Below are 57,140 nucleotides of genomic sequence, written 5' to 3'. Positions count from 1 at the left end.
CTCCCCGGTAGAGGCGCGGAAACCTACAGTCCTATGTTTGGTCAGGTCTACTGTAAAGGTTTGTTCCATGAGTCTGACGTAGTCAGTTTCCGAAGTTGGATTGATGCCTACAGAGCCGATGTAGAGGTCTAGTTTCTTGGAGTATTCAAAAGACCATCCGAGGTTGGTAGTTGCGCCCGGCCCAAAGATAGACTCCACGTCGGCTTCCCACAGCTTGTCGCCAGCGGATACTCTGGCAAGCCGTTCTTTGCCGCCTTCCACCACGGAATAAAGCCCGTCGCCCACCAATCTGAAATTGCCGGTAAGGGGATTCACCTCTGGACCCGTCGAGTCCGCGCCAGTACTCAAGTCAACTCTGTGCTGCGTTGTCAGGCGGGTTTGGGCGTTTAACGACGTGAAGCACATGTCCTTCTCATCGTCGCAGGCGGCCGGACGGGACTCGATCAGCTGCGGGTCTCCCCGGTAAAGCTCTTTGCCGCTTTTCAAGTCGACGGCCACCGGAGCGGTCCACCACGAGGTGCCACCGTCGGTGCTTGGGGCAGCGGACTCCTGTAAAAACACTGCCACGCTTTCGCCTGTGGAGGTCTTGGTTACGGCAGGAGTCAGACTAACGCCGGGGGCACCTATGCCGGGATGAACCGCCTGGGTCCATAATTCCTTCCCGTCAGTGACTGAGACGGCGTGGGCAGTCACGCTGCTGGCAGTTTTTGCGTAGACCAAGGCGACGCCGTCGGTCACTTCTGGTTGGGCGATAGGGCTGAGGGCTACTTCCCAGATCGCACCGGCGCTTGTAGCGCTCCTGTCCAGCACATTGGTGGAAGGAGAGGGGGTTCCAGTAGATGCAGGAGCAGTACATGCCCCCAGGGTTAGAGACACCCCGACGGCTGCGACCGCCAGAGCAGTAGATTTTTGGCGCGTAGGCCCATGCACGGCAGATATCCGTGAGTGCATTGATTCCCCCAAGTTACGTTTACATCAAAGACGGCTAGTGGCAGCCGTTCAAAGCAAGATTACTCATAAGTATGCTTCTTTCAGATATATTGAGCCTGTTGCGGCTCGGTTGTCGCGCTTTATATAAATGGGGATTTCATGAAAACAGCCATCCAAAATAATCGCGGGGTGTCCTGGCGGACTGCGACCGCTGTCGTCGTTCTCAGTTTCGGGCTTTTACTCGGCACACTCCACGCACCAACGCAGGCGAGCGCTTCTTCCACTGCTCATGCCGTCACAGACCTGAATTTGCTTTACTCGAACCGCCCATCGGTGAGGACAATGTTTGATGGCATCAACAAGTACCGCAAAGCCAATGGGCTGAAGCCGGCTGTTCTGACGCTTGCTGGGACGGACCAGGCACAGGGATGGACAAATGATTGGCAGCGTCTGGGAATCCGGCCAGCTGACACAACGGAGGACTTACCGGGCCTCCGCTGGGCAGGCTACTTGTCATATGCCTGCATGGACGGTCAAGAGTCCGAGGCCGTTAAAGCCTGGATTGAGTACAACGGTGACTCCATGAAACGGGCATCGACCGAGTCCGCTTACGCTTTGGGGGTAGGGGTGGCCCCCGGTTTGCATGGAAGCCTCAGGATGCAGGTGGTTGGTTATGAATCCACCGGTTCTGCTCCGTCAACGGTCTTCACCACAGTGGATGACTATTTCGCCTATATCGATGCCGCCAATGCATTCGCTGCGCCCGCTGCTTCCCCGTTTCAGGACATCAAAACCGACCAGCAGTTTTATAAAGAAATGACTTGGCTTTCGGCAAAGAGCATCTCGGCCGGCTGGAAGGAGAACGACGGATCTTCCGCATATCGACCGCTCACGTCGGTCAGCCGTGAGGCAATGGCTGCGTTTATCTACCGGATGGCTGGCTCACCTCCATGGACACCTCCTCAGACTTCCGCTTATGTGGACGTTCCAACCAGCCACCCGTTCTACAAGGAGATTGCGTGGCTGGCCATGTCCGGCATTTCAACCGGATGGGAGAACCAGGACGGCAGCAGCAGCTTCCGGCCAGGCCTACCAATCGCCCGTGACGCGATGGCTGCGTTCCTTTACCGGGCATCAGGCTATCCGGCCTACACTCCGCCGGCCGTGTCCCCTTTCCAGGACGTAGCCCCGCAACAACAGTTCTACAAGGAGATGGCCTGGCTGTCCGCACGAGGCATTTCGACGGGTTGGACGGAAAACACCGGGCAGAGGACATATCGTCCCCTGACTTTGATCACACGTGATGCAATGGCGGCGTTTCTTTTTCGAATCGCGGACAAGGCCCGCTAAGGAGTCGCAAAAGCGGGTCCGGCTCATAGTGAGCCGGACCCGCTTTTTGGTGGTCCTTAGGGGTGGCCGGGCAGAGTCTCGCAGGCTATGCGGTCCTTGTCTGAGTCCAACTTCGCGACGTCCCCGTACCACGGGTAGTACTTGTCGAACCATGCCTGGGCGGCCTGCCACGTACTGAAACTCGTGCAGTTTACGCTGTCACCCGGATTTGCCGGTGGCTGCGGCGTTACCGGCGGCGGAGGTGTGACCGGAGGCTGCGGCGTCACCGGCGGCGGCGTCACGGGAGGCGGCGGAGGCGAACAGGTGCTGCCCGTGATGCCACCGTTGCCGCCGTTGACGAACCGGTACATGAACGCAGCCATGGCGTCACGCGCCACTGGCTGGACCGGGTTGTAGGCGCGGCAGCCGTATCCGATGTCCCAGCCGGTGGAGATGCCCTTGGACGCCAGCCACGTGATTTGTTGGTAGAACTGGCTTCCAACCTGGACGTCCACGAATGGAGAAGTGCCAGGAGCAGTGAAAGCGGGATTGCCCCCGAACCTGTAGAGGAAGGCAGCCATGGCATCGCGATTGACCGGGCTGAGTGGGCGATAGGTTTTGGAGCCATCCAGTTCTGTCCAACCCGTGGAAATGCCGCTCGCTGCGAGCCAGGTGATTTCCTTATAGAACTTGCTCGACGGCGTGATGTCGGCGAAGGGCGACGTCGCCGGGGGTGTGAAGCCAGGTTCGCCGGCCAGTCGATAGAGGAAGGCCGCCATGGCGTCACGGTTCACGGCAGTAAGTGGCCTGTAGGTTCGGCTCCCGTCCGCTTCCACCCAACCGGTGGAAATGCCTTGCGAGGCAAGCCATGCGATTTCCGCGTTGAATTGTGTGGACCCAGTGACGTCGCTGAAAGTGATGGGGCCTGGGTCAACGGGCGTGCTTTCAACCGCGATGGTTGGCACAGCAACCGTGGTGGTACCGCAGCCACCCTGCAATGTGGACGAAATTGCCGCCGATTCAGCGGCATCCACAGTCAACTGCCAACGGTATTTTACGAGGACCCAGTCCGTGACGTATTGGCAAGCAGTCCCAGCCAGCGGCGGCATCCACTCTGCCGGATCGCGGTCGCTTTTGGACTGGTTCACATTGTCTGTCACGGCTTCCAAAGCCACGTTTAACGTGAGGTCGTTGGCGTAGTCGCGCCGCTGCTCGGCCGTCCAGGCGCTCGCGCCGGAACCCCACGCCTCGGCGAGGGGGACCATATGGTCGATGTCGACGTCGGACGCTACAGTCCAGGTGCCGCCGTCGTACCAGGAGTTCCATTGCCCCGCAGCTACGGTGCATCCCGAGCTGAACGTCACCGGCGTCAGAGACTCCACTTGGAGCACTTCGGAGCGTGTGTCGCAGCCGTCGCCGTCAGCATCTATCCAATGCTGAAAGAGGTCGCGGTTATAGCCGGTGTTCGTTTCTGAAGTGACAGATAACGATGAGAAGAGAGTTGAAACGCTGGCCGTATCTGAGGCCATCGCGGTTTGCGGCATGAAGACAGCCGCCGACGCGGTCAGCGAAAGGATCGCCAACCACGAAAGTGCCTTGGGCATCTGGGTTCCCCATATTCGATTTTGTGCGCTCTGAGCAGCGCATTCTTTGGGATGCTACCCGCAGACACGGACAATCCGGTGACCTTATGACCGTGGCGGGGGCATAGTTTCCCTAAAAGTGATGACGGTCAGCTGCCGCCGAATTTGGTGTTGTAGCGGAACATGAACGCTGCCATTGCGTCCCGGTTTACGGGCAGCAACGGTTTGAAGGATTTGGTGTTGCCTGCTTCGGCCCAACCTGTAGAGATGCCCTGAGCTGCCAGCCACGTAATTTCCTTATAGAACTGCGCTCCCACCGGTACGTCAGCAAATGGCGAAACCTCGGGTGCCGTAAAGTCCGGCTCGCCCGCCAAGCGGTACATGAAGGCTGCCATGGCATCACGGTTCACGGGCTGTAGCGGCCGGTAGGTCTTGGTCTTGTCCGCCTCGACCCAACCTGTGGAGATACCCTTGTCAGCGAGCCAGGTGATCTCCTTGTAGAACTGTGCTCCAACTGGTAGGTCCTTGAACGGGGAAGCGCTGGGCGCGGCGAAGTCAGGTTTCCCTGAAAGCCGGTACATGAAGGCAGCCATGGCGTCGCGATGTACGGGGCTTAAGGGTTTGTAGTTTCTAGTCCCGTTCGCTTCCCAGCCAGTGGAGATGCCTTTGCTTGCGAGCCAGAGGATCTCCTCCTCGAATTGTGCGTTCAGCGGGACGTCGTCGAATGCTTGCGTGCCTTGGGTGGCAGTTGCGTAGCTGAGCGTTCCGACGTCCGTGTTCCGGCCTGGTGTTGTGAAAACAGACCTGGCGTTGGTTTCGGAGAGCACGTTGCCGGAGAAGATTGGGCCAGTGCCACCTCCAGGTGCAGCCGAAACGAAGTAGTTGCCTGTGCTCAGGCCGGTGACTTTGAAGGTTCCGTCACCCTGGGTGTTGGCTGTACGGGTCACCAGCGTGCCGTCCTTCGTGTACACACGGACCGGTGAGTTGGTCAGAGGGACGCCGCCTGGCCCCAGGATCTTGCCCGAAAGGGTTCCTCCCGCCCGCGGTGTCGTATTGATATTGGTGAGGGTCTGCCCTCCCGCTACCGTCACCGGAGTGGCGCTTTCCAGGCCGGAGCTCTCCGGGACGTTGTTGTAGTACTGACCCTCGGCAGCAGTAGGAAAGCCGCTGGAACGGTTGAACTGGAGTTTGTATGTGCCCGGCAAGAGATTGCCCACCATAAACGTCCCGGGACCCGTGGAGTAGCCGCCCTGTACAACGGTGCCGTCGGACGTGACTACTGCAACGTCCAGGGTGTCCGCCCCTGTGCCATAGGAACCTGTGATCGTGGCGGCCGAAACAGCCGTCTCTGTTGGGCCCGCTAGTCGTTCGCCTGCGGCCACAGTGATGGACGAGGACCCTGCTGCAGTGGGCAACCCGCCGTGCCACATGGAAGCAACTTTGGGATCGTTTGATTGGAAGTGCAGCTTGTATGTTCCGGCCTCGAGCCCGCCAATGCTGTAGGCCCCGTTTTCGATAAAAGCCGCGGCCACTGGCTGGAGATCGTGGCTCGTCCTTGCCGACGCTGAAATGGAGAAAGGTACTGAATCAGAGGGGAGGGCGAGGCGACCGGAGATTATCGCTGCCGGCTGCAGCGTTTGGTTGATTCCGGTGACCACGTCGCCCTGCGCGACGGTGACCTTCTGCGCTTGCTCTTGGTCCCTGACTCCCGGGTAATAGGCCTGAAGTACGGGGATGGGCTGAACCGAGGTACTGAAGTTCATCGTGTAGTCGCCGGGAGCCAACGGACCCACGGTATAGGAGCCATCGGAGGAAGCAGCCACGCCTTCCTGGTACGACGCCGAGCTGGCACCCACGTACATGTCAGAAGCCCTGGTTCCAGAGGGAACAGAAACCTTGCCCTGTATGCGCCCGCCTGTGGACATTTGCTGGTCAACACCCGTCACTGCCGTGCCCGCTGAGACAACCACTGGCGTCGCTTGATCGTAGACGGCGGAGCCGTAGTACGTGCTGTATACATGCTTAGGACTGGCGTCCTCGTAGAAGTACACCGCGTACTTTCCAGCTGCGAGTCCCACTATGGTGAATTCACCGCTGGGATTCACCTTGAGGGTCTTGTAAGTTGGGCCAGATACGCTAACGGTCATGTCATTCACGTCCACACCGGCAGGTACCGTAACTGTTCCTGAGATGCTCCCCGTGGCCGCCGCGAAAGCCTGGGGTGCAAACCCGCTGGGCAGGGTGGTCAGGATAATTCCTGCCACTAGTGTTAGGGCGAGCCTGAAACGGCCACGCGAATTTGCCCTCATGGGTCCCCATATTCCGTGTGATTGACGGGCCTCGAAACAACGGGCCCGAGGTGATCATAAGGGCTCTTTGTGGACTTAGCCGAAAAGCCTTTGTAAATAGTCGCGCGCAGATTCGTAGGAAACTCTACTCGTTGGCTAAAATCAGGCTGGCCGTTGACTCGCGGCCTCATTCCGCGCTCTTTGGGGGCGTTAGTGCAGAGGGCGTTGTGTAGTGAAAAACCGGCTAGAAGCAAGAGTGCGCTCCCGTTTGATGTTTGCCGGCATTGCCGCATTGGTGGGGGCTGTCTTGCCGGTGATTCCCGCTGTCGCCGACGACTCTCCGGCGCCGGTTGCCGAACCGCGAGCTACGGCCAGCGAGCCCGGACCGGTTCCTACGGACCAGTTCGTTGTGAAGTTTAAGGAACGGGCGGGCATCCGGTCGGTAGACCGCAAGTTCTCCCTTGGCCGTGCGAGCAGCGCCTTGGGCATGGCCGTGAGTTCCTCACGAACTACCGCGTCCGGCCAGGAGGTCCTCAAAGTGAACAGGAAGCTTGACGCTGGCGAAGCCGCTGACCTCGTGGCCACCCTGGCGGCGGACCCGAATGTGGAGTACGCCGAGCCGGATACCATAGTGCGCCCTTTCGCTGCGGCGCCCAACGACCATTTCTACGACCTTCAGTGGCCGCACACCACTGGGGCTGGCGGCATGAGCGTCCTTAAGGCATGGGACGTCAGCCAGGGCGAAGGGTCCGTGGTGGCGGTCGTTGACTCGGGGATCATTAGCCACGCGGACCTGGATGCGAACATCCTGCCGGGCTACGACATGTTGAGCTGGCCGGACATGGCCAAAGACGGGGACGGGCGTGACCCCAACCCCCGCGACGAAGGTGATGCCACGTATTACGGTCAATGCGGACCCGGTTCACCAGCCGAGGGCGACACCTGGCACGGGACACATCTGGCAGGAATCGTTGCCGCAGTTGCCGGCAACAAAATTGGCGTAGCCGGCATAGCTCCCAAAGCGAAGGTAGTACCTATCAGGGCCCTTGGCGTCTGTGGCGGATACTCGTCAGACGTTGCCGACGCCGTCATCTGGGCCGCAGGCGGAGCCGTTCCCGGGGTACCCACCAACGCCAACCCGGCGCGGGTGGTCAATCTCAGTCTTGGGGGCCCTGGACAGTGCACAACTATCTACCAGGATGCTTTCGACTTTGCCCGGAGCAAGGGCGTATCTGTGGTGGTTTCAGCGGGAAACAACAGGATCAACGCTTCGGGAGTGGAACCGGCCAACTGCAAGGACGTTCTTGTGGTTGGGGCCACGGCACGCAATGGAAGTAAAGCCTGGTACTCCAACTTCGGGGTAAACGTTGACGTGGTTGCGCCCGGAGGAGACATGTTCGGTCAGGCACTCAACGGTGTGGTGTCCACGCAGCACTCGAACGATTACTTCTTCAAGCAGGGAACCTCCATGTCTGCCCCGCATGTAGCCGCGGTAGCCGCGATGATGTATTCCGTGCTTCCGGCTTTGACGCCTGCCGAGGTGGAACAAAAGGTGAAGGCAACCGCACGGCCTGTCAGCGATTGCCCCGGTGGATGTGGGGGCGGGCTGGTTGACGCTGGGGCTGCCCTTGCAAACGTTGCCGCGGACTCTGTCCCGATTGTCCCGGGAACGCCCACAATTTCCGGCGAAGCGATAGTGGGTGGGACCCTAACCGTGTCTCCCGGCACGTGGGGGCCCGCCGGTCTCGTCGTGACCGAGCAGCAGTGGAAGCGAAATGGCGTTGCCACGGATGCCACCGGGACTCATTACGTTCTGGGACCGGAAGACCTGGGCGCTACCATCACAGTGACTGTGACGGGCAAGAAACCGAAACAACCCGCTGTGTCGGTAACTTCAGCGCCTACCCAGCCGGTAGCGATGGGGAAGCTGACCGTTAGCGAACCCGCCATCAAGGGCGTCCCGTATGTCGGTGGTGTGCTGACAGCCGACGTCGGCGTCTGGGCGCCTGCGCCCGTGAATCTCGCCTTGGAGTGGCAACGCGATGGAACACGAATTGATGGTGCCACGGGACAGGCCCACACCATCTCGGACGAGGACTTGGGTAAGGCGATCACGCTGAAGGTCTCGGCCTCAAAGGAGGGCTACCAGCCGCAGTCCCGTGTTAGCCAGCCCACTGGCTTGGTGGTTTCTGCGAATAGAGCTGTGACGCCGGGACCGGTGATTTTTACGGACGATCCCTTCACGGATGATGACACTTACGTCATCCCGGATGTGGAGGGCATCAATTACATCGTCGACGGCGGGACGGTAGCCTCCGGGATTCATCCCGCCACCGGGCGGGTCACAGTTACGGCGGTAGCCAAAAACGGCTACGTGCTGCTTCCGGGCGCCACAACCTGGACGGAGCGTTTTAGCGCCAAGGGCCCGGATTTTGTGCCGCCGGCCGTGTCACCGTTCAAGGATGTTTTGACCACGCAGCAGTTTTATAAGGAAATGGCGTGGTTAGCAGATCGGCGCATCTCCACAGGTTGGGTCGAGGCGGACAAGTCGATCACCTACAGGCCATTGACGCCCATCAACCGTGATGCCATGGCGGCGTTCTTGTACCGCTTGGCAGGCTCGCCGAATTACACCCCACCCGCCAACTCGCCGTTCAAGGACGTGCTGACCACTCAGCAGTTCTATAAGGAAATGGCGTGGTTGGCTGATCAGAAGATCTCCTCTGGCTGGGTGGAAGGCGACGGCTCTCGGAGCTACAGACCTCTAACACCGATCAACAGGGATGCTATGGCCGCCTTCCTGCACAGGCTCGCGGGGTCTCCTCAGCCCGAGAACATGGACCTCCTGCCATTCGCGGATGTGGTCTCCGGTCAGCAGTTTGCCTATGAGATGGCGTGGATGTACGAGATGGAGATCTCGTCGGGCTGGGTAGAGACCGACGGAAGCCGGGTCTACAAACCCCTGTCGCCCATCAACAGGGACGCAATGGCCGCATTTCTCTACCGCATGCCATAGTCCACATCGATTCAGGAGTTAAGCCGCGGCTGCCGCCTGCTACCAGCCACGAGACGGACGAGTAGGACGGCGGACCCAATCGGCGCCAGGAACGCGGACATCATCACCACGGGGAGTCCCACCACGGAAGCAGCAAGACCCATCATTGCCACCACAGTGATGCGCGTAAGTCGGCCGCCAGCCACCAAGCCACCCAACGGCAGTGCGATGGCAAAACCCATAAGGGTTGCTGCAATGAGGATGCCGTTCCACTGCAAGGTGTGGCCGGCTCCCAGGAGCTGCGCGCACCCTTGGACAACCATGGACGCGCATCCAAGAAGAACAGACCACGGCGTCGTGGGCCCCAGGCGAGGGGCAAGTACCCGTCCCGCAAGAACCAGCAAAGGGATGCTGGCGAACGCGCCGTAGGCCAACCCGAGTTTCATGGCGTGGGTGGAATCCGTGGCAATGGGTGCCCAGGTACTCCCTGTAACGGCAAAGACCGCACACGCCAGCCCGACCACCAGCAGTCCCAGCGCCGCTCCGCCCACAACACGGCGGCTCGGTGCAACCACTTTCCGGGGAACTACGCGCGGAGGGACCACGTCCCGCGAGGCGGCGGGCATGCTCTGTCTCAAGGCCACCACCAGCAGCACCATGGCTCCCAATGTTCCCATCATGGGAGGCATGAACATGATTGCCCCGAGAATGAGAGCCAGCGGTGCCGCCAGGACAACGGCTTGTAAGCGTCGGACGGGATGCGAACGCCGGCTTACCATCAAGGAGTACAGGGCAACAGCCAGGCACGCGGTCCCGGCGATCCACCCCGGAATCATGAAGAGCAGCGTGGAGGATCCAAACCAGCTGTAGCCCTGATTCGCGTCCGCCTCGTCAAAGCCGACGGCCCAGCTCGCTGCGGCCGTCGCCGCCAGCGCCCACGCAGGCGCCGCGGCAAGCGCCACAAAACGGGCGCCACCGGCCGGCAAGCGCCCGGCCAAGCGCAACAGCACGACGGCGGAAAAACTCGCCGCTATAGGGCCGACGAATCCCGTCAGTATGTAGCGGGCAGGGCCTGTCCATGGGAGATGGAAGGTGTTACTGAAAAACAGGGCCATACCGCCCAGGAATGCGAGCAAGGATGTAGTTGCGAGCCCCACGGCCCACCCTCTTGTTTCTGGAAAACGACGCACTTGCGCAGATGAAGCCACTTATTGCCTAACTTTTTGGCGGAAACCGCCCCCAAATTGATCTCCCGCCATGTGGCAGTGGTTCACATGCTAGCCGGGGATGGACCATCATTTCGCGCCGGGTACAGCATCTATATCCTTGAGAGATGAGTGAAGTCGCGCATTCCACTGTCGCCTTTGAGGGCCGTTTCGCCCGGGAGCTCCCGGAGCTGGCCATTCCTTGGCAGGCGGAGGAAGCACCGGATCCGCAGCTTCTGGTGCTCAACCAGCCACTCGCCGTCGAACTTGGTTTTGATCCGGATTTTCTCCGGAGCCCGGAGGGCGTACGGCTGATGATCGGTAATGCCATCCCGGAGGAAGCTACACCTGTGGCCCAAGGGTATTCGGGTCACCAGTTCGGTTTCTATTCTCCGCGGTTGGGGGACGGGCGCGCGCTTTTGCTCGGTGAGGTTGCCTGCGCTGACGGGAAGCTCCGCGATGTCCATCTCAAGGGTTCGGGGCGGACGCCGTTTGCCCGGAACGGGGATGGTTTGGCCGCGGTGGGGCCCATGCTGCGGGAGTACATCGTGAGCGAGTCGATGTCTGCACTGAACATCCCCACCACCCGGTCCCTAGCGGTGGTCGCCACCGGGCGGCAGGTTCAGCGCGAGACTCTTTTGCCGGGAGCCGTCCTGACGCGGGTGGCCAGCAGTCACCTGCGGGTGGGCAGTTTTCAGTACGCCAGGGCCAGCAATGACATGGATCTGTTGCGGCGCCTGGCTGATCATGCGATCGAACGCCACCACCCGTCGTCGGGCGGTGAGAGCAACCGGTACCTCGCGCTCCTGAAGGACGTGATTTCTGTCCAGGCGAGACTTCTGGCGCAGTGGATGCTGGTTGGGTTTGTGCACGGCGTGATGAACACGGACAACATGACTGTGTCCGGCGAGACCATCGACTACGGCCCGTGCGCTTTCATGGACGGCTTTGATCCGGGGGCGGTGTACAGCTCCATTGATGAAATGGGACGCTACGCCTACCGTAACCAGCCGCTGATTGCGGAGTGGAACCTGGCCCGGTTCGCCGAATCAATCGCGGCTTTGATCCATGAGGATGAGGAGCAAGCGGTGGCACTTGCCGTTGATGCCCTGGGCGGATTCCGCAAGGAATACAGCGCCACATGGTTCAACGGTATGAAGGCCAAGCTTGGGCTGGCTGAGGAAATTGACGACGCCGTTGCCTCGCCTTTGGTGGACGAGCTCCTTGAGTTGGTCCAAGAGGCGCGCGCAGACTACACGTCGTTCTTCCGCAGTCTCGGCAAGGCGGCCCGCGGGGATGTTGAACCTGCACGCCGTCAGGTCCTGGATTTGGCTGCCTTCGATTCGTGGCTGGCTCGTTGGCGGGAAGCCGCCCCGGACGCCGACGCCATGGACCGGGTCAACCCGATCTACATCCCGCGCAACCACTTGGTGGAGGAAGCTCTTGCTGCTGCAACCGCGGGGGACACGCGCCCAACGGAACAGTTGCTCGCAGCTTTATCTGACCCCTACAGCGAACGCCCTGGCTTGGAAAAGTTCGCCGAGCCTGCACCGGAGAGCTTTGGCCCGTACCGGACTTTCTGCGGTACATAGGCGGGTGAAGCTGCTGACAGGCTAGCGACGCAGCCGCCAGGCCGGGTCGCTAGCCGTCGGCTTGCTCAGCTCCAGGCCGCCCGAACCACCATGTCTGCCCCTGCAGACAAATGGTTGCCGGTGTGCCCTGCATCCAGGACGCATACGTGCTCGGATTCGTTGGCGCTTGTTGATACCAGGCATTCTGCGGCCCTGAAACTCAGAAGTTCCACTGGAAGGCTGTCGCCTATTTGAAGTTCACTCATGACGCCCTTTTTGCTTGTCCGGGCATCACGCTCTTTATGGCTAGCCCGGGGTGGGGAAGAGAATTGTCCCCTCGGATCGCCGGGCTTCATCAGCGGTTGACTCAATACTGCCTTGTTTGGCGGAGTTTCGTCTACGCAGCCTATCCTCAACCGCTAGTTGAAGTTTGTATGCCGCACGATTGCAAGCAGTTCTTCACGGAGCCCCTCGGAGTCCAGATTGATCACGGACAATACGTTGTCCTCCTGTTGGTGGGATTGCTCCAGCAGTGACAGGCCCAGGTCAGTGATTGATATCAGTTGGCTGCGTCGGTCGAATCTGTTGGGTTGACGGCTGATGTACCCACGCGATTCGAGTCTGGTCAGTAGCGGGCCCATGGTCTGGGCCTGCACGCGGACGCTCCGGGCAAGATCCCCGGGCGTAATGGGTCCTGCCGTCGCCACGGCGTCAAGGGTCAGCACCGCTGGATAGGTCAGCCCCAGCGGACGTAATTTGTCGTTCCATGCCAATTCCACAAGCCGCGCCGCAGTGGACAGCAGCCGGCTGGTTGGCCATCGTTCCATATCAGGCATTCAGGCACCCCCACGCTTCCGAATAGTCAGGTTGCTTACTAGGTTACATCAGGCCTGTGCAGCAATCGGACGTGGTGGCGAGCAATGGGGTCCCGCGGCTTCTCAGATCAGGCTGCTGAAGATGTTCCAGCCGTTGCCGATCTGACCTTGGTTGAAAAGCGAGTAGTCTCCTTCCACGCCGAGGTTGGCGTAGCTGTAGAGATTTCCGTCCCGGTTGTAAGCGATGAGGTCACTGCGGGAAATGTTGTACGACTTAATGAAGGGGCCGGCACTGCTGATTTCAGGCATTTCGTCCCAGCCGTGGCCCACCCTCGATGGTGTGCTCCAGCCGCCCTGTCCATCCGTGGGGTACTGGAAGAGGATGCCGTTACGGTCGCGGGCGAAGATGTCCGCTGTCCCGTCACCGGTGGTGTCTCCGGCGGCAATGATCTTGTCGAAGATCTGCCAGCCTGAGCCCACCTGAGAGGGGGCAAGCCAGCCGCCTTCGCCGTCGCCGGGGTAGAGATGAAGCTTGCCTTGACGGTCGCGAGCGAGGACGTCGTTGATGCCGTCACCGTCGAAATCACCCGGTCCCACCATCGAATCGAAGATATTCCAGCCGGCACCGACTTGAGAGGGCGCCAGCCAGCCGCCTTCGCCATCACCGGGATAAAGATGGAGGTTGCCGGTGCTGTCACGGCTCAGGACGTCGTTGTGTCCGTCTCCATCGAAGTCGCCGGGGGAGAAGACGATGTTGAAGATATTCCAGCCCGTTCCCACCACCCGGGGTTCATCCCAGGAGCTGGGGAATTGGAGAAGTTCCATGCCAGGTCCCCAATAGACCCAGTTCGGCTCGTATGTCCGCGGATAGAGAACAAGGTCGCCGTCGTCAGTCCGTCCCAGCAGTTCAAAGTTGCCGCGGCCCGTCCACCCCATGGCCCGGTTGGACGCGGCGACGGGACGCGTCTCCCTGCTGTGGAAGACCCTCGGTGTTTCGCACGTGGTGTGGACATTCATGGAGATTCGGTTGCCCCGGTCCTCCGGGGTTAGCTTGAGGAATTCCCCTTGCCGCTCGGTTGGTAGAGGAACGCCGTTACTGAGCCACTCAAGGATGAATCCGTTAGGTGCTTCCTCGGTCTTGCACTTTTGGAACTGAGTGATGCCCAAGGTCAGCTCGGAACCCACGTAAGGCAAACCCACAATGGGCGGCACAAAAACGTATGGCGGTGTGGGCTCTGATGGCGCTGTGGCTGCGGCTGGTGCTACTCCGGCAACGGCAGCGGGTCCCACCAACACTGCGGCAAGTACAGCCGATTTCACGGCAGATGCAAAAGTCCCCAAGATTCCCCCAGCTCCGCCCATTCAGGCTCCGATTTGAGCTGAGCATAGCAGTCCGTCGGTGGCCTCAGAGCGGAGCAAAGCGCTGTGGAGCGTGTCAGGCTAGGAGAGCTCGTACGCGGATCGTCCTGCGCCTTGATCGGCACTGTGAACATGGAGGGCGTGCCGCATGGCTTGGCGGTTTTCTTCGGCAAGGTCAGGTTGACCGGCGACGCGGTATAGGTCTGCCGCCCATTGAAACTCATCGGCGGCAGCACGGAAGCGGGCCTCGTCGAAGAGCCTCCGGGCAATGTGGTGACGAACGTAGGCTTCCTCTTCGGGTGACCGGACTGTTCGCAAGGCTTTCTCGTGGAGCACGGCGGCATCATGCCAGCGGTACTGGCGCTGATGGATTTGGGCAAGCACCAGCAGCAGCTCCCGGCGGTCAGGCGAGTTCGGTAGCAGCTTGAAGCCTTGGTCCAGGGCTTCAGCGTCCCGGCCGAGTAATGCCAAGTACCTGACTCGTTCAACGGGTGGACAATCGCCTTCCAGCGCAGCTTCCAAGGCTTGACGGTTGATCACCACGTCGCGGAACGTCGTAGGGTCAGTGCGCCAAAGACTTGCAGTATCTTCCACCGTGATGTGCCCCCCATAGGCTTGTTATGGAGCCAACTGAGTCGCAGCACTGTCAATGCCAGGCTGCCGGAAACTCCATAATCTCATGAACGGTGAAGCCCGCAAGTTCGCCGGGCTGGGTGGCCTCAGTGGAGCTGGCTGTCCGTGGGCGTAGCCCGCCAGGCGTGAAAGGGGACGGTCAGCCCTGAGCGTGTTGGTGCACAGGAGAATGGCCCGGCAGCGGCCACCAATTCGGGTGCCAACGGCACAACCCGCACCAGTTGGAGGTCGTTGCTGCCTGCAGCGGCACGGATGGTGAGGGCGTCGCCGGAGCGGCTGACCCGAATGCGGACCCGGCCACCGTTCCACCCCGGAACAGGTGCTAGGGACCAGTCCGAGAAGCGGTGGGTAACCACCGCGCCCAGTTGAGCGGCGCCGTCGGCGAATTCCACGCCGGCCTTGATCCAATGCTCAGCGCTGATGCGGACAAAGATTCCCGCTTGGTCGAATTGTTGGGAGAACGCGGCCGTGAACTCAACCTCCATGGCGCTGTCCTGCGGGAAGGGGGCGAGTAGTGCGTGTTCGGTGTCGTGGATGAAACCGTACGACGTGACGCGCCAAGCGTCGCTGCCTTCGGCGGCGGTGACCAGGAGGTCGCCTTCCTGCTCGACGACGGCGGCTGGCTGGTTGGTCCACTCACCGCGGTTCCAGGGGATGTCAGTCGGCACAGGACTCCTTGAGGTTTCAGCGCATGAAAGTTCCAGTGCTTCTAGGCAGCTGGCGTTTGGATCAGCGTATTCGATGCGGACTTTCCGATTCCAAGGACATGCGGCAAGCAGACGTGTTATCGTTTATCAATATATTGATAAACGATAAGGAGCGGGCGCGTGAAAACTGCATTCTCGACCAAAACGTCGGTTAACGTGGTGGCAAAGGTGGGCTTGTGGCTCCTGCTTGTAGCTGCCTGTGGAGTCGCTGTGGCGGCGATCCTTAGGCTTGTGTCCACAATTGGATATGCGTTTGCCGGGGTGACCACGGTGGCATTGCCAACCTTGGGCATCAGCAGGACAGATCCCTCCGCTCCCAGCATTCTTGGCCCCAAAGTTCAGCAGGTTCTCCATGGAGGCAATATCGACCTCGTCCTCCACGACCTTCCTGGAGACGCGCTGGTCCTGAATACCGCAGCCGCGGTCCTCGGGCAGCTAACCACTCTGCTGGTGTGTGCGGCCGTGATCATGCTGTGCTGGCGTTTGCTGCGGGGGGTGCCGTTCGCACCGACACTAACTCGTTCTATCTCCATCATGGGTGGGGTGCTTGTCCTGATCGGGGTGGTTGTTCCGATTCTTCAGGGATTCAGCAAACTCTTGATCGTAGACAGCTTGGACAATGTGCTCACTGTCGAGAGTCCAATTGGCAAGGGCAATCTCGACTACTACATAGTCTTCAGCGTCGACCTCCTGCCAGTGGTATTGGGGGTCGCCCTTCTGCTCCTGGCCGCTGTGTTCGCGAAGGGTGCGCAACTGCAGCGCGACACCGAGGGGCTGGTATAGCGATGGCTCCGGCTAAACAAGCCGACGAGGACATGATTCATTGCCGGCTCGATGAGCTTCTGGAGCAGCGGGGTATGACGTTGACAGACTTGAGCCGGGAGGTAGGGGTTACTCTCGCAAATCTCTCCGTCCTAAAAAATGACAGGGCTAGGGCTATCCGTTTCTCCACCTTGGCAGCCATCTGCCGGGTACTTGAATGTGAGGTCGGCGACCTGCTCGTCATCGACTAGGGCCAGGCAACGAGTGGTTTGTGTCTTTCCTGTCAGGGGCGCTGGTCCTATGAGGTCCACGGGTTCTGCTGGTGATCCCGACCGGGGGTGTTGGCTTATGTTCTCTGCGAAGCCGGTGAGGGTTTGGTCCAGCTGTGGGAGCTCAGCTTGGGGCAGCCCGTACTTGGTGAACTCCGTGGGGTCGAGGGTGCGGTGGCCAAGATCAATCACGACGGTCGTTTCAGCCTTGGTCACGGTCAGGCTGGCGAACTCTTGGTATTGGCGAGTGACCTCCACCAGGTACCCGGCCCCAGCTAGCGTATCCGTGATCTTGTCCACGGAGGCTGCGAAGGTCTCCGGGGTGTGGCTGCGGTATTGGGCAAAGAGATCAATGTCATCGGACATCCGGCTGGTGACACCGTGTTCGGCAAGTGCCTGACCGCCGGCGAGGATGAACCCGTCAGCGGCGAGAACGGAAGGGCTATTTCTGTTGCTGCGCGTTGAGCGTCGTCCATGCCGGATGTTCCTTGCTTTCGCGGTGGGTGGGCAGCTGGGCAAACGCGTCATTCCATAGCTGCCGGCAGCGGTTCGGGAGGCGCATGGAGGGCCATAAAGTGATCAGTCTGCCGGCGTTGATGATCCGGGCCATCTCCTGGGTGGAGCCGGAGTTCTGCAGCGTCAGCTGGTAGAGCGTTCTGCAGCGGGCGTCATCGGCGACGTCGTAGTGACGCTCGGGTCCCCAGTCCAAGTGGATGGGTAGTTCCACAACACCGGATGATGGGCCGTTCAGTTCTTCAAGGGAATCAGGGACGAGGTAGAAGAGGGAATCGGCGATGGTGTGTCTGGCCTCTGGTCCGTGGACGTACTCTCGAAGGCCGGCGCGGACTCGTTCAGCGACAGTCGTCCCTTCTCTGGCCGCTTTGGCGTGTGCTTGATTCCATAGCTCGTCCTCAATACGGACCGAACGTCTGGGCGTACCTGCCGACATGGTGACCTCCCTCCAGGGGCCTCTTCGGTCCTATTCTACAGGGGTGTCATGACACCTCAACCTGCCGCGCAGGGTCCTGGTACCGCGAGCTTTCCGCACTTGGGCTATGGCGCGATTCCGGCCTGAGGACTCCAGCGTTTCCTCGGCGGCCAGCATGGCCACCGCGATACCCGCACACCTTTCTACGGGCGTGCGGGTATCGGGCGGGGCCTGAGCCGTTACTCGGCGTACTGCAGGCTCGTCAGGAGGGCCTTGAGCTTGCTGTACTGCTCGGTTTCCATCCATGCCGCAGCGCTTTCGGGTGTCATGGAAACTTCGATGTTGGTGGTGGCTTGGGCTCCGCCGTTGCCCATAATCAGGAAGCTGCTGGCCGAGGTGCTGTCCGGGCCCTCAGTCATTAGGTCATCTGTCACCACACCCATGAAGTAGCGGGTGTATTCGGTGTCAAAGGGGTATTCGTCCTTGAAGAAGGCGAAGTGGGAGGCTCCGTGTCGGCTATTGAAGCCGGTCAGTGGCTGGGAGTCCAGGATGGTGCGGTTCACGGGCCCGCCCACCACGCCGCCGTAAATACCGCTGGTGATCTGCGCAACCTCAGCGCCCGTTTCGTCATGGATGTGCGCTGTGACTGTTTCGTAGTGCTTACCGTTCAAGTTGAAGGGCAGTCGCTCGGTTTGAGCGGTCCAGTCCGCCGGCAGCAGGAAGGAGATGTGCCCGTCCGGGAACGTGTACAAGCCGATCTGCGGGTAGTCGGGCGAGACGTGAGGGGTTGACGGTTCGGTGGGTGTTATCGGCGCTGGGTCTGGCGCGGAAGGAGCAACGGTCGACGGCGGATTGGTTGCCTGCGGTGCCGGTTCCACCGGCGGCGCGGGAACAACAGGTGGCGCCGGAACAACAGGTTCAGCAGACACTGCGGGAGTGGTCGGTGCTGCCGGAGCCGGAACGTTTACTTCCTGCACGGGAGTGATCACGACGGGAGCATTGGCCAGGGGAACAGCGACTTCCGGCTGGCTGACTTGTGCGGAGGGGTTGTGTTCGGAAACCGGAGCAGCAACTACTTCTTCCAAAGGGACTGCGGGGAGATCCACCAGGCTGCTGGTTTCTGCTGCCGCAGTGGTGAATGAATTACTGGCGACCGGGGTAGCCGGTGCGCAGGCGGCGAGCGTGAGTGCCAGGGTCAGCGTTGCGAGAGTGGCGTACTTGGCATGTCCGGATCGACGGTACTTCATTTTGGGTTCCTTCCCCCACGGAGTGATGGAGCAGTTCTTCTGCTCATACATGTTGTTTCCGGCAGGGGCCGATTGATTACACGTCTGCCAAAAACATTCGCTGGCCACCTTGGTGGATGGTTTACTGACTACGTGAAATCACTGGATGACTATCTGTTCGACATTGATGATCGGCCATCGAATGGTGAGCTTCGCTTTTGGATCGGGTTTCAGGTAGTGCTCGTTGGCGGCGGCTCATATGCGCTCCCGTTGTTTGCCCTGCACTGGGTTGGGGTACGTCAGTGGGCCTTGGTCATCATCCCGCTGCTGTGCGCGGCTGGCGCGGTCTGGTGGCTTGTCACAACCCTGAGGCGGCGAGGTGTGGCCACAAAGGTCATATACCGGGCGCATGGTGGCAACCCAGCCGGCACGAGTGATTTCCTCTTTGGTCAGGTGGCCTACGAGATCACTGAGGATGGTCGCTGGAAGTGGCCAACGCCAAGCTCGGGCGAATGAGGCGGGGAGTTGCCCGGTTGTTGTGACACCCTGTTCGAGAGCAATTAAGGAAACGGACCATGTATTCAGACCGCGAGCGCCACAATGACGCCGTGTATGCCGAGCACAAGGCGGCGGTAGCAGCAGGGGAGAAGCGCGTCCTTCTCAACACCAAAACCGGCGAACTTCACAGCTACCCTGCGGACGAGATTGGTTTTGCGCCTGGCCGCGGTCATGCGCAGGTCAGCACGTGGTGGGGCATGGGGATTCTGGCCGTGGTTGCCGCCATGCTCACGGTTTTCTCTGTAGTGCTGTTGCTGGCGCCGCTGGGGCAAGGACAGGGACCGATGTGGGGTGCGCTGTTTCTGACTACTTTGGCTGGTGGCTTCACGTTCTATGCGGTCACGCTGTCCGTTCAGGAGTTCCGGGCTTCGCAGCTCCGAAAGCTACGGGGTTCACCTAAGCCGAGTTCCACCGGCAGGGTAGACATACCGTCGGAGCACTAATCAAAACCTGCCTTGGGGGACAACGGAATGCGTCGTGAAACAAAAATAGGCTTTGCTCTGCTTGCGCTGTTAACTCTGACGGCCGCAGGCTGTGACGAGCGCCCATTTACCCGCGACTATGCCCGGTCCGTTCCAAACTCTGTGATTCAGGTGGGCGAGAAGTCGGACAGGACGTGGGAGTACGTGGACCGGGACGGCGTATCCAGGCATCTCAACGCCTGCGAAGACCTGAGTCCGTGGAACGGTGCCTATAGCTGCAAGTCAGCCGACGGCGCAGTTGAGTTGAGCTACTCAGCTAAACGCATGCGGAATCCCACGCTCCACATCAGTGGCGACGAGGCGGTGCCGCTGTTCTGCACCAATAGCGGATTTTTGGGCGACGGGCTGAGGTTCTGTATACCGGCGTCGGACCCTGCCGTTCCGCCTCAGCCGGTCCCTCGCCGGGATAAGTCCTAACCTGTTTTCAACGCTGAGTAGCCAAACGTCGACGGCGGCTGGTTCTGTCCTGTGGCCCTAGCTCAGGAAGCTGCGCTTTCGGCGGGTGTGCACTTCTCAGAGGTCTCGGCAAAGGTGAACCAGTGGGGGAGCGCTGCGGTGTAGGCCTCCCGAACCAGCGGGTCCTTGGTTGCTGTCCAGTCCACGGTGGCTTTGACCTCTACTTCGTCCTTGTCCCACTCGAACCAGTTGATCATCTTCAGGGCGGGGTAGTCCTTGGGGATGGCGGGATCGAAGAGTTGGCCCCACCAGGCTTCCTTGATCGCCAAAACGTCGGCACCCTCGCCGGATGCCACTGTGAGAGCTGCAGTTTCGGGGATAGCCACTGGCTTGTTCCGGGCGGTTCCATAGTCGGCATAGAAGTCGGGGACGGCCAGATCGTTTCCGCCGGCTCCGGAGTAGGTGCCGGTGAGCTGCTGAAGGAATTTCCCCGGTTCCGGGATGACGTTTGCGCCCCACGGATAAGTGTTACCCCAGTGGTAGAGGGACATGCCAACCCAATCCACGGCATCGTTGCCGGGGTAGTAGGGCGCGTAGGGATCGTCAGAGCCGGTGATGGCTCCGTCTTTGTCAGTGTCCAGGGTTGCGAAGTCAGGGGATCCTGTCACGGCTTCATATTTGCCGCCGCTGAACGGGTAACCGCCGCCGTAGTTGGGTGCCCACATCATGGCGGTGCCGGCAGCCTTGGTGTGGACCGCTTCGGCCACCAGCTGGTACGCGGCGACGTATGCGGCCGGTTGCTGACCCCAGGGGTACCAGGAGCCGTTCATCTCGTGGGCGAACCTCACTATGACAGGGACGCCTGCGTTGTTGAATCGGGCCAGCGTCGATGCGAGTTCGTCTGCTTTCTCCGACGTCACTGATGCCAAACCCTGTTTGGGCTCCAGAGTGAGGAGCATGGTTCCACCATTGGCACGGATCTGTTCGAAGGCTGCGTCGACGTTCTCTTTGTCTTTCTCCGACAGGGGAAAGTCTGTGAAGGTGACTGTAACGGCCGGGCGGCTGCCAAGATTGGCCGCATACTGCTCCAGGGTCTCGTGCTCCCAATCGAGGTTCACACCGGCAAAAATCCCGTCCTTTGGCGCCAACGGACGCGTAGGCTCACACACCGGCAGGGGAGTAGGTGGACTGCCCGGCTGAGGCGCGGCACAACCGACAACCAAGCCGCCCAACAACGCGCTGGTTGTGATCACAGCGCCAAACTTCCCGAGCCCCCAAGTCATGGCTTTCAATGTAGCAGCGCCGCTGTAGCATCAGAAGCACCACCGCATTTCGCGCGTTAAGGAGACCGAAAATGCCTGAAACACCTGACGGTTCTGCCACCACAATCAGTAGAACTTTCAGCCGTGAAACCCGGGTCTCCATCACCATCGACGCGCCTCCGTCCACTGTGTGGCGGCTTCTCACTGATGCCGAAGGCTATCCCGCATGGAACTCCACGGTGGTTTCGGTGGACGGTGAAATCGCCCCGGGATCAAAAATCAAGCTGGTTTCCACGCTGGATCCCAGCCGTACCTTCACCCTTAAGGTCAAAGAGTTCCAAGCCCCACAAAAGCTCGTCTGGGGTGACGCTCTGGGAACCAGGGTTTACACCATCACGGAGACCAACGACGGGCGCTCCCTCTTTGAGATGGCCGAGAAGATCGGCGGTCCCGTCTTTCCGCTCTTTGCATCAAGGATCCCGTCCTTTGACGCCAGCTTCACCCGGTTCGCGGCAGACCTGAAGGCGGCGGCCGAAAAGGAAAAGGAATAACGACGGCGCTGCTGCCGCCAGCTACGGGATAAACCGGCTACGGAACGAACCAGCTACGGAACAAACCTGTAGCCCATGCCCGGCTCGGTGATCAGATGCCGGGGGTTGCCTGGCTCTGTCTCGAGCTTGCGCCTGAGCTGGGCCATATAGACGCGAAGGTAGTTTGCTTCCTTGGCGTAGGCGGGTCCCCAGACCTCCGTGAGGAGCTGCTGCTGGGTGATCAGCTTGTCCGGATTTCTGAGCAGGATGTCCAGGATGTTCCACTCCGTTGGGGTCATGCGAACATCCATACCGGACTTGGTGATCTGCCTCTTGTCCAGATCCACTGTGAAGGAACTTGTTGTCACCACAGTGATGTCCTCGCCGGGTTCGTTCCTGCGGCGCAGCAGCACCCGGAGCCGTGCCAGCAGTTCGTCCAGGCCGAACGGTTTGGTGATGTAGTCATCAGCGCCGGAATCCAGGGCCTGAACTTTGTCGCTGGATCCATGTCTGGCGGACAGGACCAGAATGGGTACCGAACTCCACTCCCGTAACGCTGAAATGACTGCTGTGCCGTCCATGTCGGGCAGGCCCAGGTCCAGGATGATCACTGAGACAGGTTTTTGGGCGGCTGAGTGAAGTGCCGATTGCCCGTCTGGGGCCGTGACTACCGCGTACCCTTGGCCTTTCAAAGTGATGGCTAGTGCCCGGACAATGTGGGGGTCATCGTCAACAACCAGGATGGTGTTCACTCAAGACCTTTCTGGGCGGGCACTTTAGGTAGTCCGGGCACTTTGGGGAGACCGGGCGCTGCGGAGCGTTGTGGCGAGTCAAAGTAGGGACCTGTGGACAGGGGCAGCCTGATCAGCATTGTCAGTCCGCCGCCTGGGGTTTCTTCTGCGGTGAGGGTACCGCCCATGGCTTCGGTGAAGCCCTGCGCCACAGCGAGTCCCAAGCCTACGCCGGTGGCGGCGGGCACGTCGTCCAGCCTTTGGAAAGGCTGGAACATCTTGAGCACATTGGCCGCGGGTACGCCTTGGCCGTGATCAATGATGCGGAGTTCGCCGGCCGGCCTGCCCGCCAAGGTGGTGTTGCTGAGACCACCGGCGGCACCCACTATTACCACGTCTGAGTCTGGTGCGTACTTCACCGCGTTTTCGGCGATGTTGGCTATGACCCGTTCCAGCATCCCGGCGTCGGCGTCTATTTCGGGCATGTTCGGTGGCAGGTCCACCCTGACCCGTCCGTGCGTGATGCCGTGCAGGGCGGCATGGATTACCTCGTTCCAGCGGACAGGTTTGATGAGGGCATTGACGGAGTCTGAGGTGATCCGTGACATGTCCAGCAGATTGCCCACCAGCCCGTCCAGGCGATCGGAGCATTCATCGATGGTGGCCAGCAGCTCTTCTTCTTCCTGCTCGGTGTAGTGGACACCCGGTTGGCGGAGGCCTCCCACCGCGAGCTTGATCCCGGCCAGCGGGGTGCGCAGATCGTGGGACACGGCGCGCAGGATGGATGTCCGCATGGTGTTGCTCTCGGCCAGGCGCATCACTTCGCGGCGGGTGGCTGCGAGTTGTCGGCGTTCAAGCAGCGCTGAGAGGTGTGCTCCGAAAGCACCCAGGAGCCGGCGGTCACTGGCGGGAAGGACTCTGCCGGTGAGGACAAGCCGGGTGCCGCCGTCAACTTGCTCAATATTTTCGGTATCGTCCGGGTCGGCCTCCGGGTTGCCTGCCGAGGCCACCAGCTGCCATTGCGGTCCGTCCGCGGTGGAGGAGACGGAAGCGGATTCCGCAGCGACGAACAACGCAGCGGTGCGGACCTGGAAAACGTCCAACGCCTGCTCCAGGAGGCCTTGGACGGGATCTTCCGCGGTGGAGGCCCCACGGGTGAGATCCCCCAGGGTAGCGGCCTCGGACCGTGCCCGTGCCGCTTCTTTGGATCGCCTGGCGGAGAGGTCCACCACCACGGCCACGGCTGAGGAAACTCCTGCGAAGACCAGGAGGGCCAGCAAATTTTGGGGGTCGTTGATGGTCAGTGTCCCCAACGGCGGGACGGAGAAGTAGTTCACCAGCAGACTGCTCCAGAGGGCACCGAGGAGTGCGGGCCATAGGCCGCCCACCAAAGCCACGGCTACGGAACCGCTGAGCTGGATGAGGACTGCCGTGGCGATGTTGTGCGACGGTGCCGCTGCCAGAAGCAGCTGCAACAGCACCGGCACCACAACGGCCATGGCAAATCCCACTGCCACCCGGACACGTCCAAGGTCCCGTTTCCGGGTGCGTTCCAGCCCCCGGCCTCCCAAGGGGTGGGAAACCATGTGGACATCAATATCGCCGGAGCCCTTCACCACACGGCTTCCCACCCCGCCTGTCAGGAAGCCGGCCGGGAACTTACGCCGCGAAACGCCTACCACAATCTGGGTGGCATTGACGCTGCGGGCGAAGTCCAGCAACGCTTGGGCGGGGTCTTCACCGGAGACCGTGTGGTAGCTGCCGCCCAGGTCCTTGATCAAGGTTCGTTGGGCTTCCAGATCGTGGGGAGATTCTGCTGCCACACCATCGGCCGCGCGCACATGGACGGCCAGGAGGTCCCCGCCGTTTACCCTTTTGAGGATTCGTGCTGCCCGTCGGATGAGCACTTCACCCTCGGGGCCGCCGGTGAGGCCAATGACAATGCGTTCACGCGCAGGCCAACTGTTCTCGATGTTGTTTTCGGCCCGGTAGCGTGCCAGTCCTTCGTCCACGCGGTCTGCAAGCCAGAGCAGCGCCAGTTCACGCAGCGCTGTCAGGTTGCCTACGCGGAAGTAGTTGGACAGCGCGGCATCGACCTTCTCTGATGCGTAGATCTTGCCGTCGCCCAGGCGCTGCCTGAGGAGTTCCGGTGAGATGTCCACCAGGTGGATCTGATCGGCACGCCGCACAACATCGTCCGGGACTGTTTCGGCCTGCTTCACATCGGTGATGGCACTGACAACGTCGCCCAGGGAGGCCAGGTGCTGCACGTTCACTGTGGACAGGACGTTGATGCCTGCCTCCAGAAGCTCTTCTATGTCCTGCCAGCGTTTTTCGTTGCGGCTGCCCGGAATGTTTGTGTGGGCGTATTCGTCAACCACCGCTGTGTGGGGGTGCCGGGCGAGGACCGCGTCCAGGTCCATTTCCTCAAAGGTGCTTCCCCTGTACTCGATCACCTGCGGTGGCAGGGTTTCCAGTCCATGGGTGAGGGTTTGGGTGTCGGCGCGGCCGTGGTGCATGGCAAACGCCACCACCACGTCCTCGCCCCTGCCCAGCAACCTGTGGGCTTCCTCGAGCATGGCGTAGGTTTTGCCGACGCCGGGTGCTGCCCCCAGAAAGATCCTCAGTGTTGCCCGCGCCATGTTTTTATTCTTTCACTCTGAACGATCTGAACATTCCGGAACGGCAGTTAGCCGCGCGTCCCGGCCAGACGTGCCACATCCAGGTTGAGCAGCGTGACGTTGACCGAGGGCTGGCTCAGGAAAGCCTCCAGGCCATTGCTTGTTTGCTGATCCACCAGCTTTTGGACGTCTTGTGGTTCCAGTCCATGGGCCCGGGCAACCCGCGGTACTTGGAGGGTGGCGTAGTCCTTGGAGATGTGGGGATCCAGTCCCGAGCCGCTGGAGGTTACGGCATCGGCTGGTACCTTCTCAGGGCTTATGCCCTCCGCTGCCGCAACTGCTGCACGGTTGGTGGTGACGGTCTCCAAAAGCTTGGCATCGTTGGGCCCCAGGTTGCTGGCCGAGGACGTTGCCGGGTCCCAACTCACGGCGGAGGGCCGGAAGTGGAACCATTTCGGGTCCTGCGTTCCTGACTCATCTGCTGCGGCCTGCACCATCAGCTTGGACGCCGCTGGCTGCCCGGCGGGGTCTTTCACTATGGACCCGTTGGCTTGGAAGGGCGCGGCGAGCTGTCCGGCGCCGAAGATTGCCAGGGGGTAGAGCACCCCCAGCACTATGGTGGCCAGGAGCAGGAACCTGATGGCGGTTCCTGCTTGGCGGAGGTATCCGGAAATGACATTCATGAGTGGCTCCTAGCCGATGCCTGGGATGAGGGAGATGACCAGGTCTATGAGTTTGATGCCGAGGAACGGGGCTATCAGCCCGCCCAGCCCGTAGAGCAGCAGGTTCCGGCCGAGTGCCTGGTTGGCGGTGACTGCCCGGTACTTCACGCCGCGAAGCGCCAAGGGAACCAGGGCGATGATGATGAGCGCGTTGAAGATCACCGCAGACAAAATGGCCGACGCCGGACTGGCCAGCCCCATGATGTTCAGCAGCCCAAGGCCTGGGAATGCGGCGGTGAACAGGGCCGGGACGATTGCGAAGTACTTGGCTACATCGTTAGCGACGGAGAACGTGGTCAGCGCCCCGCGTGTAATGAGCAGCTGTTTGCCGATCCCCACGATGTTGATCAGTTTGGTGGGGTCCGAGTCGAGATCCACCATGTTGGCTGCTTCTTTTGCTGCCGGGGTGCCGGAGTTCATGGCCACGCCTACGTCCGCTGCCGCCAACGCCGGAGCGTCGTTGGTGCCGTCTCCTGTCATGGCCACCAAACGCCCTTCACCCTGTTCACGGCGGATGACGTCCAGTTTGTCCTCGGGCGTGGCTTCGGCCACGAAGTCGTCCACGCCGGCCTCGGCTGCGATTGCCTTGGCTGTCACGGGGTTGTCGCCGGTGATCATCACCGTGCGGATACCCATTTTCCGCAGTTCGGCAAAGCGATCCTTCATGCCTGGCTTGACCACATCGGCAAGGTGCACGGTTCCCAGAACCCGTGCGCCGCCGTCGTGCGTGTTCTCGGCAACAAGCAGCGGCGTGCCGCCTTGGGCTGAAATTTCCTGCACGCGGAACTGGACTTCGGCTGGAAGACGGCCGCCAGCGTCGGTGACGAAGTTCCCGACGGCGGACGCCGCACCTTTGCGGATAAGGCGCCCGTCCACGTCCAGGCCGCTCATACGGGTGCTGGCCGTGAACTCCACAATGGCGATCTCCGAGTAACTGTTGCGGAGACCGGCGAGATCGGGGCCCTCTACTCCCTTGGCGTCAGCGAGTTCCACAATGGAACGGCCTTCCGGGGTTTCGTCGGCGAGGCTGGACAGCCGGGCGGCGGTGATGAGTTGGTTCAGCTGGACGTCGTTGGCCGGGAAGAAATTGACGGCCCGGCGGTTGCCGTAAGTGATGGTTCCGGTCTTGTCCAACAACAGTGTGGTGATGTCGCCGGCTGTTTCCACCGCTCGTCCGGAGGTGGCCAGAACGTTGTGCTGCACCAGCCGATCCATGCCTGCTATGCCGATTGCCGGGACCAAAGCGCCGATGGTGGTGGGTATGAGGCAGACCAGCAGCGCTACCAGGACGATCGGGGACGGCGTTGCATCCGCCAGGGACGCAAAGGGTGCCAAGGCCATGGTGACTACCAGGAACACGATGCTCAGCGAGACGAGGAGGACGTGCAGGGCGATCTCGTTGGGGGTCTTTTGCCGGACAGCCCCTTCAACCAGCTTGATCATCCTGTCGATAAACGTGGCTCCAGGCTCAGCTGTAATGCGCACTACGATCTTGTCAGAGAGGACCTTGGTGCCGCCGGTCACGGAGGATCGGTCGCCACCGGACTCCCTGATGACGGGCGCGGATTCGCCGGTGATGGTGGACTCGTCCACACTGGCCAGGCCCTCAATGATTTCTCCGTCGGAGGGGATCACGTCCCCGGCCTCGCAGATGACCACGTCATTCAGCTTCAGGTCCGTGCCGGGTATGTCCTTGATGGTCCCATCGTCCAGCCGGAGCCGGGCCATGACGCCTTGGCGGCTCGCGCGGAGGCTGTCCGCCTGAGCCTTCCCGCGTCCCTCGGCGATTGCCTCTGAAAGGGTGCCGAACAGCACCGTGAGCCACAGCCATACCGTCACCGCGATGCTGAAAACCTCAGGCTTCAGGAAGCAGATGGCCGTGCAGGCCGCGGCGCCCACCAGCACCACGAACATGACAGGAGAGTGGATCATTTGACGCGGATCCAATTTCTTGAATGCCACGGGAAGTGCTGCCAGAAGCGTGGATGCGTTGAGTTTGGCCGGTGCCTTGCTGTGATGGCCCGGCTGGCCGAGGGCAGGAGCGCCGCTGGAGCTGATGGGTGATTGGGTCTCCGCGGCCGCAGCCGTACTGGAGCTGGTCATTTGATAAGTCCTTCTGCGAGTGGGCCCAGAGCCAGGGCGGGGAAGTAGCTCAAAGCGGTCAGGATCACGGTCACGCCCAGCAGCAACGAGCCGAACAGGGGGCCATGGGTGGGGACTGTCCCGGCGGAGGCAGGGATTTTTCTTTGCCGGGCCAGCGAGCCGGCCAAGGCCAGAACCAACGCAATGGGCAAGAACCTGCCCAGGAGCATGGCCAACCCCAGGAGCGTGGACAGGTAGGGGCCGGAGCTGGTGATGCCACCAAACGCTGAGCCGTTGTTGTTGGCACCGGAGGTGAACGCGTAGAGCAGTTCGCTGAATTGATGCGGCCCTGACGCCGGAGCGTTTGCCATTGCTTCGGGGAGGAGTGAGGAGATACCGGCGAACACCAGTACCAACGTGGGGGTGACCAAGATGTAGAGGGCGGCGAGCTTCATTTCGCGTGGGCCGATCTTCTTCCCAAGGAATTCCGGGGTACGCCCCACCATCAGCCCGGCAATGAACACCGCAATGATGGCCAGAACCAACATTCCGTAGAGTCCGGATCCGGTCCCGCCCGGAGCTACTTCACCCAGCATCATGTTCAGCATTGCGATTCCGCCGGCCAAGGGAGGCAGGGAATCGTGGGCAACGTTGACGGCGCCGGTGGAGGTGAGGGTGGTGGACGCGGCGAAGATGGAGCTCGCTGCCGGTCCCAGCCGTTGTTCGAACCCTTCGCCCAATCCACCGGCTGCCGCCGTCGCTGTTCCCTGTCCGGAAGACACCGCCCAGCCCATCAACGCGGTGGACGTCAGCCACAGTGTCCCCATCACGGCAGCCACGGTGTAGCCCTGGCGTTGGTCACCCACCATCCGCCCGTACATGTAGGGCAGGGCTGAGGGGATCAGGAGGATGAGGAACACCTGGAACAGGCTGGTGAACACGCTGGGGTTTTCAAAGGGGTGGGCAGAGTTGGCGTTGAAGTATCCGCCACCATTGGTGCCCAGGACTTTGATTGCTTCCTGGGAGGCCACAGGACCGCCGGGAATCAGCTGACTCACGCCGTTGGCCGTGTTGGTGACCTCCGTGGACCAGAAGTTCTGCACGACGCCGCCCATCACCAAGGCGATTGCCGCCACCGTGGCGATGGGCAACAGGATACGGAACGAGGCCCGGGTGAGGTCCACCCAGAAGTTGCCCAAGCGGTCAGTTGTGGTCCGCGCAATGCCCCTGATCAGGGCTACCACCACCACGATTCCGACGGCGGCGGACAGGAAGTTCTGCACGGCCAGCAGGCACATCTGGACAAAAATGCCCACGGTGGCCTCTGGCACATACGTTTGCCAGTTGGTGTTGGTGACAAAGGAGATAGCGGTGTTCATGGCAACCCACGGGTCCACGCCGGGAAGGGAGTTGCTGCCGGGCAGTACGGCTTGAAGGCGCTGCAGAGCGAAGATCACCAGGATGGATATCAGGGAGAAGAGCAGAACGCTGCGCAGATATACAGACCAGCTCTGTTCAGTCCCGGAATCCACCCCGGCCAGGCGGTAGAGGGCCCTTTCAGCTTTGGCGTGCTTGGTACTTGAGAAGACCCGTGCCATGTGAAGGCCCACGGGTTTGTGCAGCAGTGCCAACACGAGTATCAGCACGGCTATCTGGGTGATGAAGGATGCAGTACTGAAGACCACCCGCCGTCACCACTTTTCCGGGTTGAGCAACACTGCAAGCAGGTACCCTGCAACGGCCAAGCCAAGGACGAACAAGCTCACCCACATGATGGCATCCACGCTCATTGCCCGCTCACCGGGCCATCGCCGTCCACCATCTTGCCCAAAAGGTGGGCCACCCACATCACGATTCCCATGCTCACCACAAGAATCACCACAACAGCCACGTCGGCCACTGGAACGTCCTTTCATCAGAGCCCCTTTCCCGGGGGCTGATGTCAGTCAACTCCTGCAAAAGTGGCGAAAAGGCGTTCCTTACGAATCCTTAATGCGGACGCTGGAATTCTTGACGTGGTCTTAACGGGCGGGCGTTAAGGATTCGTCAAGAAATGCCAGTTTCCGGCCAGCGGGTCCCTCATCGGTGCTAATTTCGGCACGGGTTGTGATGCTGACGGTCTGCCCGGAAAGGGATCCAGTGTTGAAACATCCTTGGGAGCGTGTTTGATGACGCGCGCCCCGGAAAGACTGTCCACAGCCCAACGTTCCGTTGTGCGCAGCAACCCGCTTTTGCAGACACTCGGGCGGGAAGGCGAGCGCCTGAAGGTGTCCTTGCTGCATCCGGTCCGTTCGGTGCCGTTGGCGTTCCTTGCGGTGATCATCATCGGCGCGGGGATATTGATGCTGCCCATTTCGCGGACAGGCGAGGTGGATGACCTCGTCACCACGGCCTTCTTTACCGCCGTGTCCTCTGTCTGCGTCACTGGCCTGATCACAGTAGACACAGCCACTTTCTGGACCCCTTTCGGGCACGGGGTGATTCTGATGCTCATCCAGGTAGGTGGTTTCGGGATCATGTCGCTAGCTAGCCTGCTGGCCTTGTTCGTGCGAAAGACCATCGGCCTGCGCGGCCAGCTTGTGGCGCAGTCGGAAACCCACACCCTGAACTTCGGGGACGTTAAGGCTGTGCTGTTCAGGGTGGTGAAGATTATGGCCGTCTTTGAGGCCGTCACTGCACTGATCCTGACGGTCCGCTTCTGGATTGCCTATGACGACAGTCCCGGAACAGCCCTGTGGCACGGCGTATTCCATGCAGTCTCCGCGTTCAACAACGCAGGGTTCGCGCTTTACAGCGACAACCTCATTGGCTTCGCGGAGGACCCTTGGATCATCGTTCCCATTTGCGCGGCCATCATTGCCGGGGGACTCGGTTTCCCGGTGATCATCCAGTTATTCAGAAATCCCTTCAACGTCAAGAACTGGACCATTCACCTTCGCCTGACCATCTTCGGCTATGTGCTGCTGTTTATTGCAGGCATCGTACTCTTCGGTGCCTTTGAGTGGAACCGTCCGGAGACGCTAGGTCCTTTGAGCTTTGGCGGCAAGATTCTGGCGGCGCTTGGGGGAGGGGTGTTTCCCCGGACAGCAGGATTCAACAGCATTGACTACGGGGCAGCCACTCCCGAAACCCTCATGGTCACCAACATCCTGATGTTCATTGGCGGTGGCAGCGCAGGAACGGCCGGCGGAATCAAGATCACCACCTTCCTGGTTTTGGGGTTTGCCATCTGGAACGAAATTCGGGGACGCGAGCACGTCACCATCGCACACCGGTCCATTAGTTCTTCCACCCAACGCCAGGCTCTCACCGTCGCCCTGCTGGGTGTGGGAGTGGTGATCCTTGGGACGCTGTTGCTCCTCATGTCCACCGACTACAGCCTGGAGAAAGTGCTTTTCGAGACCATCTCGGCGTTCGGAACCGTAGGGCTGAGCACGGGCATTACCTACAACCTGCCTCCCACCGCCGAATGGGTGCTGATGGCGTTGATGTTTGCCGGCCGTATAGGCACTGTCACTGTCGCCTCAGCCATCGCCTTGGCATCCCGGCCAAGGCTTTTCCAGCTACCTGAAGAGCGGCCCATCATCGGCTGATAATTTCAGCCGGTCTGTTCCCGGGTTGTATCAATCCGTAGTGTGTTTTCGGCCGCGGGATTTCAAGGAAAACGGGCTCCCACAGCAAGTAGCCAGCTCTCGGATACGGCAGAAAGTCGAGTACCCACTACTCGTGCCCGGTGAGTACCCCATGGACTTAACTGATCTCAGCGGCTCATGAACTACCTCCAATAAACCCCCAATAGTTGGCGGTTGTACGAACCGCAGGCCGGGGCCGGACACAGTACGCAGGTACAGGTGTCCGGCCCCGCCGCCGTGAAGGTGCCCGGGCAAGAGGGGGGACCTGCCCGGGCGGTCTGAAGGGACGTGGCTGGTTAGCCCGTCGTGGCAGAGTTCTGCTGAGCGCTCCACGCTGCATAGCTGCCATCCAGCTCAACTACGTCGTATCCGGCACGGCGCAGGGCGCTGGCCGCCACGGAATTCCGGACACCTGACTGGCAGTACGTCACAAGGGTTCCCTCGGTGGGAAGCTCGTCCAGATGCCACATGATCCGCCCACCGCTTAGCTGGTAGGAACCAGGGATATTCCCGGCCACGTGTTCGCTGCGGTTGCGAACGTCCAGCACCAAAGCGGCGTCAAAACCCTGCAACTCTTCGGGCTGGATCAGCTTTGGCGTCACCAGGGGAAGCCCTGCAATGCTGGTGATGTAACCTGCCACGTTGTCGATGCCAACCCGTACCAAATGGTCCCACATGTCCATGGCCTGCTCCTGGTCCCGCGCTAGAAGTACCAAGGGGTTCTTGTCCGTCTCCGGGTTCACCACCCAAGCGCCGTAGCTGGCCACGGATTTGCCGGCCGGAACGTTCAAGGAACGGTCCACCGTGCGTTCGTGGACCTCACGGTGGGAACGGGTGTCAATGAACGTGAGAGTGTCCTCGGCCAGACCAGCTGCAACCATGCCTACTGTCAGTTCGGCCAGAGGTGTCCGCTCACCCATCACCACTGGGCCCTCACGGTTTTCCCGCTTCATCCGCCCAAAGTAGGCGTGCGCGTCGGGCTGCCCGTCCAGAAGCTCGTTGATGAAACCCTGCTCGTCGTTGGCGGCAAGGTAAGGGCCCCACCAGGCGTACAGCCGCTCGTAGCCAACGGTGGAAGACGGGATGGCGCCGAGGGCCTTGCCGCAGGCACTCCCGGCACCATGAGCCGGGTGGACCTGGACATAGTCCGGCAGGGTGAGGAACTTATCCCGAAGGCTAGCGAACAGCTGCTTTGCACCTTCAAAGCGGGTGTCCACACCCCCGGCTGCCTCGTCCAGCAGGTCCGGTCGGCCCAGGTCACCGGAGAAAACAAAGTCGCCCGAGAGCAGGTAGCCGGGCTGGTCGCTGAATGCGCCGTCGGTGACCAGGAAGGACAAGTGTTCAGGTGTGTGGCCTGGGGTGTGCACGGCCTGGATGCTGATGTTGCCGATGGTGATCTTGTGGCCGTCGTAGAGGCGCTCGCCGTCGAACTTGTACTGCCAGTCCGGGCCGCCTTCGCCGGAGACGTAGATCGTTGCGCCGGTGGCGGCGGCCAGTTCACGGGTGCCGGACAGATAGTCAGCGTGGATGTGGGTTTCTGTGACGGCAACAATCTTCATGCCGTTCTTTTCAGCCAGTTGCTGGTAGACCGCGATGTCTCGGCGGCCGTCCACAACAACGGCCTCTCCCTTGGCTTGGCAGCCGATCAGATAGCTGGCTTGGGCGAGGTCTTCGTCGTAAATACGCTCAATAAGCATGATGTTCGCTCCCTTGTTGAATAGGCCCAGTTAAATAGGTCCGGTTGAATAGGCCCAGTTAAATAGGTCCGGTTGAATAGGCCCAGTTGAATAGGTCCGGTTGAATAGGCCCAGTTGTTTGGGGCCGGTTGCTTGTATCGGGTTGCTTGGGTCAGGCAGTGACTGTGCTGGCGGTGACCCATGCCGCGACGGCGAAGATGAGTACCGCGAATGAGATGCGGATGTGCTTGTCTTGCAGGTGACGTGCCAGGCGGGCTGCTGCAAGGGATCCCAGGATGGCCGGGACCGCGAATGCCAGGGTGGTGGCCCAGTCAATGGTGTAGCCGGCTGCGTGGGCGCTGAACCCGGCGGCAGAGTTGATCACGATAATTGCCAGGGAGGTTCCTACTGCCTGTTTCATGCGCAGGCCAAGAAGGATGGTCAGTGCGGGGGTGATCAGGAAACCTCCTCCAACACCCAGCAATCCGGTGAGGAACCCCACCAGCAGGCCCACTCCTACGGCTTTCGGAACGCAGGATCGGAGTGCGCGGTGTGGGCCCGTGCTGCAGGACCCCTCGGATTCGCGGGTTTTCATCAGCATCCGTATGCCTGCAGCCACCATGATCACGGCAAAGGCGAGCATCAGGATGTTGGGATCGAGCAGTCTGCCCACGGCCGCACCGGCCCAGGCTGCCGGTATGCCGGCTGTTCCAACCAATGCGATCACGGGCCAGTTCAGGCCAGCACGGACCCGGGGCAAAAGAGCGGCGAGGGAGGACACGCCCACTACCAGCAGCGACGTCGGAATAGCCTGTGAGGGGGTCATGCCCACCCCGTACACCAGGGCCGGCACTGCGATGATGGACCCGCCACCGCCTACTACACCCAGGACAACGCCGACCACTAGCCCCAGGCCCAGGGCTGGAATCATGCTGCGGCACCCCCAGGGGATACCAGGGGTAGCTGAAGGATGGCGCTTTCGCGGGTGGGTTCCTTGGCGGCTTTGTTCCACGGCATGGCTGAAAGAGCCTTACCCATGGCGCAGGTATTGGTGGCGGCGGAGAAGGTCAGCCCGGCTCCAATTGCGCCAGCGAGTAGGCGGACCTTGGGAGAGATGAGTTTGCCTCCGACAAGGCCGAGGACCACCAGGGATCCTGCGGTGAGGCGGACCTGGCGCTCGAGGTCCCAGCGGTTCTTGCCCCTGACCACGTCCCCGCCAACTGCGGCGAAACCGGGAGCACCGCCGGTAAGGACGTACGCACCTTCCATGCCGGCTTTGCCCAGGCGCTGCCGGGCTTGCTCGGCGCGTGCTCCTGACTGGCAGACCAGAACCACCCTGGAGCCCAAGCGGGTGGCCAGCTCGTCTGTGTGTTCTGAGAGCAGCGGGAGGGGCACGTTGTAGGAGCCGCGGATATGCATCGCCTCAAACTCAGCCGCGGAGCGAACATCGATCACCATGAGGTCCTGGTGCTGATGGATCCAGGTCCGAAGGGTCTCCGGGGCGAGGGCGGTAATGGCTTGCGACGTGGGAGGGGGAGTCATTTTTGGCCTCTCGGAAGGGGATAGGTGGATACCCCACCGAGTATTGCATATACCCCCGGGGGTAATCAAAACACCCTAGGGGGTATAGGATCTAGGTTAGGATCCTGATCATTGGAGAAGTACGTGGAACTCAATCCCTCAGAACTGACCCCCGTCATCAATCGCCTCAAGCGCGCGCAAGGCCAGTTGGCCGCTGTCACCCGCATGCTGGAAGAAGGCCGTGACTGCAAGGACGTAGTGACGCAGCTGGCGGCAGTGTCCAAGGCGTTGGACCGGGCAGGGTTCGCCATCATCGCCACGGGGCTGGAACAGTGCATTGTCCAGAAGGACGCAACCATGGACAAGAAGGAGCTGGAGAAGCTCTTCCTCTCCCTCGCCTGACCCTGGCGATGGGTCGGACACGCCGGCCCCTAGCCAAACCCCGCATGCCAGGCAATCGAACAGCCGTGGTTAGCTGTCGCCCGCGCCCAACTGCAAGCGCCCGCGCTGAGTGAGGTCAGTCGTCCTCGGTAGACGCCGAAGGTGCGGGAGGGGCTAGCAGGAGGATCAGCTCGTCAATTTCATGTGCTGATGTGGTGGGATGCCGGAAGTGTTGGTGGGGTTCCAGGGTGTAGTGGGTGCGGCGTCCCACTCGGCTGCGGTGAAGATACCCCTCGTTTTCGAGGTCTTTGAGTATTTGCAGGGCTGCACGTGGCGTGATCCCAACACGGTCAGCTATCTCGGTGACCCTGATCCCGGGGTCTGTGGCCACGGAAAGCAGGACGTGTCCGTGGTTCGTCAGGAAGGTCCAGCTATGCCGCTTCCGCGGAGGCGGGGGCGGAGGCGGCATAGCTGGCAACGCTTCCTTCGAGCTCATTGGTAGCGACGCATGTGTAGTGTGCGTTCGCAGATGCCCCGCCGGCGTTTCCGTGACTGATAAGGACACATGGCCCGGTGCGGGTCAACGCTCATTTCTTGTCTCCTTCGCTCACTGTGGGGCGGTGTTCCCCGCTGCCCTGAGGGTGTTCCTGTGGGGTGTGCTGTTTCTTCGCCCAGCTGTTTCGCCAGAGTGGTTCCAGCGCTTCGAGTTCTTGGGGTGTGGCTGTCCCGAAGGGCGGTTTTGCTGGCGCGGGGAGTTCCTTGCGGCCTTGTCCTCGGGTAGCCCAGAGGCTCATGCCGATGGATACGCCCAAGATGGTGGCGATGACGGCGAGGGAAATGGGGGTGGGGATGTAGTAGATGTCGATTTTGAGGAGCATCTTGATGCCCACCCAGATGAGGACGAGTGCGAGGCCGATTTTGAGGTAGATGAAGCGGTGGATCAGGTCCGCGAGGAGGAAGTACATGGCTCTGAGCCCGAGGATCGCGAAGGCGTTGGCGGTGAAGACGAGGAAGACTTCGTCAGTGACGGCGAAGATCGCCGGGATGGAGTCCACGGCGAAGATGATGTCCGTGAATTCGACCAGGGCCAGGACCGCTAGCAACGGGGTGGCAAGAAGGACGCCGTTCTTCCGGATGAGGAATCTTTGGCCATGGAAGTCATTGGTCATGGGGACCTTCTTCCTGAACAGCGCCAGGGTTTTGGATTTTTCCGGGTCGAGGTGTTCGTTGCGGTGCCGGATCATGCGGTAGCCGGTGATGAGGAGGAAGGCTGCGAACAGGTAGAGCACCCATCCGGCGCTGGCGATGATGGCTGATCCTGCCGCGATGAAGATGCCGCGGAAAATGAGAGCCCCCAGCACGCCGAAGAACAGCACGCGGTGCTGGTACTCCCGGGGGACGGCGAAGTAGGTGAAGATGATGGCCCAGATGAATACGTTGTCCACGGCGAGGGACTTCTCTATCAGGTATCCGGCGAAGTACTGCTGACCGTATTCGGCTCCGTAGAGTTGCCACACGAGCGCGCCGAAACCAACTCCAAAGGCAACCCACACCGCTGACCATAGGGCTGCTTCCCGGACGCCGATCACGTGGGCTTTGCGGTGGGCGAATAAGTCCACGGCGAGCATCAGAACAATAACGCCCAGAACGGCTAGCCACGCCCATAGGGGAACATTCATGAGGAAACCTCTTCCAGTCGGTGAACCAACTGGAGGTCTTTCCCAGCCACTGTCAAGAAGTGGCCTGTCCCGCCGGGCCGTACACGGACGGCCGGATTGACGACGGAACATTGGGGGATACTCCCCTCCGTGAAAATAGTGAACCATGCTTCACCTATGGAGGCAACCGGGCCAGCCTGACAAGCCGCGAGCGTACGCTGGTGTCATGGAGTCCGGGGTCAGGACCGTAGCTTTGAGCACCGGGATCAGTGTGCCCTGTTTCGTGCAGGGGAAACTTGAGCAAATAGCCGACGACGGCGGCGCACCGCTGCTGCTATTGCATGCGTGGGGTGAATCCCGGCGGAGTTTCGGTCGCCTCATTGCCTCGCTTCCGACGTTCGTGATGGTGGCACCTGATCTGCGAGGTCATGGCGATGCGGACAAGCCCGACAGCGGTTATGCGTTGTCTGAAGTAGTTGGGGACGTTGTTGCCCTGCTGGATACTTTGGACGTCCAACGCGCGCATGTCCTGGGGTCATCCAGCGGTGGTTATGTTGCGCAGCAACTCGCTGTCACTCATCCGGATCTTGTTGCTTCCCTGACGTTGGTTGGCACACCCCTGAGCCTGCATGGGAAGCCATCATTTGCTGACGCCGTAGAGGGGCTGGAAGATCCGATCTCAGAGGACTGGGTTCGGGAGTCTTTATCTTGGTACAGATTGCTGCACGCCGTTCCCGCCTCCTACATCGACGACCGGGTAAGAGACGGCCTCGCTGTTCCGGCATCCATTTGGAAAGCTTCTTTGCGCGGATTCTACGAGGCCGTTCCTCCGACGGAGACCGGCCACATTACCGTCCCCACACTCGTGCTCTGGGGCGCCCACGACCACCTCGTGCCGCGACAGCACCAAGAAACCTTGGCAAGACGCATCAACGGCGCACGATTGAAAATCTACGAGGACACCGGTCACCTGGTGCTGTGGGAGTGTCCGGAGCGCGTGGCCGAGGACGTAACGAGCTTCCTGGGCGAGCTGCCCAAGCGTCCGCGACTTGGCTGAACGTCTGGCTGTGCCCAGTTCCCCACGGACCTGATGACCGCTGCGAAGAACCTCGGACTGCTTCGGCTGATGACCGTCTTCTCAGACGCCAACGACGCCTCGGGGAACTACACCGACCACGCCCGTGAGCAGATGCAGATGCTCACCAACCGGAACTCCCTCTCAGCCACGTACCTCACGAGATGGGCCACATCAAGAGCAACTTCGAACGCGCCCAGGGTACGGCCTTCCCGAAGGATCTGCCGCTGCTGCTGTTCGTGGTGGCGGAGAACAAGCAGACCCCGGAGTGGCTCACGCTGCACCACCGCCAAGCCGCGAGTGTCACCAACGGCACCGTTGTTCCCCTCCCCGGCGAGCATTACCTCCACCACACGCACGCAGGGGAGATCGCGGATGGGGTTAGGGAGTGGGAGGCGGGGCGGGGGTAGGTCTCACCTTCCTGTCAGCGGCGGGGCGAGCGTACGCTGGGGCCATGGAGGCCGAGGTCAGGACCGTCTCTTTGAGCACCGGGATCAGTGTGCCCTGTTTCGTGCAAGGGAACCTTGAGCAAACAGCCGACGACGGCGGCGCGCCACTGCTGCTATTGCATGCGTGGGGCGAATCTTGGCGGAGTTTTGATCGTCTGACTGCAGCGCTTCCGGCGTTCGTGATTGTGGCGCCTGACCTACGAGGTCATGGTGGTGCGGACAAGCCGGTAGATGGTTACTCGCTGTCCGAAGTCGCTGAGGACGTCGTTGCTCTCATGGATGCTTTAGGCGTCAAACAGGCACATGTCCTGGGGTCCTCCAGCGGGGGATATGTGGCACAGCAACTCGCTGTCACTCATCCGGATCTTGTTGCATACCTGACCTTGGTTGGCGCACCCCTGAGCTTGCACGGGAAGCCACCATTTGCGAACGAGGTGGAAGGGCTCACCGACCCGATCTCGGAGAGCTGGATGCGTGAATCTTTGGCGTGGTATCGGCTGCTGCACGCCGTGCCAACCTCATACATCGAGGATCGGGTCAAGGACGGTCTCGCCATGCCGGCCTCAATCTGGAAGGCTTCCTTGCGGGGATTCTACGAGGCCGTTCCTCCGACGGAAACCGGCGATATCTCCGTCCCCACTCTCAGGCTTTGGGGTGCCCACGATCACCTCGTGCCGCGACAGCACCAAGAAACCTTGGCTGGCCGCATCAAAGGCGCACGATTGAAGATCTACGAGAACACCGGTCACCTGGTGCTGTGGGAGTGCCCGGAACGAGTGGCAGAGGATGTGAGGAGCTTTCTTGCACACCTACTCAAAGGAGGGTAACTTCGCGGATCGTTTGGACGTGGCCTTTCAACCGCGTTTCCTTTGTACGGTCACTCGCGTCGTAGAACCACCATTGAATGTTGCCCTCGGTCGCTTTCGCCGCCACAATGACTTCTTCGGTTTCGAGTCCCTCGTTGATTACGTAGTTCGGCATGTTCCCCCCAATGAAAGTGCAGCAAACGATTCTAAGTATCCATATGTTAGGTGGTTGTCGACATCTGCGCCCAACAGAAATACCCCCATCTGGGCACGTCGCGTACTAGCTGCCCGCCGCCACGCTGACAGGCCAGCGCCTCGCGGAGACCCTTCCCGACTCCGAGGCTATCGTTTTCGGGATGCAGAGCAACGTCGAACGCGCACCGGGGCACGGGCTTCCCAAACGAGCTGCCGCTGCTGCTGAGAGCGTGGTCGCGGAGAACAAGGAGACCCCGGAGTGGCTCGAGCCGCATCACAGCCAAGCCGCGAGCGTCACCGACCGAACCGTGGTGCCCCTCCCCGGCGAGCACTATCTCCAGCACTCGCACGCGGTGGAGATCTCTGATGGCGTACGGCGGGAGTTGGGGCGGATACAGGCGCTGGTATAGGCCGGCAAGGCGGACGACGGCTGTGCTGCCGCGGCCATGGGTGTAGTACGGGTCGCTCGAACTCACCAAGGGAAGTGCCACATATACTGGGTTACCAACGGCCAACCGCCTAATGCCGCGACGCTAAGGCGAGGCACTGCTGGGGAGTGCCACCGATGCAACTATGACCATGAGGCCAAGCCCGATTTCGGGCCTATACCTCTGATCACACGCCGGTAGATCGGGGCTAGCGCTTGTAGGCGGTCTCCGACAAGTAGGCGGAAGCTACAAGCTAACCTTGGGTACACTTCGTGCTTCAGCTCAGTCGAATCCACACCCGGGAATGCCGCAACCTCTTAGCGTACTTCCAGCCTTTTGCCCCCTGCTGGGTTGGGGCCAAGAAGCTGGTTGCCCGGAACTCTCAGTTTGAAGACCCGAACATCCTAATTATCATCAGTGCCGCGTCAGCGCTTTGCCCAGTGGGAGTGCCTTGGCTTGGCTAGGTTTCTGCGCGCTACGACTAGCCACCGCGCATGACGCACCGATGATGAGTGGGAGAAGATGGGCGAACGGGGCCAGTCCGAGCTTAGCCGTCTGAATAGGGGCTTCAACGACACCTAGCGCCAAAATCGCGATGAACATCATCAGCACTGCGTAGCGCTCCTGCTTCCCAGTCCTTCGAAGGAGTGCTACGCCAGCCGCAATGACGCAGATCATGGCCACAATCCCGCCGGAAACCGCAAATTCAAGCCAGAAGTTATGAGGGCTGTAATTGGCGAGAAACGACATCTCGGCAGGTTGTGACGACCAGAAGCCTGGCCCATGCCCAAGAATCGGTTGCTGTAAGAATAGTTCCTGAGCCCGAGCCCAGAGCCCGCCACGGTAAGTAGCGAACTCTCTGGGAAACGTCCCGACAGCTGTCACAACTGAAGCAGCCACGACACAACCAAACGCGAACATTGGCATCCAAGCACGGCGCTGCCAATTCTTTGACGCAAGAAGAATGACAGCAGACACTACCCAAGCTGAGATCGCGGCCGAGCGGCTTCCGGAAGCTTCGATCATTATGAGTGCGGCAGCCGCCGTCAGGATCATCGGGAACCTCTGTAAACCTAGAAGCGCCAGCGGAAGCAGTAGAGCGATGGCCACACCGGCAAAGTTCCCGTTATTCGTGATGGGGGAAGTGAGAACTTCCCCGAACGCGGAACACTTGTCCAGCCGGCAGAGCCCGATGATGTTGATTGGCGCTACCAGGGCGGTCCCTGTGATTGCCATAACGACTACTAGCAACGAGGTTCGAGCAGACCTAAACCAAGCCGCCATGGGTATTGGGGATGCTCGTTGGAACAATGCGGGCAGAATCAACAATGTCGGCAATATGCCAGCTACACCGCTACTTGCTGAGAAAACTATGAACGGCACGGACAGCGCGACGCTTACGAATATCCACACTGATGGTGAAAACAGTTTGGCGTCACCTCGCACCCTGACTATCATCAGCACGACTGACATGAGAAGGGCGGGGCCGTAGGTCACGAGAAGGTAGCTCGTTCCGCTGTCAGCGTCGGCACTGAAAATGAACGATCCGAGCGCTGCCTTCACAACAACGGGCCAAGTCACCGAGCTGTGTAGCCAAGCCGCCTCTAGCATGGGTAGGTGAGGAGACTGGTCTTTCCGCGCGGCAACGTACGCCGAGGTCAGCAGCGCAAGACAGCAGACCAGCGCAATCTGGAGCGTCACTGGCCGTTTTCTTTGTGATGGACAGGGGAGATCAGAAGAATCCCTGCCAAGATCAGCTGGAAGTCCCAGCCACTGGTAGGCTCCCGGCCCAGCATGAACATGCCACTGACTAGCAGCGCAATGCCCAGCGCCACCAGCCAGAGGTTCTTCGTCGTGGGCCTAGCGGCCCATTGAGCCAAAAATGCATCCATTCGGTCGCCAGCCTCTGCCTTCAAGCCAGCGGCAGGCGTCATTCCCCCAGTAGTCATGCGCTGATTATATCCGGCCCCGATTCGGCAACATAAGACTGGTTACATCCCCGCACCAGGAACCGTGGTTACGAGTTGGGCTACTTCAGGACCAACTTCAAGTGTGCCTGGGGTCCGGGCTTCCCAAAGGAGCTTTAATTGAGGCTGTTCGTGGTCGCCGAGAACAAGCGGAACCGGAGTGGCTTGAATGCACACCGCCAGACCGCGGGCATAACCGACGGCACCGTGCTGCCCCCACCTCGGCGAGCGATACTTCCACAACAAACACGGGCGAGATCGCGGTCGGGTCCTGGGAGTAGGACGCGGGGCGGACGTAAGCGGTGAACCTGTTTGCGTCACGTGTCAGGAGAGCATCCGATGGCAGCGCTGCCGCAGACTGGCTTCACTGCGAAAGGCTCAGGTCATCTGCCAACGAGATTGCCATGCGCCTGAGGGCTAGTGGTCTGGCGCTTTTTGGACGAGGGCGACGTTCACATTCTCGACCGATTTCTCCTTTGTCTCTGTTCAGAGTGATCGCTCATGGCCGGAAGCTGGAACAACCACGTTCCGACTGGAACCCGTGTAAGGATGGCATGAATACCAAGGGCTCCGCCGGCGGCCAAGAGCGTTGCTAGGATTGGCAGAATCAGATAGAAGATGTTAGAAGCTCCGGACGGGGCCAATGTTGTGGGCAAATTCTGAACGAGCCACGAAACAATTACCAGTAGCGGAAAGTGCAACACGTACACGGGCAGCGTTCGCTTGCCAACCCACGTGAGGCCACGCGTAACAATATTATGTTCTTGGAACCTGGCGAAAATGGCGACGGACGCCGGGACGGCGAGCATAGAGAGCAGAAGCATAGCTGCGTTGATCTCACTGATGCCGAGCAGTCTAACTACCAGAGCCATCCCCAGATACGCTCCAAGCAAACTTGCCACTTTCTTAGGGTTTAGTCGGTAAGCCATGAGTCGTACAACCTCAGGCCAATAGGACCCAACTAGGAAGAACACCAGGCCACCGCACAGGTTTGCTGGTAGCGGCAGCCAGGGATGGCCCGCCCCTAAGTAAAGCGCGGCGGCCACGCCGGTCGCCACCCCCTTCCATTGCTTTCGGGCCATGAGCTTGGCAATGACAAAGTAGACCACCAGGGCGTAGAGATACCAAGGGTGGCTGATCGGGTTAAGCAGTTGCGCCCAAACGCCTTCCCATGTGTAATCTACGCCCCCAAATTGGGGGCGTATGACTACATTAAAGAATAGGCCCAGCAGGGCGACCCACAAGACATACAGATAAGCATTTTGTGCCACCCTAAGTCTGAAGGTGAGGCGCCAGGGCCGCTGTAATGCTCGATGGGCGAAGTAGCCCGAGATCAGAAAAAACAGAGGAACGCGTATCGGTTTGAAAGCCATAATTATGGTGTTCCAAGCCTGTAATACCCATGCTGGGATTTCAGCATCTAGGACACCGTACAACCCTGCAGCGTGCCCAAGGACGACCAGTAGAATACACAGCCCCTTTGCGCTGTCTGCCCAACCCTCACGAGCTAAACTGGCAGGGCGGCTCCGCGCGGCTCGGAGTTCACGACGAGAGGATGGGAATGAGGGCGGGAACGGCGAGACGCCCGGTTGCACAGCCATTGTTTCCCCCAGTTTGATTCCAGCGCAGGCAGCATGCACTGCCGGATATTGTCATAAGTGTAGCGTCTACATCAGACTTGCTGATTGGCGTATCAAACGCGCGTGAAGTCGCAGCAGGCCCGAATGGTGAATGTAACGAAAGAACTTGACGCTACTCATCGATGCAGCTCTGGGAACCAGCTTACAGCCCCTAATTGTGGGTCTGCATAGGGGTTTGCTGAGGAGTACCTCGCGGCTTCACCAGAAACTAAACAAAATCTGCCGAGCGGAAAGCATTTGTCGGGCAAGCAGTCGGCGGAGACTGGTACTAGTCTCGGCGGACGGAGCCGCTGGAAAAAGTCGACGGCGACTCACCAGCTAACCATAAGCACGAATAGGCTATGAGTGCTCCCTGTAGTACTTTCACTTGCAGTAGCCAACGTTGTTGGTCCCGGACCGCTTTTTGACGGGCCGAGATCAGTGACGTATCAGTGCAAGAGCCACAATTGCTGCAGTGATGATGATGATGATTACGAGGCCGATATAGGCGGGCCATTTGGGCCCGGTTTTGTGGGGATTGATGTCGACGTAGGGCAACAGGTGTCCTTTCATTGAGCAACATTGCTGGTTTGGTGCGATGAGAGTTTTGGGTCGCTGCAAGTGCGCCATGGGTTTGGTTGAAGCGGCACGCTCGTGTTTGGGCAACATTTATGGTGATTCGAGCGTGCCGCCCGGATCATCATAAGGCTACTTTCCACACAACGGGTGTATGTTACCCGTAGATCGTCTGGGCGTTTTCGCATTCAAGCAGCATGTATCAGCAGCTTCACAAGCGAGATCGTGCGGGCGTGACTTGGGACAGGGCCAGGACGCTGCGAATAAGAACCAGCTACCCCTTACGGGCGACTTGAACAAATGGTCCACGCCGTTTGCGGGCTACCACCTCAGGTGAAGCACAATTGGGACGACTCCGGCATCCTTTGGTCAATCGGCGTCCTTCCTTCATGTGTTCGGTTCGGCCGCATCGGACCAGCGGGGGCAGCGGTCGGGCCGATGAGCTCGATGCCAGTTGCTCGCTTTGCGCCGAGACTCCTACGGGGGGCGCCCCGCGAACGAGTGCGCCAACGTCTCCGTACCCAGTGTGCCGTTTGTATGGGGAACAAATGGCTGGTACCCGGACAAATAAGAGACCCACGCTAATTTCAGTGGAGGCTCAGTTTTCAGGATTCTTTACGAAGCTGGCTAAACATTTACACAGGGATGTTCAAGGGCGTGGACCAGACGCGAACCAAGTGCTTGCCACGTCACTCACATGTGCGCAGCTTAGTGGAGCATCAGCACATAACATTCCAACCGGGTCTCTGCGCGATCATCTGGGTCGTAAAATCACCACTGAATGTTGCCCTCCGTAGCTCATGAGGCCACGATGATCTCTTCGGTTTCGAGTCCCTGGGTGATTACATATTTAGGCATCTCTCCGCCAGTGTGAGTGCAACGATCTCCCCGACCTTTATTATCAAGATGTCGTGTAGAAGTGAGATATTCAGACGAACTCAGGTGCAGGCAGCTGCCCACATCGAGTTCGGGCAAAGACTTGATGTGGGCAGCCTACGCCATATGACAAGGGAACTGATCAAGTGGCATAGTCCCACCCAATTTTGGAATTCATGGGCAACTTTATATGGTTTGTTCATGACTCAATGGGGGAACGCTGTACGAAAAGCTGTCATTCCTGCTGCGGGGTTGGGAACTCGTTTCTTGCCTGCAACAAAGGCCATGCCTAAGGAGATGCTTCCTGTAGTTGATGCGCCGGCAATTCAGTACGTCGTTGAGGAAGCCGTCAGTGCCGGCCTAACAGACGTTCTGATGATTACGGGACGCAGCAAACGGGCGCTGGAAGACCACTTTGACCGCGCACCAGATCTTGAGCAGACCCTTGAGGCCAAGGGGGACAAGACGCGTTTAGAGGCCGTTCAATATGCCTCTGAACTTGGACCCATCCACTATGTCCGGCAAGGTGAGCCCAAAGGTTTGGGCCATGCTGTTCTATGCGGCCGTCAGCACGTAGGAGACGAACCATTCGCAGTTCTTTTGGGAGACGACCTTATCGACGAGCGAGACGATCTCCTGACCACCATGATGCACGTACAAGCCAAAACCGGTGGTTCGGTGGTCGCTCTTATTGAAGTCGAGCCGTCACAGATAAGCGCCTATGGCTGTGCAGACATCTCAGCAATCGGCGGCGAGGGGTTTGTGCGCGTCAATAGCTTGGTTGAAAAGCCAAATGTGGAGGACGCCCCGTCGAACTTGGCTGTCATTGGTCGCTACGTGCTGCACCCGGAGGTTTTCAATGTCCTGGAAGCGACAGAGCCCGGCCGTGGGGGAGAAATTCAGCTGACGGACGCTTTGCAGACCCTTGCTGCGGCCGAGGGCGACGGCTCAGGCGTTTATGGTGTCATCTTCCGCGGCCGACGCTATGACACGGGCGACAAGCTCAGCTATCTCAAGGCCGTGATTACCATGGCTTCCGAGCGGGCAGAATTCGGTGAAGACTTGAAGACTTGGATGAAGGATTTCATCGCTTAGTGACCCCGACGGCGCCGAACTATCACTGATGCTCGAACGGGCCTAGGTCTTTGCCAGTTTTGGTGCGCCGATGCGAGCAAGCAGGCGCGCGGAAGCAATCCCAATGACAGCGCCGCATGTATTTGTGACAACGTCTACGAGGCTCGAAAAGCGAGCAGAGATAAAGACGAGCTGCCCGAACTCCATGCACAACGAGGCCAGCAACCCGATGGCGGCAAGATACCACCAGGGCTTTGTGGGAAGGGGTAGAGCAGCCAAAATACCGAGCGGAATGAACATCGCAACGTTGGCTGACGCCTCAATAAAGTGATAGTCAATCCAGTCGGGAACGCCGAGTCTATGGACGTACTTTAAAACTCTGGATAGCGTGCCAAGAATTGGTTTGTCTACGGGGGTGGGCCAAAAACCAACCAGCGCAAGGCCTGCAAGGTATGCCGTTACGGCTATTCGCCAAGGGAGTGGGTTTTTCAAGCGCGCCTTTACGAGGTTTGAATGAGTGCCAAAGTACTGACGCCTATGGCTACAACGGCAAGTAGTCCCAGCAGGGCGTATTGAGGGAACGATCCTGGGATCTTTGGTCGCCGCAACGTGAATACGCGAAGTTCAACATGCCACTTACCTCTTCTCCAGTGTCGCCCCATGGTTCCTATGCAACCACAGCCAACTTTCCTTGGGGAAACGAAACCAAAAAATGAGGGTGGTTTGCCAACAACAAACGTTGTTGGCAAACCACCCTCAAATGGTTCAGCCTTATTAGGCAGAAACCTCGGTGCCCTTTGCGCGACGGCGAGCTACCACGACTGACGCCGTGCCGGCTGCCAGTGCGCCAGCGCCCACGAGGGACCACAGGATGAGGCTGGAGTCGGTGCCAGTGTTGGCCAGCGGCACACCGCCGGTGTTTGCCAGCCCCGTACCGGTGCCGGTAGTGCTGCCCGTGTTGGAGAGGGCGGCTCCGCCAACAACGACCGTTACCGGTCCGACGGTGACGCCGGAGGTGTTGCCGGTCGCAGTCACTGCGTATGCGCCGGCCTCGTTGATGACGATGGGAGTGGAGAATGCACCGTTCCCATCAGCAACTGTCGACAAAGTCGACGGCGCAAGTGGAATGCGAGCTGAGACTGAAAGGCTGCCAGCGGAGACGCTGCCGCCGCTAGCCGCAGGCGTGCCAGTCGGTGTAACCGTGATGGTGATGCCTTCGCCCGGCGTAAAGCCTGTGCCGCTGAAGACAAATGCTTCACCCGGCGCCACGGAAGCGTCGGAAACTGCGACGCTTGTGTTCGGTGCCGGGTAGTTGGCGTTGTTTGCTACGGCCGGTACGGCGCCGATAAGTGCAATGGAACCTGCGAGCGTGAGTGCTGCAAGAGATTTCCTCATGTGTGTCCCCCCTGAGACCTTAAGTGGTACGACGTGGTGTTTGGAGATTTCCGAGACCCTACTAGACCGTAAGAGAAAATCTCATGTGCTGCCCAGATAGAACTTACCATTCAATGCATGTAAGCAGCAAAGAAAATCCATACCCGTTACAAAGGATTAACGTGCGCGTCTCGTTCTATTCACAACGAGCCGCGCTTGTGGCTTGGATCACATCATTGACTAGCTGGGTTGTCGGCGTGACAACTATTTCTGGTTGTGCATGCTGAACTATGTGCCCGAAATTGAACTCCAGGCTTGTGCTGGCCCCTGGAGCCAACTGGATGGTGGACGTGGCTACTGATCTTTGGCCGTGTCGCTGAGCGGCGAAGGGAATCTTTTCACCATCTTTGACAACCGTGTCAATATTTGATTGCACTGGACCGTAGGCGACCACATTCGTCTGCACCGTGCCGGCGGGGACCCCGAAGACTCCTCCGCCGGTCACATATGGTGGCAATGATGAGGCGGCGTCGGATGGTGCCGTGTTGGTGCTTGTGACGCGAACAGCGATTTCTCTGTAACCATCTCGTGTGCAATCTTTGACAACCTGCACACTGCGCTTGATCCAGTAGTCCATTTTCGCCCCCGTGCCGTCGTTGAAGTAGACGCCGAACTGGGCTGGTGTGATAGCGGCGCCCGAAACCATACCGCTTAGCGAGTATTGTGCGATGATGCTCTGTTCCTCAGCTGCAGCTGACCACAGGAGCAATCGACGCTCCTTAGCACCTTTGGCGACGGCATCCATTAGCTTCTTTGGATCCGTTTTTCCGGCAGATACGGCCCCGAAGATTTCCTTGGCTGCACCTGCAAAATAGACATCTTGAAGCTTCGGCTCATCGATCTTGGCATAGGTATCTGACAACAACGTTTTAACTACGTTCTTGCCAGTTAGTTCGTCCGGTAGGTCGCGTCCAATCTGCTGAACAGCGGGATCTGTGATTTTCACCGGGCCGGTTGCGTCCAAAATAAAGCTCAAGGCAACGGGATCCACTGACAACACTCCGTCCAACCGCTCGCCCATACTCTTTTCCCACATGGCCTGAGCAGTACGTGCTGTCGTGGCGAAATCCGGTGTGAGATTGACGTCCTGCATAAATCTGCCCACACGCGCGGTGTAGATTGCCTGCTGATCAGCATCAATCGCTATGGGTGGCACGAATGATCCCAGTGCGGTCGCACTAGTTTGGGATTCCAGGTTCAGCTTTCCCCTGTCGGCGGTGAGTACAGCTAGAGCACCGGGTATTCCACCGGTTGCCCGTGATTCGGCATTGTTCTGCATGAGTAGCAGATACCTTTTCGGCCTGTCGGCTCCTAACATTGACGGGGCTAGGCTGGCAGCATCTGCTGCAGATTCGAGTTCTCCGCTGAGCTCGGCCAATTCTTTCCGCGCCTGCACCAGGGGGGCGGAAACTTGTGGAAGCAGCGCATCCGTGTCTATTGAATCTAGGCGCTTTGACGATTCCCGCACTGCATGAGCAGCTGCTTCTACACTCGGGGCAGCAGAGCGAAGTGGCTGTAGATCCATGCCTTCGGGGCCAGGCGTCAGAGTCTCCCATTTCAGTGACTGAAATGCCTTCACAAGTGGGGAGGCTCCTAGTCGCGCGACGTCGTCTGCAGACGTTGCTACCTCGCTTGTAGCCTGAAGATTGGGTCCAAGGCCAGGGACCACTGACGCTACCTTCCACACTGGGTCGTTTGCAGCGTCGCGGGCCGATCCGGTGTGCTGGACCAATGATGCCACTGTTGCAGCAGCGCCAGTGGCATCATTGGCAGCCATCTGCGCCTTCAGAGTCGGAAGGAGCTCTGTTGCAGCCTCCAATTCGGACTTCACGATAGCCGCCTTGGACATCGTCCACGCCGCCGCTCCCACTAAGACGGCTGCAAGGGCGAGTGTCCAAAGACCAGTGAGTAGGATTCGCCGACGAGTGCGGCGCTTGGATCTGCTTGAATTTCCCGCAATTCGCATACGTTGACCGGACCCGGCTGTCGCTCCAGTGCCCACAGGCTATGGCCTTCCTAGACCGCGGTACTGCCAGCCAGCAGAACGCCATTTCCCAGGATCTAGGATGTTTCGGCCGTCTAGGATGCGAGGGGAAGACACAGTATCTCTCAGTAGATGTGGATCAAGGTCGCGATACTCCTGCCACTCTGTGAGAAGCAAGACCGCGTCTGCTTTATCTACGGCCGAATCAATATTTTCGACATACTGCAGTTCTGGGAAGCGTCTGGCCGCGTTCGGTAATGCCTTGGGATCCGTGACCGTGACAACCGCTCCCTGCAATTGCAGTTGCGCAGCGATGCTTAGTGCGGGGGAGTCGCGCACGTCGTCGCTTTCAGGCTTAAACGCGGCACCCAAAACGGTAATACGCATGCCGAGGAGGCTCCCCCCACATAGTTCCCGCGTTAACTCCACGACTCGAGTGCGGCGTCGCATGTTGATGGCATCTACTTCGCGGAGGAACGTCAGAGCTTGATCGGCACCCAGCTCACCGGCGCGGGCCATAAAGGCACGGATGTCCTTTGGCAAGCAGCCACCGCCAAACCCGATCCCCGCATTGAGGAACTTCCGACCGATTCGGTCGTCCATTCCAATGGCATCGGCCAAACGCGTCACGTCTGCCCCCGCGGCTTCACAAAGTTCAGCCATGGCATTTATGAAGGAGATTTTTGTGGCTAGAAAGGAATTTGCGGCAGTCTTCACTAGCTCAGCAGTGGGTAAGTCGGTCACAAGGCGCGGTGTTCCACTTGACAGGGGAGCTTCGTAAACCTCGTCAAGGACTGCCACGGCCGTGTGATCCTCAGAGCCACCGTTCACACCGTAAACGAACCGATCAGGGCGAAGCGTGTCCGACACAGCATGCCCCTCGCGCAAAAACTCCGGATTCCAAACCAAGTGAGCTAATGGCTGCTGTTCGGCTACCAAGTCTGCAAGCCGCGCCGCTGTGCCCACTGGAACGGTCGACTTTCCGACGACGACGTCTCCAGGAGCCAAATAGGGAAGGAGGCTCAGCGTTGCAGCGTCAACATAAGTCAGATCGGCGCCGTTTTCTCCCTTTTTCTGAGGTGTACCAACGCAGATAAAGTGCACTTCGCTACCTGCGGCGGCTGCCATGTCTGTCGTGAAGGAGAGCCTCCCCGTCTCTTGGACATCTTGGAGAAGAGCTTCGAGTCCAGGTTCGTAGAACGGGGCCTGCGCCGCCGACAGGTCGGCTATCTTGCGCTCGTCCACATCAATTCCAACGACTTCATGGCCGAGTTTGGCCATGCACGCTGCATGGACGGCACCGAGGTAACCGCAACCTATGACTGAGATACGCATGAAAGAGCCTTCCGATTACCTACACACTTATGGCGACAACTTGCCGACAAGTTGAATTTGATTAGACCGCACCGCTGCTGGTGAAAACGGCCTTAAAAGTCTTGAAGAGAATCAGCACATCACCCATCAGTGACCAATTTTCGACGTAGTAGAGGTCAAGCCTGATGCTCTCTTCCCACGTCAGATTTGATCGGCCGCTGACCTGCCATAGTCCGCTCATTCCCGGGCTAACATACAGACGCCTATGCGCCGCATCGTCATAGAGGGCAACCTCTCCGTGCCGCTGCGGGCGCGGGCCGACCAAGCTCATGCTTCCGCCTAGGACATTCAGCAGTTGCGGCAACTCGTCGAGGGAGTACTTACGCAAGACCCGGCCTATTGGCGTTATGCGGGGGTCGTTCTCGACCTTAAAGAGCGGCTTGTCCGCCGTGCCCTGAGCCTCAAGGAGTGCTTTCAGCTCAGCATCGGCATTCAACTTCATGGAACGGAACTTGAACATGTCGAATGACGTTCCGCGAAGTCCAATCCTTTCTTGGCGGTAGAAAATAGGACCCGGGCCGCTGAGCCGAACCAACAAAGCAATGGCCAGAAGGAGGGGTGACAGAACTAGCAAAAGTGATCCGGCGATTGCAATGTCGAAGGTACGCTTGGCTACCCTCTTTCCGCCCGTGAGTTTTGGCGTCGAAACGTGAATTAGAGGTAGACCTGCAACTGGCTGCGTATGGATGCGAGGACCAGCCACGTCCGTAAGGGCTGGGGCCAGAATCATCCCGATGTCACGAGCAGATAGTTCCCAGCCCAAACGTCGTAGATCCTTGGGGTGAATGTTGACGCCGGCGGAGATGGCGACGGCGTCAACTTCAGCTTCAAGAATCGCCGCCAATATCGAGTCGAAGTCGTTACCTACTCCCGTTAACGGCACGCTTAGCCGAGATGCCGACTCCGAATCGTAAGCGGCCCCAGGGACGTGAGCGGCAACGGGAAGATACCCAGCATGAGGTGCGCCCCTGAGGGAGCGAATGAGGTGTTGGGCAGAGTGGGGTCCTCCAATAATCAACACTCGTGACATGCTGTTGCCCCGCTGTCGGTCAAGACTTAAGTGCTGTCGAACTAGCCACCTTGCGGCGAGAAGGGTTATAGCGCCCGCAGGGAAGGCCAATCCGACGTAGCCCCTTGCCGTATCTATCTTGAGTGCATAGGAGAAAATTGCAACGAAACCGAATAGCCACGCCGAAGCCGCGATGACCCGTTTGTACTCCTCGCTTCCAGAACCGAGGATTTTCGCTTCGCGGCTTCCCCAAATCTCCAGCATCAGCCACCAAGCGACTGCTAAGACAGCGGACAGAACGATGTAATCAGTGTCCTTGACGTCCTGGGCACTGAGATCGCTGAATCCGAAGCGGACGCCGAAAGCGCCAACGACAGCCCACGCGATTACGGCCGCGTCAACAAATCTAAGGCGCCTGGCATATCTGCGGCGCCACTTAGGCAGTAGCCCAGCGGTCTGCTGCACAGTCACAGTCCCCGACTTGGTCACGCCATCCCCCCATTCAAAAGACCTTGCTTAATTTCTAACGTGACCGATGTTGCTTCTGTACCACTCCACAGTGGAGCGGATACCGGACACCAGATCAATGCTGGCCGTCCAACCTGACGCCGTAAGTTTGGAGATATCGAGTAGCTTCCGTGGAGTGCCGTCCGGTTTAGATGTGTCCCACTCAATGGCGCCCGTGTAGCCGACAGCTTCCGCCACAATAGTGGCAAGTTCCGTGATCGTGACGTCCTGCCCTGTCCCTACGTTGACTTGCTCAGGACCGTCATAACTCTCCAGTAGATGCAAGCAGGCTGAAGCCATGTCGTCGACATGCAAGAACTCTCTGCGCGGAGAGCCGGAACCCCAGTTTGTGACTACAGGGGTTCCGGAGGCTGCGGCTTCGTCGTAGCGACGGATCAACGCAGGGAGTACGTGCGACCCTGTGGGAGAGAAGTTGTCTCCTGGGCCGTACAAGTTGGTGGGCATGGCAGAAATCCACGGTAGACCGTACTGGCGTCTCATTGCCTGCACATGCATGATTCCGGCAATTTTGGCAATGGCATACGCATCATTAGTCGCTTCCAAGTGGCCGGTGAGGAGCGAGTCCTCACGAATCGGCTGCTCGGCGAACTTGGGGTAGATGCAGGAGGAACCGAGGAACAATAGTCGTTCCGTGCCATGTTCGCGGGCGGCATCTAGTACGTTTACCTGAATGCGAAGATTGTCGCTAAGAAAGTCGACTGGGTATGTACTATTCGCCAGAATCCCACCGACCTTTGCGGCAGCTAAAACTACATAGCGGGGCTTATTTCTTGCGAAGAACGCAAATACCGCGTCCCGATCTTTCAGGTCAAGCTCTGACGATCCTCGACCTATAAGGTTCTTGAAACCCTCTGACTCGAGCTTGCGCCAGATTGCCGATCCGACCAATCCCTTGTGGCCAGCTACATAGAACAGAGCTTCTCGATCAAGTGGGCCCGGCTGAAACTCGGTGGAGGCTGTCATTAGAGCTTCCAACTCTCAAGATCGACTGAATCGATCCAGTGATCGCCTGCGTGTTTGAGAGCCTCGATGTCGGCGTCGACCATGATGCGCGCGAGTTCGGGGGTCTGGACAGTGGCCTTCCAACCTAACTTCTCATGAGCCTTGGAGGCGTCGCCCACGAGGGCATCAACCTCAGTCGGCCGGAGGTACCGCTCGTCGAACCGTACGTGCTTTTCCCAGTCCAAACCGGCATGCTCAAAAGCGATCTGGAGGAAATCCTTTACGGTGTAGTTTCCGCCGGTAGCCAGTACGAAGTCTTCCGGCTCATCTGCCTGTAGCATGCGCCACATGCCTTCGACGTACTCCGCTGCATAACCCCAGTCTCGGACGGCGTCCAGATTGCCCATGTAGAGAAGGTCTTGACGCCCGGCCTTGATGGCGGCGACGGCTCGCGTGATCTTGCGCGTTACGAAAGTCTCACCGCGGCGCGGAGACTCGTGGTTAAAGAGGATGCCGTTGACCGCATACATCCCATATGCCTCACGGTAGTTTTTGGTAACCCAATAGCTGTAAACCTTGGCTGCACCGTAGGGAGAACGGGGATAGAAGGGGGTGTCCTCGTTCTGCGGGGGAGGGGTCGCCCCGAACATTTCGGATGACGATGCCTGGTAGAACCGAGTTTCAATTCCGGACATTCGAACGGCCTCGAGAAGTCGAATAGATCCGATGCCGGTCGTGTCACCTGTATGCTCAGGCTCGTCAAATGAAACGCGGACATGAGACTGAGCGGCAAGGTTATAGACCTCGTCAGGGCGGATTTCCGCCATCAGCGTCACGAGCCTAGCGCCGTCACTGAGATCACCGTAATGCAGAAAGAGCTTGGCCTTTGGATCGTGAGGATCAACGTAAAGGTGGTCTATCCGAGCAGTGTTGAACGTGGATGCTCGGCGAATGAGTCCGTGAACCTCATAGCCTTTTGCGAGGAGTAGTTCCGCGAGGTACGAGCCATCTTGCCCTGTGATACCCGTAATGAACGCGCGTTTTGTCATTTTGCCCCCATGGTGCGTAAGTGATCGATCGCGAGCCCAGCGGCTACGCGTCTATGCCAGGCTTGTATCGCAAATAGCATATGCCGTGGCGTGCGTGACTCGGAAATTTTGGTCGTCATGATGCGAGAGTTGCGTTAGGTTGCGAAAGAACGCCTGGATGGTCTACGAATCCGATCGCTGAGTTCCTCAGCTGACGATCGCTTGGAACTCGCCGATTCGCATCGATACGACTCTAGAGATGGCGGCTCCGCGATTCCTTCTCCTTGCCAATCGTGATTTCTGCATCCGTTGGGGTCTAAGAATCGCAGGGCGGCAAGCGCCAGCGACAGGAGTCTTGACCAAGATGCAGGCGCGGATTCCGATGTTCCTAATGACCCTGTCAGCGGCGCGATTGAAAAGGGACACCTGATGAAAACAGGTGTGCTCTCCGTAGCTGCAGTAGTCTTTCCATTCGCCATGATGCAGAAATCACAGTACTCCCCGCGGCAACTCATTAGCGGTGAGTTGTCGAGGCAGTTCTACGTATTTCTTTGTTGCCGTGCCACACGCTTGTATGCCACACGGATACTGGGGATAACTTGGAGTACCAGCATGGATGCAGCCATCGCAAGATATGGTGCGGCAGCGCCGAGATGCGGCACCATGAACACAATTAGCGTCACGGTGCTGGCGGCAACGAGGATGACACACGCTGCTTGGAACCACAATCCACTCGTGTCGCTTAGCAACATGGCACTGGGCTGGTGAATGGCCTGAATGAGCAGATAGCTTACGGCGCCAACGGCAAGGAGGGTTGGAGGCGAAACTTGGCCGTCGGAGAGGATCGTCGCGGCTATTGGAGCTAGGCAAAACAGCGCCGTTGCGAAGACGAGTCCTATGAAAGCGAAGATCACCAAATGATGCTTGAACGCAGATGTTGAGAGACTGTTAGCGTGAAGATCCTTTCGGTATCGCGCCCAGAGGTTCTGCCCGACGACACCCGTGATTGCAAGAAGCGGACCCAGGAACTGGGCCACCAAGGAATACTCAGCCACGTTCTGCGGCGTTCCGAAATGGGACAAGAGTACTCTGTGGCTTTGAAAGCCAATCGTCATTCCGACGGAGATGATAAGGAAGGGTGCCGCAGTAAGCCAGAGTGAAGTCCCTCTGGCATCTGGCGAGAACAACGAAGTAAACGGAAGATTGAGTCGCAGACCATATCGTCGGCGGGCAACGATGTAGCCTAATGCCGCAGTTGCAAGGTAGGCCGTACCTGGGCCCCAGAAATATGCATACGATGGCGCCCCCAAGACCATGAGTGGGATGTAAATGCACACCTGGACTATTGGCCCAACCATCCCGATGCGAACTACATCGATCATCCGTCCGAGTCCCTGGAGAACGCGGCCACCCATTCCGAGCGGGATGGCCAACGCAATGCAAGCAAACGTGTAGGCAGTCGCCTCCGGTATCCCCGGCGTATCAGCCAGGTTTCCAAGAAGACCGTCGAACGAAAAGACGTAATACGCCAGCGCGGTTATGCCGATCACCAACAGCATGAAGATGATCATGAAATCTCGCGCCTTTGACACCGTCCTTCTATATTGGCCGCGTGTTAGCCGAGCGGCAGAGCGGTCGGAAGTGGCATTGACAATACTCGCCCCGAGCCCAAGGTCGGCAAAGGGGAGGAGGTTGACGAGCGACGCAACGATGGCAAAGGCCGCGTATGCCGAAGAGCCATGCTGACGCGACAAAACAGCTATGGCTAGGACGTTGGCCCCAAAACCCGCGACCAATGCAATGAGGCGGTAAAGTGCCACTCCTCCGAGGTCAATCTCCCTAGCCCGTGCTAGTAGAGCCGTCATGTGTAGTTCCTATTGCCTAATGGCGGCAGGACGCCAAATCCGCTTCAAAAGCTTGCCCGGCAACAGCCTTGGGGCAGCCGCAATTGATCGAAGTGTCCACAGGGCCGCGCTCGTCTTCCGGTTGTTTGCCCATGCAGATCTGGCGGCCCGAGTGTACGCTGCGCCTTTGATTTCCGCAGGCGACATCAGCTCCACTTTTGCGCCAGTAGCAAAGGCATAGTGCGTCCTGATCGCCTCTTTGTCCGTTATAGCTGCCGTTGGTGCGTGACTGGATTTGCCTGCATAAAGCCGGTATCTCGTCGCTGGCTCATTGTGCATTCCAACTTGCCCAACCATGGACAGACGGATTATTAATTCGTAGTCCTCGGCATAGCGTGTCTCCAAGGAAGGAATAAAAAGGCTAGCTGAGCGGTCGAAGGCTGACCGTCGCATCACAGCTGCAGCTGGCGGCCAAGGTCCGAACCCCGTAGCGAGCAAGTCTTCCGTTGACACGTTCCGGTAGTGGCGCTTGAGCAATTGTTCGCGACCGCTGGGATCGACTCCAATCACCCGTCCGCCTACCACGCACAGTTCAGCGTCCGACTGAAGCATTCGGAGTGATTCGGTCACGCCCGCAGGTATGAGTTCATCGTCTGCATCTAGCAGGGCAATGAACTCTGTAGTGCTGTGGCTAATTCCAGTACGGCGAGCTTGGGATGCGCCGGCGTTGGTTTGCGCGATCACCTCAGCTCCAGCGTCTCGGGCGACAGATGCTGTCGCATCCGTGGAGCCGTCGTCGACAACCAAGATTCGGCATCCTTGTATCGCGCGGCAGCTATCAATTGCTCGACGAATCGTATCCTGCGAGTTGTAGGCAGGTATTACTACGGTGACTATATCTACGGCGGTCAAGATGCGTCTCCCGTCAATTGCCTCGGCTCAGCCCTCCGGAGGGGTCTCCGCAGTAGGCGTTCAAGCATCGTGAAACCTGCAAAGAATACGGATAACGCGCTGTCAATCTTGGCCGATCGGGTGACTCGGACATTCGCGACACTTCTGGCACGAATCATGTCCTTATAG

General features: G+C 59.5%; 55 protein-coding genes (2 of these 55 cut by a window edge). 16 read left to right on the top strand and 39 right to left on the bottom strand.

Annotation, left to right across the window (positions count from 1 at the left end; translation table 11 throughout):
* Positions 1-810: the 5' portion of a PQQ-binding-like beta-propeller repeat protein gene (locus LDN70_RS16210; RefSeq protein ID WP_223940787.1), read on the bottom strand. Its footprint begins 576 nt before the window's first position; the window shows 810 of its 1,386 coding nt (coding positions 1-810); its start codon is at positions 808-810; its stop codon lies off the left edge, out of view.
* Between the two features lie 279 nt (positions 811-1,089).
* On the opposite strand from LDN70_RS16210, the gene LDN70_RS16205 reads away from it, so the two are divergent.
* Positions 1,090-2,280 carry an S-layer homology domain-containing protein gene (locus LDN70_RS16205; protein WP_223940786.1) on the top strand — a complete coding sequence of 397 codons (1,191 nt, stop codon included), beginning with the start codon at positions 1,090-1,092 and terminating at the stop codon, positions 2,278-2,280.
* A 56-nt stretch (positions 2,281-2,336) separates the two neighbouring features.
* On the opposite strand, the gene LDN70_RS16200 is transcribed toward LDN70_RS16205, so the two are convergent.
* Entirely contained in the window at positions 2,337-3,863 is a 1,527-nt protein-coding gene (locus tag LDN70_RS16200) for a GmrSD restriction endonuclease domain-containing protein (protein ID WP_223940785.1), read from the bottom strand.
* Positions 3,864-3,991: 128 nt separating this feature from the next.
* Entirely contained in the window at positions 3,992-6,151 is a 2,160-nt protein-coding gene (locus LDN70_RS16195; RefSeq protein ID WP_223940784.1) for an MSCRAMM family protein, read from the bottom strand.
* Between the two features lie 250 nt (positions 6,152-6,401).
* Here LDN70_RS16195 and LDN70_RS16190 point away from each other — a divergent pair, with 250 nt between their 5' ends.
* The gene (locus LDN70_RS16190) at positions 6,402-9,146 is read left to right on the top strand and encodes a S8 family serine peptidase (protein ID WP_223942671.1); all 2,745 of its coding nucleotides are present in this window, start codon (positions 6,402-6,404) and stop codon (positions 9,144-9,146) included.
* Positions 9,147-9,157: 11 nt separating this feature from the next.
* Here LDN70_RS16190 and LDN70_RS16185 read toward each other — a convergent pair whose 3' ends face one another.
* Entirely contained in the window at positions 9,158-10,282 is a 1,125-nt protein-coding gene (locus tag LDN70_RS16185; protein ID WP_223940783.1) for a hypothetical protein, read from the bottom strand.
* A 176-nt stretch (positions 10,283-10,458) separates the two neighbouring features.
* Between LDN70_RS16185 and LDN70_RS16180 the strand changes: the two genes are divergently transcribed.
* A complete protein-coding gene (locus LDN70_RS16180; protein ID WP_223940782.1) occupies positions 10,459-11,922 on the top strand; it encodes a protein adenylyltransferase SelO in 1,464 nt (487 codons plus the stop codon).
* Positions 11,923-11,987: 65 nt separating this feature from the next.
* Here LDN70_RS16180 and LDN70_RS16175 read toward each other — a convergent pair whose 3' ends face one another.
* The 5 genes from LDN70_RS16175 to LDN70_RS16155 form a co-directional block, all read right to left on the bottom strand.
* Positions 11,988-12,167 (bottom strand): hypothetical protein, encoded by a 180-nt coding sequence (locus LDN70_RS16175; RefSeq protein ID WP_142938166.1) that lies wholly within the window; start codon positions 12,165-12,167, stop codon positions 11,988-11,990.
* Positions 12,168-12,320: 153 nt separating this feature from the next.
* Positions 12,321-12,737 (bottom strand): MarR family winged helix-turn-helix transcriptional regulator, encoded by a 417-nt coding sequence (locus tag LDN70_RS16170; protein WP_142938167.1) that lies wholly within the window; start codon positions 12,735-12,737, stop codon positions 12,321-12,323.
* Positions 12,738-12,839: 102 nt separating this feature from the next.
* On the bottom strand, positions 12,840-14,057 hold the full coding sequence (locus tag LDN70_RS16165) for an FG-GAP repeat domain-containing protein (protein WP_223940781.1): 1,218 nt from the start codon (positions 14,055-14,057) through the stop codon (positions 12,840-12,842).
* A 99-nt stretch (positions 14,058-14,156) separates the two neighbouring features.
* Entirely contained in the window at positions 14,157-14,669 is a 513-nt protein-coding gene (locus LDN70_RS16160; RefSeq protein WP_223940780.1) for a hypothetical protein, read from the bottom strand.
* A gap of 125 nt (positions 14,670-14,794) precedes the next feature.
* Positions 14,795-15,376, bottom strand: coding sequence for a DUF1349 domain-containing protein (locus tag LDN70_RS16155; RefSeq protein ID WP_223940779.1), 582 nt, complete (start codon positions 15,374-15,376; stop codon positions 14,795-14,797).
* 159 nt (positions 15,377-15,535) lie between these two features.
* On the opposite strand from LDN70_RS16155, the gene LDN70_RS16150 reads away from it, so the two are divergent.
* Together LDN70_RS16150 and LDN70_RS16145 are read left to right on the top strand one after the other, a co-directional pair.
* A complete protein-coding gene (locus tag LDN70_RS16150; protein ID WP_142938171.1) occupies positions 15,536-16,198 on the top strand; it encodes a hypothetical protein in 663 nt (220 codons plus the stop codon).
* A 2-nt stretch (positions 16,199-16,200) separates the two neighbouring features.
* The gene (locus LDN70_RS16145) at positions 16,201-16,428 is read left to right on the top strand and encodes a helix-turn-helix domain-containing protein (RefSeq protein ID WP_142938172.1); all 228 of its coding nucleotides are present in this window, start codon (positions 16,201-16,203) and stop codon (positions 16,426-16,428) included.
* Here LDN70_RS16145 and LDN70_RS16140 read toward each other — a convergent pair.
* From LDN70_RS16140 to LDN70_RS16130, 3 genes are all read right to left on the bottom strand, one after another.
* Positions 16,330-16,974, bottom strand: a complete 645-nt coding sequence (locus LDN70_RS16140; RefSeq protein ID WP_223940778.1) for a nucleotidyl transferase AbiEii/AbiGii toxin family protein — start codon at positions 16,972-16,974, stop codon at positions 16,330-16,332. The genes LDN70_RS16145 and LDN70_RS16140 overlap by 99 nt on opposite strands.
* Positions 16,889-17,395, bottom strand: coding sequence for a hypothetical protein (locus tag LDN70_RS16135; protein ID WP_142938174.1), 507 nt, complete (start codon positions 17,393-17,395; stop codon positions 16,889-16,891). The genes LDN70_RS16140 and LDN70_RS16135 overlap by 86 nt, the downstream gene beginning before the upstream one ends.
* 218 nt (positions 17,396-17,613) lie before the next feature.
* Entirely contained in the window at positions 17,614-18,621 is a 1,008-nt protein-coding gene (locus tag LDN70_RS16130) for a hypothetical protein (protein WP_187697103.1), read from the bottom strand.
* A gap of 132 nt (positions 18,622-18,753) precedes the next feature.
* On the opposite strand from LDN70_RS16130, the gene LDN70_RS16125 reads away from it, so the two are divergent.
* The 3 genes from LDN70_RS16125 to LDN70_RS16115 are packed head-to-tail and all read left to right on the top strand — an operon-like array spanning position 18,754 to position 20,057.
* Entirely contained in the window at positions 18,754-19,116 is a 363-nt protein-coding gene (locus LDN70_RS16125) for a hypothetical protein (RefSeq protein ID WP_223940777.1), read from the top strand.
* 59 nt (positions 19,117-19,175) lie between these two features.
* Positions 19,176-19,601: a hypothetical protein gene (locus LDN70_RS16120; RefSeq protein WP_142938175.1), complete on the top strand. Its 426-nt coding sequence runs from the start codon at positions 19,176-19,178 to the stop codon at positions 19,599-19,601.
* Positions 19,602-19,628: 27 nt separating this feature from the next.
* A complete protein-coding gene (locus LDN70_RS16115; RefSeq protein ID WP_223940776.1) occupies positions 19,629-20,057 on the top strand; it encodes a hypothetical protein in 429 nt (142 codons plus the stop codon).
* Positions 20,058-20,119: 62 nt separating this feature from the next.
* Here the strand turns inward: LDN70_RS16115 and LDN70_RS16110 are convergent, their stop codons facing one another.
* Positions 20,120-21,154 carry a glycoside hydrolase family 26 protein gene (locus LDN70_RS16110; protein ID WP_223940775.1) on the bottom strand — a complete coding sequence of 345 codons (1,035 nt, stop codon included), beginning with the start codon at positions 21,152-21,154 and terminating at the stop codon, positions 20,120-20,122.
* A 236-nt stretch (positions 21,155-21,390) separates the two neighbouring features.
* Between LDN70_RS16110 and LDN70_RS16105 the strand changes: the two genes are divergently transcribed.
* Positions 21,391-21,849 (top strand): SRPBCC domain-containing protein, encoded by a 459-nt coding sequence (locus LDN70_RS16105; protein WP_223940774.1) that lies wholly within the window; start codon positions 21,391-21,393, stop codon positions 21,847-21,849.
* 53 nt (positions 21,850-21,902) lie between these two features.
* Here the strand turns inward: LDN70_RS16105 and LDN70_RS16100 are convergent, their stop codons facing one another.
* Genes LDN70_RS16100 through LDN70_RS16075 form a run of 6 tightly spaced genes read right to left on the bottom strand, consistent with a single transcriptional unit; the run spans position 21,903 to position 29,774 of the window.
* A complete protein-coding gene (locus LDN70_RS16100; RefSeq protein WP_223940773.1) occupies positions 21,903-22,580 on the bottom strand; it encodes a response regulator in 678 nt (225 codons plus the stop codon).
* The gene (locus LDN70_RS16095; protein WP_223940772.1) at positions 22,577-25,201 is read right to left on the bottom strand and encodes a DUF4118 domain-containing protein; all 2,625 of its coding nucleotides are present in this window, start codon (positions 25,199-25,201) and stop codon (positions 22,577-22,579) included. Before LDN70_RS16095 ends, LDN70_RS16100 begins: the two co-directional genes overlap by 4 nt.
* 47 nt (positions 25,202-25,248) lie before the next feature.
* On the bottom strand, positions 25,249-25,863 hold the full coding sequence (locus LDN70_RS16090) for a potassium-transporting ATPase subunit C (RefSeq protein WP_223940771.1): 615 nt from the start codon (positions 25,861-25,863) through the stop codon (positions 25,249-25,251).
* Between the two features lie 9 nt (positions 25,864-25,872).
* The gene (kdpB, locus tag LDN70_RS16085; RefSeq protein ID WP_223940770.1) at positions 25,873-28,005 is read right to left on the bottom strand and encodes a potassium-transporting ATPase subunit KdpB; all 2,133 of its coding nucleotides are present in this window, start codon (positions 28,003-28,005) and stop codon (positions 25,873-25,875) included.
* Entirely contained in the window at positions 28,002-29,669 is a 1,668-nt protein-coding gene (gene kdpA, locus LDN70_RS16080) for a potassium-transporting ATPase subunit KdpA (RefSeq protein ID WP_223940769.1), read from the bottom strand. Before kdpA ends, kdpB begins: the two co-directional genes overlap by 4 nt.
* 6 nt (positions 29,670-29,675) lie before the next feature.
* Positions 29,676-29,774, bottom strand: coding sequence for a potassium-transporting ATPase subunit F (locus tag LDN70_RS16075; RefSeq protein WP_166841724.1), 99 nt, complete (start codon positions 29,772-29,774; stop codon positions 29,676-29,678).
* A gap of 378 nt (positions 29,775-30,152) precedes the next feature.
* On the opposite strand from LDN70_RS16075, the gene LDN70_RS16070 reads away from it, so the two are divergent.
* Complete coding sequence (locus LDN70_RS16070; RefSeq protein WP_223940768.1) at positions 30,153-31,577, top strand: TrkH family potassium uptake protein; 1,425 nt, start codon at positions 30,153-30,155, stop codon at positions 31,575-31,577.
* 335 nt (positions 31,578-31,912) lie between these two features.
* Here LDN70_RS16070 and LDN70_RS16065 read toward each other — a convergent pair whose 3' ends face one another.
* From LDN70_RS16065 to LDN70_RS16055, 3 genes are all read right to left on the bottom strand, one after another.
* Positions 31,913-33,313, bottom strand: coding sequence for an MBL fold metallo-hydrolase (locus LDN70_RS16065; protein WP_223940767.1), 1,401 nt, complete (start codon positions 33,311-33,313; stop codon positions 31,913-31,915).
* A gap of 151 nt (positions 33,314-33,464) precedes the next feature.
* Positions 33,465-34,223 (bottom strand): sulfite exporter TauE/SafE family protein, encoded by a 759-nt coding sequence (locus tag LDN70_RS16060; protein ID WP_223940766.1) that lies wholly within the window; start codon positions 34,221-34,223, stop codon positions 33,465-33,467.
* A complete protein-coding gene (locus tag LDN70_RS16055) occupies positions 34,220-34,834 on the bottom strand; it encodes a rhodanese-like domain-containing protein (protein ID WP_223940765.1) in 615 nt (204 codons plus the stop codon). The genes LDN70_RS16060 and LDN70_RS16055 overlap by 4 nt, the downstream gene beginning before the upstream one ends.
* A gap of 123 nt (positions 34,835-34,957) precedes the next feature.
* Here LDN70_RS16055 and LDN70_RS16050 point away from each other — a divergent pair, with 123 nt between their 5' ends.
* Entirely contained in the window at positions 34,958-35,215 is a 258-nt protein-coding gene (locus LDN70_RS16050) for a metal-sensitive transcriptional regulator (protein WP_017200146.1), read from the top strand.
* A gap of 115 nt (positions 35,216-35,330) precedes the next feature.
* On the opposite strand, the gene LDN70_RS16045 is transcribed toward LDN70_RS16050, so the two are convergent.
* Positions 35,331-35,663 carry a helix-turn-helix transcriptional regulator gene (locus LDN70_RS16045; RefSeq protein ID WP_223940764.1) on the bottom strand — a complete coding sequence of 111 codons (333 nt, stop codon included), beginning with the start codon at positions 35,661-35,663 and terminating at the stop codon, positions 35,331-35,333.
* Between the two features lie 118 nt (positions 35,664-35,781).
* Positions 35,782-36,873, bottom strand: a complete 1,092-nt coding sequence (locus LDN70_RS16040; protein ID WP_223940763.1) for a TerC family protein — start codon at positions 36,871-36,873, stop codon at positions 35,782-35,784.
* A 205-nt stretch (positions 36,874-37,078) separates the two neighbouring features.
* Here LDN70_RS16040 and LDN70_RS16035 point away from each other — a divergent pair, with 205 nt between their 5' ends.
* The 3 genes from LDN70_RS16035 (at position 37,079) to LDN70_RS16025 (ending at position 39,203) form a co-directional block, all read left to right on the top strand.
* Complete coding sequence (locus tag LDN70_RS16035) at positions 37,079-37,909, top strand: alpha/beta fold hydrolase (RefSeq protein ID WP_223940762.1); 831 nt, start codon at positions 37,079-37,081, stop codon at positions 37,907-37,909.
* A gap of 182 nt (positions 37,910-38,091) precedes the next feature.
* The gene (locus tag LDN70_RS16030) at positions 38,092-38,337 is read left to right on the top strand and encodes a hypothetical protein (RefSeq protein ID WP_223940761.1); all 246 of its coding nucleotides are present in this window, start codon (positions 38,092-38,094) and stop codon (positions 38,335-38,337) included.
* Between the two features lie 44 nt (positions 38,338-38,381).
* Positions 38,382-39,203: an alpha/beta fold hydrolase gene (locus tag LDN70_RS16025; protein ID WP_223940760.1), complete on the top strand. Its 822-nt coding sequence runs from the start codon at positions 38,382-38,384 to the stop codon at positions 39,201-39,203.
* On the opposite strand, the gene LDN70_RS16020 is transcribed toward LDN70_RS16025, so the two are convergent.
* A complete protein-coding gene (locus LDN70_RS16020) occupies positions 39,190-39,357 on the bottom strand; it encodes a hypothetical protein (protein WP_223940759.1) in 168 nt (55 codons plus the stop codon). The genes LDN70_RS16025 and LDN70_RS16020 overlap by 14 nt on opposite strands.
* Positions 39,358-39,538: 181 nt before the next feature.
* On the opposite strand from LDN70_RS16020, the gene LDN70_RS16015 reads away from it, so the two are divergent.
* Entirely contained in the window at positions 39,539-39,787 is a 249-nt protein-coding gene (locus tag LDN70_RS16015) for a hypothetical protein (protein WP_223940758.1), read from the top strand.
* Positions 39,788-40,219: 432 nt separating this feature from the next.
* On the opposite strand, the gene LDN70_RS16010 is transcribed toward LDN70_RS16015, so the two are convergent.
* The 4 genes from LDN70_RS16010 to LDN70_RS21170 all read right to left on the bottom strand — a co-directional run bounded on the left by LDN70_RS16010 (position 40,220) and on the right by LDN70_RS21170 (position 43,964).
* Positions 40,220-41,506, bottom strand: a complete 1,287-nt coding sequence (locus LDN70_RS16010) for an O-antigen ligase family protein (protein WP_223940757.1) — start codon at positions 41,504-41,506, stop codon at positions 40,220-40,222.
* Positions 41,503-41,754 carry a hypothetical protein gene (locus LDN70_RS16005; RefSeq protein ID WP_223940756.1) on the bottom strand — a complete coding sequence of 84 codons (252 nt, stop codon included), beginning with the start codon at positions 41,752-41,754 and terminating at the stop codon, positions 41,503-41,505. Before LDN70_RS16005 ends, LDN70_RS16010 begins: the two co-directional genes overlap by 4 nt.
* 470 nt (positions 41,755-42,224) lie before the next feature.
* Entirely contained in the window at positions 42,225-43,373 is a 1,149-nt protein-coding gene (locus tag LDN70_RS16000; RefSeq protein ID WP_223940755.1) for an acyltransferase family protein, read from the bottom strand.
* Between the two features lie 456 nt (positions 43,374-43,829).
* Positions 43,830-43,964 (bottom strand): hypothetical protein, encoded by a 135-nt coding sequence (locus tag LDN70_RS21170; RefSeq protein ID WP_286198864.1) that lies wholly within the window; start codon positions 43,962-43,964, stop codon positions 43,830-43,832.
* A 1,080-nt stretch (positions 43,965-45,044) separates the two neighbouring features.
* Between LDN70_RS21170 and galU the strand changes: the two genes are divergently transcribed.
* Complete coding sequence (gene galU / locus LDN70_RS15995; RefSeq protein WP_223942670.1) at positions 45,045-45,938, top strand: UTP--glucose-1-phosphate uridylyltransferase GalU; 894 nt, start codon at positions 45,045-45,047, stop codon at positions 45,936-45,938.
* A gap of 42 nt (positions 45,939-45,980) precedes the next feature.
* Here the strand turns inward: galU and LDN70_RS15990 are convergent, their stop codons facing one another.
* The 10 genes from LDN70_RS15990 to LDN70_RS15945 form a co-directional block, all read right to left on the bottom strand.
* Positions 45,981-46,409, bottom strand: a complete 429-nt coding sequence (locus LDN70_RS15990; RefSeq protein ID WP_223940754.1) for a VanZ family protein — start codon at positions 46,407-46,409, stop codon at positions 45,981-45,983.
* Between the two features lie 282 nt (positions 46,410-46,691).
* Positions 46,692-47,312 (bottom strand): LPXTG cell wall anchor domain-containing protein, encoded by a 621-nt coding sequence (locus tag LDN70_RS15985; protein WP_223940753.1) that lies wholly within the window; start codon positions 47,310-47,312, stop codon positions 46,692-46,694.
* 175 nt (positions 47,313-47,487) lie between these two features.
* Positions 47,488-48,930: a DUF4012 domain-containing protein gene (locus tag LDN70_RS15980; RefSeq protein WP_223940752.1), complete on the bottom strand. Its 1,443-nt coding sequence runs from the start codon at positions 48,928-48,930 to the stop codon at positions 47,488-47,490.
* Positions 48,931-49,356: 426 nt separating this feature from the next.
* On the bottom strand, positions 49,357-50,670 hold the full coding sequence (locus tag LDN70_RS15975) for a UDP-glucose dehydrogenase family protein (protein ID WP_223940751.1): 1,314 nt from the start codon (positions 50,668-50,670) through the stop codon (positions 49,357-49,359).
* A gap of 61 nt (positions 50,671-50,731) precedes the next feature.
* Complete coding sequence (locus LDN70_RS15970; RefSeq protein ID WP_223940750.1) at positions 50,732-52,189, bottom strand: sugar transferase; 1,458 nt, start codon at positions 52,187-52,189, stop codon at positions 50,732-50,734.
* Between the two features lie 45 nt (positions 52,190-52,234).
* Entirely contained in the window at positions 52,235-53,209 is a 975-nt protein-coding gene (locus LDN70_RS15965; RefSeq protein WP_223940749.1) for a GDP-L-fucose synthase family protein, read from the bottom strand.
* On the bottom strand, positions 53,209-54,237 hold the full coding sequence (gene gmd / locus LDN70_RS15960; protein WP_223940748.1) for a GDP-mannose 4,6-dehydratase: 1,029 nt from the start codon (positions 54,235-54,237) through the stop codon (positions 53,209-53,211). Before gmd ends, LDN70_RS15965 begins: the two co-directional genes overlap by 1 nt.
* 518 nt (positions 54,238-54,755) lie before the next feature.
* A complete protein-coding gene (locus LDN70_RS15955; RefSeq protein WP_223940747.1) occupies positions 54,756-56,081 on the bottom strand; it encodes a lipopolysaccharide biosynthesis protein in 1,326 nt (441 codons plus the stop codon).
* A gap of 9 nt (positions 56,082-56,090) precedes the next feature.
* Positions 56,091-56,972, bottom strand: a complete 882-nt coding sequence (locus tag LDN70_RS21265) for a glycosyltransferase family 2 protein (protein WP_223940746.1) — start codon at positions 56,970-56,972, stop codon at positions 56,091-56,093.
* On the bottom strand, positions 56,969-57,140 hold the 3' portion of the coding sequence (locus LDN70_RS15945; protein ID WP_223940745.1) for a glycosyltransferase family 2 protein. Its footprint extends 638 nt past the window's final position; only the last 172 of its 810 coding nucleotides appear in the window; its start codon lies beyond the right edge, outside the window; it ends in the stop codon at positions 56,969-56,971. The genes LDN70_RS21265 and LDN70_RS15945 overlap by 4 nt, the downstream gene beginning before the upstream one ends.

The sequence above is a fragment of the Arthrobacter sp. StoSoilB22 genome, from assembly GCF_019977315.1.
Classification (GTDB): domain Bacteria; phylum Actinomycetota; class Actinomycetes; order Actinomycetales; family Micrococcaceae; genus Arthrobacter.
This window is presented reverse-complemented; position numbering and strand designations above follow the sequence as displayed.

Excerpts from the sequence above, each read along its gene's own strand:
- LDN70_RS16075 (WP_166841724.1), bottom strand. The coding sequence starts at position 29,774 with ATGAGCGTGGATGCCATCATGTGGGTGAGCTTGTTCGTCCTTGGCTTG.
- LDN70_RS16200 (WP_223940785.1), bottom strand. The coding sequence starts at position 3,863 with ATGCCCAAGGCACTTTCGTGGTTGGCGATCCTTTCGCTGACCGCGTCG.
- LDN70_RS16000 (WP_223940755.1), bottom strand. The coding sequence starts at position 43,373 with ATGGCTGTGCAACCGGGCGTCTCGCCGTTCCCGCCCTCATTCCCATCC.
- LDN70_RS16140 (WP_223940778.1), bottom strand. The coding sequence starts at position 16,974 with ATGACGCGTTTGCCCAGCTGCCCACCCACCGCGAAAGCAAGGAACATC.
- LDN70_RS16205 (WP_223940786.1), top strand. The coding sequence starts at position 1,090 with ATGAAAACAGCCATCCAAAATAATCGCGGGGTGTCCTGGCGGACTGCG.
- LDN70_RS16195 (WP_223940784.1), bottom strand. The coding sequence starts at position 6,151 with ATGAGGGCAAATTCGCGTGGCCGTTTCAGGCTCGCCCTAACACTAGTG.
- LDN70_RS16040 (WP_223940763.1), bottom strand. The coding sequence starts at position 36,873 with ATGAATGTTCCCCTATGGGCGTGGCTAGCCGTTCTGGGCGTTATTGTT.
- gmd (WP_223940748.1), bottom strand. The coding sequence starts at position 54,237 with ATGACAAAACGCGCGTTCATTACGGGTATCACAGGGCAAGATGGCTCG.
- galU (WP_223942670.1), top strand. The coding sequence starts at position 45,045 with ATGACTCAATGGGGGAACGCTGTACGAAAAGCTGTCATTCCTGCTGCG.
- LDN70_RS15985 (WP_223940753.1), bottom strand. The coding sequence starts at position 47,312 with ATGAGGAAATCTCTTGCAGCACTCACGCTCGCAGGTTCCATTGCACTT.
- LDN70_RS16070 (WP_223940768.1), top strand. The coding sequence starts at position 30,153 with ATGACGCGCGCCCCGGAAAGACTGTCCACAGCCCAACGTTCCGTTGTG.
- LDN70_RS15965 (WP_223940749.1), bottom strand. The coding sequence starts at position 53,209 with ATGACAGCCTCCACCGAGTTTCAGCCGGGCCCACTTGATCGAGAAGCT.
- LDN70_RS16020 (WP_223940759.1), bottom strand. The coding sequence starts at position 39,357 with ATGCCGAACTACGTAATCAACGAGGGACTCGAAACCGAAGAAGTCATT.
- LDN70_RS16115 (WP_223940776.1), top strand. The coding sequence starts at position 19,629 with ATGCGTCGTGAAACAAAAATAGGCTTTGCTCTGCTTGCGCTGTTAACT.
- kdpB (WP_223940770.1), bottom strand. The coding sequence starts at position 28,005 with ATGACCAGCTCCAGTACGGCTGCGGCCGCGGAGACCCAATCACCCATC.
- LDN70_RS16170 (WP_142938167.1), bottom strand. The coding sequence starts at position 12,737 with ATGCCTGATATGGAACGATGGCCAACCAGCCGGCTGCTGTCCACTGCG.
- LDN70_RS16015 (WP_223940758.1), top strand. The coding sequence starts at position 39,539 with ATGCAGAGCAACGTCGAACGCGCACCGGGGCACGGGCTTCCCAAACGA.
- LDN70_RS16130 (WP_187697103.1), bottom strand. The coding sequence starts at position 18,621 with ATGAAGTACCGTCGATCCGGACATGCCAAGTACGCCACTCTCGCAACG.
- LDN70_RS16120 (WP_142938175.1), top strand. The coding sequence starts at position 19,176 with ATGTATTCAGACCGCGAGCGCCACAATGACGCCGTGTATGCCGAGCAC.
- LDN70_RS16035 (WP_223940762.1), top strand. The coding sequence starts at position 37,079 with ATGGAGTCCGGGGTCAGGACCGTAGCTTTGAGCACCGGGATCAGTGTG.
- LDN70_RS16055 (WP_223940765.1), bottom strand. The coding sequence starts at position 34,834 with ATGACTCCCCCTCCCACGTCGCAAGCCATTACCGCCCTCGCCCCGGAG.
- LDN70_RS16005 (WP_223940756.1), bottom strand. The coding sequence starts at position 41,754 with ATGACTACTGGGGGAATGACGCCTGCCGCTGGCTTGAAGGCAGAGGCT.
- LDN70_RS16090 (WP_223940771.1), bottom strand. The coding sequence starts at position 25,863 with ATGAATGTCATTTCCGGATACCTCCGCCAAGCAGGAACCGCCATCAGG.
- LDN70_RS16025 (WP_223940760.1), top strand. The coding sequence starts at position 38,382 with ATGGAGGCCGAGGTCAGGACCGTCTCTTTGAGCACCGGGATCAGTGTG.
- LDN70_RS16095 (WP_223940772.1), bottom strand. The coding sequence starts at position 25,201 with ATGGCGCGGGCAACACTGAGGATCTTTCTGGGGGCAGCACCCGGCGTC.
- LDN70_RS15955 (WP_223940747.1), bottom strand. The coding sequence starts at position 56,081 with ATGACGGCTCTACTAGCACGGGCTAGGGAGATTGACCTCGGAGGAGTG.
- LDN70_RS16105 (WP_223940774.1), top strand. The coding sequence starts at position 21,391 with ATGCCTGAAACACCTGACGGTTCTGCCACCACAATCAGTAGAACTTTC.
- LDN70_RS16135 (WP_142938174.1), bottom strand. The coding sequence starts at position 17,395 with ATGTCGGCAGGTACGCCCAGACGTTCGGTCCGTATTGAGGACGAGCTA.
- LDN70_RS16045 (WP_223940764.1), bottom strand. The coding sequence starts at position 35,663 with ATGCCGCCTCCGCCCCCGCCTCCGCGGAAGCGGCATAGCTGGACCTTC.
- LDN70_RS16145 (WP_142938172.1), top strand. The coding sequence starts at position 16,201 with ATGGCTCCGGCTAAACAAGCCGACGAGGACATGATTCATTGCCGGCTC.
- LDN70_RS15975 (WP_223940751.1), bottom strand. The coding sequence starts at position 50,670 with ATGCGTATCTCAGTCATAGGTTGCGGTTACCTCGGTGCCGTCCATGCA.
- LDN70_RS16175 (WP_142938166.1), bottom strand. The coding sequence starts at position 12,167 with ATGAGTGAACTTCAAATAGGCGACAGCCTTCCAGTGGAACTTCTGAGT.
- LDN70_RS16065 (WP_223940767.1), bottom strand. The coding sequence starts at position 33,313 with ATGCTTATTGAGCGTATTTACGACGAAGACCTCGCCCAAGCCAGCTAT.
- LDN70_RS16180 (WP_223940782.1), top strand. The coding sequence starts at position 10,459 with ATGAGTGAAGTCGCGCATTCCACTGTCGCCTTTGAGGGCCGTTTCGCC.
- LDN70_RS16030 (WP_223940761.1), top strand. The coding sequence starts at position 38,092 with ATGGGCCACATCAAGAGCAACTTCGAACGCGCCCAGGGTACGGCCTTC.
- LDN70_RS21170 (WP_286198864.1), bottom strand. The coding sequence starts at position 43,964 with ATGAAAGGACACCTGTTGCCCTACGTCGACATCAATCCCCACAAAACC.
- LDN70_RS16190 (WP_223942671.1), top strand. The coding sequence starts at position 6,402 with ATGTTTGCCGGCATTGCCGCATTGGTGGGGGCTGTCTTGCCGGTGATT.
- LDN70_RS16060 (WP_223940766.1), bottom strand. The coding sequence starts at position 34,223 with ATGATTCCAGCCCTGGGCCTGGGGCTAGTGGTCGGCGTTGTCCTGGGT.